Here is a 49,037-nt window from a genome sequence, read left to right as displayed (position 1 = left end):
ATGTAGGAGAGAATACCGATGCTGTTATCGATGACTATGTAGGAGAGAATACTGATGCTGTTATCGATGACTATGTAGGAGAGAATACTGATGCTATTGACGACCATGTGGTTGAAGATGTATTAATGAACAATAAAAATCTTTCTAAGGTTCCGTTGCTTTACATAGCACCAAACGATATACAGCGAGCAGTGAACAATATTATAGATAATGCGAGGAAACACGGCTTTACTGATTCAGAAACCAATGACAATAAGATTGAAGTCCGTTTGTCTATTGACAGTGAGCAGAATATGTTTGTTATAGACTTCCGAAATAATGGAAAGCCTTTACCAGAAGGCATGAACAAGATGCGTTATGGCATTAAGGGAGAGAAAGCAGGTAAGACAGCTGGTTCTGGCATAGGTGGTAGCTATGTTAAGAAATTCGTAGAGCACTATGGTGGGGATTATGACATCTTTATGGAAGATGGATGGACTGTAGTAAGAATATATTTACCAATAAAATAATAGAGTATGGGATTAAACGTTATTTGGATTGACGACAAGAGTAGAGAAAAAACTGGTTTTGCCTCAATCTTTATTAGTAGGTGTGAAAAACGTCATGGAATTTATATCTCTCCTTTTGAATTAGCTGTTGATGGTATATCATATTTAGAGCAAAATATAGACCAGTTTCAAGCTGTCATATTGGATGCAAAAGGATGGCATGACAAAAAAGATGCTACAACAACAACTTATGGTATGCATGAAGCGATAAAAAGACTAGAAAGATTGGCATACAAAAAATATGTTCCATATTATGTGTTGACTGCTCAAGGTGACCTAGTCGGTGATGAAGAGTTTGCGTATTCTGTTGGAAAAGATAAGGTTTATTATAAATATAGTTCAGATGATGTTGAGAGATTGCTTAAACAAATAGAAGATGACGCAAAACATAATAGTCGGCTACAAACAAGGGTCTATTATCATGAAGTATTAGATTATTTGGAATCAACCAATAAAAATACTAGTGAAATTCTTTTAGATATTCTGGAAGCCCTTCATTATCCGAAGGACAATTCGAAATTTAATCCTCTTTTATATTATAATCAGCTTAGACAGATTATAGAGAATCTTTTTAGTGAAGCAAATAAATATAAGATTATACCAGATGAGTGCTTCCAAAATAACAAGGTTAATATAGATCAATGTTATAGATTTTTGGTTGGTAACGATTGCGAAATTCTTGAATTGCGTTATGGAAATTCTGGAGAAAGTATTACTCCTAAGCATATTGCAGATATGTTATCGATGATATTATATTTAGGAAATATCAAATCACATTATACAAAACTCACAGATAGAGACAAACTAAAATTAGATAGTTATTTAAAAGATGAGGTTGGGAAATCACACTATTTAATCTATAGCCTAACTTTTCAAGTATGCGAAATCATTATCTGGATGAAAGACTATATCAAGGAACATCAGGATATAAAATCAAACTTGCAAAAATGTAAAAAATTGAATTACCCAAAGGGGATTGTTGAACCTATTGATGGTATTACTGATTTCTATCAAATTGGTGATATATATTGTATTGAGTCTGGTATCGTGGAAAAAATGGGATTGGTAGGAAAAACTATCAAGGTAATTAAATATATTCCTAACCCTAACAAAGAGTTGAACTTCCCATTCTTGGTTAAAAGAGCTATTCCATAAAATGGTTCCAAGCAAAACGGAACCATTCGCAAGGTTGTTTTTCTTGCAAGGTTGTGAAAATCGCCTTAACTTTGCAGCGTCAATCTCTGAAACCACCCCAGAGTTGACGCTGCAAAACGTTAGTGGTGGGACCTTAATCAGAATAAACTATGATGAACCTGATTCAGATGACAAGTGAGGGCACAGCCCAAGTTAATAACCTCTATGAAGAAATGCAAATTGAAGATTTGATATGCCAGGGGGAGTTGGATTATGTTGAGCGACAGATGCAGATGGAAGATCTTTTGTGTTCTGCAGAGGCAGAAGCAATTGAGCGAGAAATGCAGATGGAAGACTTTCTGTGTACTGCAGAAGCAGAGGTCATTGAACGACAGATACAGATGGAGGACCTTCTGACACAGACTGGATATGGGTGGAGATAACTGAACAACCCATTAAAAGCGTCAATCTCTGAAACCACCCCAGAGTTGACGCTGCAAAACGTTAGTGGTGGGAACTAAAACAGGATGAATACTATGATGAACACAGCACTACAGACCATCGCAACCAAGGCTCTGCCAGCACTCTCTGGTGAGCAAGTGACCTACAACGCAGCAAAGAACGTGTTTCTTTCGAAAGGATACACAAGTGCAGCGGGTAACATGTATTACAAAGCCATCCGTCTGTCGAACAGACTGATGGTGTACTATGACCTCGGGCAAGGGTATCTTCATACCTTCCTGAATGGTATCAAGCTGTATTGCTTCGATGGGCAGAGGGCAACACTGATCGCGCAGAAGTACTGGGGTGGCAGCGACTACCGCATCTTCAACGAGTACTTCGCCAAAGAGCAGAGCATCCTGATGCTGAAAGGCTTCCTGGAAGGTCAACTGAAATTACAGGGAGCGCGTGTCAGCGACCAAGAACTGGCTAGCTTCGCAAGAGGCATGGTAGAGGAGACCCAACGCAAGCAGTTAGCCTAAGGTCAACTGCCTGTGACATAGGATAACAAAAGTTTAACCATTAAAAACGACTAGACTATGGCAACATTGACCAAAGCTATCAACAAGAATCTGTTTGACAGTATCCTGCCAACCTTCGGCAGTCCACGCGTTCACATACCAGTATGGGATGACAGCCAGAAGATGTTCATCTGTGATGAATACGAGAGTAGTAACGGGCATCGCTACTACCTTGGCATCCGTTTTTGCGATCGGATTGTCATCGTAGAGAAGGTGGGACTCTACCATAGCTGGACCTACATCGACAGTATTGAACTCTATGCTTTCAATGGTCAGAAGATGGAGCTCATCCAGAAGCGCGACTACGATAAGGTGTTCCGCAATGAGGAATTTATCCGTCAGGAGTCGGAGCAGATGGTGAAGGATTACCTGACTGGTATCATGAAGACTCAGCGGATCAGCACTCCAAAAGAGCAGATTGCAGTACAGGCCTCTGAACTGATCAATGGATGCTACAAGAGTTTCCTTGATCCAGACTTCAACACACGTTTAACCCAGATACTCCCCAAACTAGAACAGCGATAACTATGGAGAACATGATCGACACACAGAACAAGCAGCAGGTGATGGCTTTCGAGCTGATTGCCAACACCAACAGTAGTTTCTTCCTTACAGGTAGGGCAGGAACAGGTAAGACGACTTTTCTGCGCAATGTGCAGAAGATGGTGGATAAGCAGTTTATCACACTGGCTCCTACTGGTGTGGCAGCTATCTTGGCTGGTGGTGACACCATTCACTCGTTTTTCGGACTACCAATGGATGTCTGTACTCCTGGCACATTGGGTAAGATGAACGAGGCAAGGATCTTGACGCTCATCCATACGGACACCATTATTATAGATGAGGTGTCGATGGTACGTTGTGACATCATTGATGCCATAGACTATACGATGCGTAAAACACTTCGTTCTTCGTTGCCTTTTGGTGGCAAGCAGATGATCTTCGTAGGTGATATGTTCCAGTTGCCCCCTGTCCTGAAGAAAGGCGTGGAAAGCGATTTGATGCATGACCTTTATCATGCCGATGACTGCTTTTTCTACAAGGCAGATGCCATCAAGCGCATGCGTGTGGTGAAGATTGAGTTCCAGAAGGTCTATCGTCAGGAAGATGAGGTATTCCTCAAGATTCTGGAGAGTGTTCGTCTGAACAAGACAACTCCTGAGATTCTGATGCGTCTAAATGAGCGTGTGTGCCAGCCAACAAAAGAGGATGGTATGGTGATTACGTTGGCTTCTCGAAACTGTACTGCCGATTCGGTTAACCAAAAATGTCTGGCAGAGATTGAGGCTGAGGAATACACTTATGAGGGAACTGTTACAGGAAAGTTCGAGGAAAAGCGATTCCCTGTGGATATGACCTTGAAACTGAAGGTGGGTGCTCAGGTGATGTTCACTCGCAACGACCAGCATAAGCGTTGGGTGAATGGCACCATTGGAACGGTAACAAAACTGGCAAAGGACGAGATACAGGTAACTACTGGTGGAGCTACCTATGTAGTGCCTAACTGCTCCTGGGAGTCGTATAGTTATGAATACGACAAGGAAGAGCGAAAGATGAAGAAGGAGCTGATGGGAACCTTTACGCAGTATCCGCTTCGATTGGCTTGGGCTATCACTGTACACAAGAGTCAGGGAATGACTTTCGACAAGCTCTATCTTGATTTGAGTAGAGGGATGTTTGCTGCTGGTCAACTATATGTGGCATTGAGTCGTGTCCGTTCGCTTGATGGTTTGTTCCTCTCACGTCCTATCATTCCTCAGTATGCTCATACGAGTCGTGAAGTGTTGTCGTATGCCAGTGGCTATAATGACGAGCATGTCATCAGTAATGAGATAGAGAGTGGCAAGGCAGTCTATCAATTGCTTGCCCACCATGACTATGATGAGGCTGCCAAGCAATACCTGATGTTGGTACAGAAGAAGGCTGCAGATGGTGACATCAAGGAAGCCATGCAACAGGCAAAACGATTCCTTGACACAGTCATCTGTGACGAAGAGCTTTTCGGATGTATTGATGAGGTACCTGAAGAATTGATAGCCGCAGATCATTGGGCACCTAAGTTCCTTGTTGCTTTGCTAAGCCTCTATGCAGGAAAGTATGAGCAGGCTTTGGCTTATGCAGATAGTGTGCTGTCGCAACATCAGTGTCAAGAGGTTCTCTATGTGAAGTCTCGCTGTCTTGCAAAACTTGAACGCTATCAAGAGGCTGATGCTGTGAACGTACTGATGGGCGATGTCTTTGACATGTCAACTCCTGATGTGAAGGTTCTTTACATGATTGCTATGCTTAATGAGTTGCATATTGGAGATCCTGGACTGAATCTGATGCAGGAACTGTTAAAGGCAAGACCTAAATACGATAAGGGCATTCTTTCACTTCGTTACCTTATGAAGCGTAAGGGGTTGTCGCTGGTGAAGGCATCGGATGATCCTCGTGAGTTAGTGGATGATTTTAACTCAGACATCACTGAGGAGGAGTTTGCTCAGAGGCTCCGAACGGCACATGAGAAGGCTCCAAAGGCTGTTGAATACCTGCTTCGGTTGATTAGAAAACAGGTATTCACAGACGAGTGAAACGTGACAAATAATCAGGAAACAAGAATATCAACTACATAACTAAACTACTATGACAAACACACACAACAACGAAGACAAACAGAAGCTTTTGAAAGAAGTGAAGGAGAAGGTTCAGAAACTTAAGGAGTATGGCATGAGTGAGAAGGAGATAACCGCTCTTTTTCATACTGAACAGCCTTTGCTTAAACTGTTCATCAGCAAGAACTACAAGATATTCCTTGGTGATGAGCGCAAAGAGGTACACATGGAACCTCTGGTGAAGGCGGTGTACTTACTGTTTCTTAAGCATCCAGAGGGGATCGCTTTTAAAAATCTGCCTGACTATCGGGAGGAGTTGACGAGGATTTATGTGAGGTTGAAGCCCATGGGAATGAGTGAGAGGGTGGTGCAGAGCATCGAGGATGTGACGAATCCTATGTTGAACTCCATCAATGAGAAATGTGCTAGGATTCGTGGTGCCTTTATTGGTCAGTTTGATGACCATCTTGCCCGTCATTATTATATCGATGGCTTACGTGGTGAGCCTAAGAAAATCACGCTCCCTCGTGATTTAGTTATCTGGGAATAAAAGAGGGTTGATGGAAGATGTAAGATGGCTGAGGGATGATTTTAGTTGGTCAAAAAATCAAAAATGCCCATTACTAGAATTCCCTCTTCATTATAATTTGACCGATAGCGATCGCCAGCAATTATCATTTTCTTGAACCCATCAGGTACTTTCAATAATGAAGCCTGCTCCTGATCCACCTTTTCCTTGTCCGGCAATGCATAAGCAGACTGGATATAGATGCGTTCATCATGACGATTCACTACGAAGTCAATTTCCAGTTTGCTACGTACATTTCTGCCTTCTGCATTACGTTTGATGGTCTCAACAAGTCCAACATCCACGCTATATCCTTGCTTTCGTAATTCATTATAAACTACGTTCTCCATGATGTGGTTGTATTCTATCTGGCGAAAATCAAGGATAGCGTTTCTAATGCCCAAATCCTCAAAATAGTATTTTGTTTCTGTGCCGATATACTTGCGTCCTTTCACGTTATAACGCAACGCTTCATTAATGATAAACGAATCTTGTAAATGCTCAAGATAACGCGAAATAGTGTTGGACCCTATCTCAATGCCAACAGCAGACTTGAACGTGTTCGCAATCCGTCGCACATTAGTACTTGAGCCAATGCTAGAGGCTAATATGCGTATTAGCTCACGCATACCATCTGAATTCTGCAGATGATGACGTTCCAATACATCTTTCAGATATACAGTTTCGAATATCTCACGCAGATAGTTTTGTTTCTCTGCAGGTGTATCAAACTGTATCACTCCAGGAAGCCCACCATATAAATAGTAAGTCTCTAATGCGGCAGCCTTTTCACCTCCTACAGCTTCATAATACTCGCCAAAACTCAATGGATGCACACGAATCTCCCAGCCACGTCCCCTAAATTCTGTGATGACATCCTTCGACAGGAATTTCGCATTCGAACCAGTCACATATACCTCTGTGTTCTTGACGTGAAGATATGAGTTCAGCACGTCCTCAAACTCAGGTACCAGTTGAATCTCGTCCAGTAGAATGTAATATATCTCATTATCCGTTATCTGTTTGTCGATGTATTCCAATAACGCATCGGGGTTTCGTAACCGCTTGTTCCTACGGTCTTCCAGATTCACTTGAATGATATGACTCTCCTGAATTCCTTTTCCTATTAGGTAATCATGAAAGATATTGAAAAGCAAGAAAGACTTACCGCATCGACGAATACCTGTAATCACTTTAATCATCCCATTTCCTTCTGCTGAGACAAGTTGTTGTAGGTATGTTTTACGTTCAAAAATCATATTTTATGGAATATTTTTGTAGCAAGCTACAGATTTTTGCCACAAAGATACACTTTTTTCTTTATTACACAAAACATTTAACAATATTTTTTGAACAAAGAAGAATAGGGGTAATAGTCCTGAAACGATTCCAAGAAGATTGCTCTTCCTCGTGATTTAGTGGTGTGGGAAGATGATGGCTGATGTAAGATGGCTGATGGAAGATGGGTGATGTACAAATCTGAAATCCTTAATGACAAATGACCTTAATGACCTTCATGACCACTTTTTAGTAAAAAGTTTGGTTGTTTCAATTATTATTTGTACTTTTGTGAACTGAAAATACTAATTAATCGTATTATGGGGTCACAAATCAATCTACTTCAGGTGGTCTTGAGCAGTCCAAGAACTGTATTCACAATACAGTCTTTACTGATGCTGTCGGGACTTGACGATAGCAAGAGGATTACGAAGTCATTACACTATTACACCAATGATGGCAAGATACTCAATCCAAGAAGGGGTATCTATACTAAACTGAAATATGATGTTCAGGAAATGGCTTGTAGTTTATTCCGTCCGTCGTACATTTCCATGGAATATGTCTTGCAGCGTGCAGGCGTTGTATTTCAATGGGATGACTCTATAACATGTATCAGTTATTTAAGTCGTACCGTCGAAATTGACAATAGATTATATCAATATCGCAAGATAAATCCTGAATTGTGGATTGGAATGGAGGGCATTGAACAGCGTGATAATATTGCCATCGCTATTCCTGAGAGGGCTTTCCTGGATATGATGTATCTGAGTTCAGGTAACTGTTATTTCGATAATTTGCGCCCTTTGTCTGTGAAGATAATACGTGAATTATTGCCTCTCTATCGTTCCACAAAACTCAATGAACGCGTTTCTAAATTGTTGAATATAAAACTCTAATTAATCATGGATAAGCAAAAGCACAAATTATATATGGCACAAATCCTAAGCCTTATTTTCAAGGACAAGGACTTATGTAATATCTTAGGTTTCAAGGGAGGCACTGCACTCATGTTTTTTCATAATTTGCCAAGATTCTCTACCGATCTTGACTTTAATCTTTTGGATATGAGTAAACAAGATGTTGTGTACAATAAAATTCGCCAGATATTGTTGCGGTTCGGCACTATCGACGACGAAGCCAAGAAACTTAATGGACCTGTCTTGGTGCTGGATTATGGGAAAGGTGAAAGAATGTTGAAAGTTGAAATATCTAACCGACAATACGAGAATCATTATGAGACCAAGAACTTAGCAGGAACTGACATCCGCGTGCTAACAATTCCCGATATGTTTGCTCACAAGTTATGTGCTATGGGTGAAAGACTTTCGCCTCGTGATGTCTTTGATGTCTGGTTTTTCTTGCAGCAGATACATGCCAGTATCAATGAAAACATTATCAAAGAACGTACAGGCAAAACTGTTGTCGAATATGCAGCGTGGTGCTCACAGAGAGTACGCGAAGCCAGTCCTAAATTGTTGATGCAGGGACTTGGTGAGGTTATTGATAATACACGAACTAAGAACTTTGTAAAGACTAAATTAATAGAAGAGACTGCTCAGGCTTTGGAATTGTTTGCCACATTTCCACAAATTACTTAGCATATACGATGCCGCAGCCTCCGAGGTGAAGGCTCCAAGCCCCATACGTAGTTCTCTATAAAAGAGAACCTACTATGGGGGCTTGGGGAGGGACCTTCACCGAGGAGCCCATGGAAGATGGATGATGGATGATGTAAGATGTCTGATGGAAGATGTATGATGTCTGATGGAAGATGTATGATGTAAGAGATAATTTTTTCATTTTCACAAGCCTTGCGGGGCGAAATTGCTTGGTTGCAAATAGGTAAAATCCTATCTTTGCAATCAAACAATTTTATATTATGACAGATCAAAAGAATCAATATACAAGGAAACAGGGTAGGAGTGGACAACAACCCTTGGACTTTAGCTTAGCACATGTGATGCCGCAGGCTCCTGATATGGAGAAAGCTGTGCTGGGGGCGTTGATGATAGACAAAGATGCCTATCTGGAGGTGTGTGACTTGTTGCGTCCAGAGAGTTTCTATGAGCCAAGGAACCAGATGGTGTATGAGGCTATCCAGCAACTCAGCATGGAAGAGAGTCCCGTGGATGTGCTGACAGTAGTGGACAAACTGGAGAAGACTGGACGACTCCTTGAGATAGGTGGTCCTGGCTATATCGCAGAATTGAGCTCGATGGTGGTCACGTCTGCCAATATCGAGTATCATGCCAGAGTGGTGGCAGAGAAATATCTGTCGCGACAGATGGCTCACTATGTCAGTGTCATCGGAAAGAAAACGTTCGATGAGACCTACGATATCAAAGATGTGATTCAGGAAGCGGACAGCCAGCTTCTTGAGATTTCTCAGAAGAGCGTGAAGAAGGACTATTCTGTGTTGGGTCCGATAGTCAACCAGGCAGTAAAGATCGTGGAGGCCGCCTATGCGAATAAAGGAGGACTGACGGGTATCTCGACAGGTTTCTATAAACTCGATGATATGACGTGTGGATGGCAGAAATCTGATCTGGTGATCATTGCCGGACGACCTGCTATGGGTAAGACGGCTTTTGCCCTCTCGCTGGCGAAAAATATAGCGGTAGACCAGAAGATACCAATGGCGTTCTTCTCCCTGGAGATGACGAGTGTGCAACTGGCTAACCGCCTGATGGCGAATAATTGTCAGATAGAAGGACATAAACTGATGAGCGGACAGTTAAAACGTGATGACTGGGAGAGACTCGACAAGCATCTGAATAGTCTGTTGGAAGCACCATTATATGTAGATGACACGGAAGGTATTTCTGTGATGGAACTAAGAACGAAGATACGTCGGCTGATTAAGGAGCATCACATTGAGTTGGTGATGGTGGACTACCTGCAATTGATGACTGCCAGTGGTATGAGGTATAATAACCGTCAGGAGGAGATATCTCTGATATCACGTGCCTTGAAAGGGATGGCGAAGGAGTTTAATATCCCAGTCATCGCTTTGAGTCAGTTGAATCGTGGGGTGGATACTCGTGAAGGACCAGAAGGGAAACGTCCTCGGCTCTCTGACCTTCGAGAGTCAGGAGCCATCGAACAGGATGCGGATATGGTGATCTTTCTGCATCGTCCAGAATACTATGGTCTCTATCAGAGTGAGGATGGTTCGATAGACTATCGTGGAAAGGCTGAGGTTATCATTTCGAAACATCGTAAGGGCGCCGTAGGTATTGTCATGATGGACTTCAAAGGGGAATATACTCGCTTTGAGAATGAAGAGGATAATAGGATTGGTAATCGTCCGCCAACAGATGGTGGAGAGATCATCGGCTCGTCTATGAATAATATGCCTTTCCCGCCACCTGAAACTCCTTTTCCTAATGCCTAAGCTATGACGATAGAGGAAATTCTGAATAGAGTCGTTTTGTTGGGCATTCCGCTACAGATAGAATATTGTACTCGGAATGGCAGGGTGTTCACTTGTGAGATTGAGAACATCGAATATTCCCAATACTATGGTGGTGGCTATATCATAGGTTATCGAAAGGATATCAGGGCAGACCGGACTTTTAAGATTAGTAGAATCCAGAAAGTCAACGGTCATTCTTTCACAAGAATCTACTGGAATCAATTAGGTGATCATTTTAATAAGATTTGAGATTATTTTGTATGTAAAGCCTAAGCTAAGACAACAGAGGAAATTCTGGATGAGGCTTATAGTAATGCCTCCCATGCCCGTTCCCAGTATCTGTTATGGGGGTATTCCAGTATCTGTTATGTCTGATGCTAAAGGCTGTTATACCCCCATAGGAGATACTGGAATGCCTTTTTACGGATACTAGAAAGAGTATGTGTCATGAGTGTCATTAAGGTCATTTGTCATTAAGAGTTTGAAAATGGTGGTTTTTGGTTAATAATAATATATATTATATATAATATATATTATTATTATATATATTTTAGTAAAATCCGAAATCCTTAATGACAAATGACCTTCGTGACCTTCATGACCACTTGCCTTCTTCCAAGGAGGGGAAAAGTAAACTATTCTATATCAGAAATCATTTTCTCTACAACAGGAGTCATATGTGGGATGTCTTCTTCTAAAGTTTGAAAAACAACATCTGTGTCTATCTCAAAATAGTGATGGGAAATTTTATCGCGGATTCCCATCACGCCTTTCCAATATACCTCTGGGTAATTCTTTAACAATTGACCACCTGTTTGCTTGTCCAAGCCTTTGACTGCCTCACCCAAAGCTATTAGGTTCATGCAAATAGCATCAAGTCTCATCATTCCATCAGAAGAGCACAAAAAATCATTTGCTGTTTTTACTGCAGCAGTCCTTTCTTTAATTAGGTCTAACATTGCCTTCATTTTTTGAAGGCTATCAAGTACGATTTCTTTATCAAACATAAATGCCGTCTCTTAAGATCCTCTGTCTAAGTAAACTGTTCATATTTTCACGAATACGAACCATATCTACTTTACAGCCAAACAATTGTTCAAGTTCTGTTTGAATCATGTCTAAAGTAAGAAATGACGGAGCCTTCCCCTCATAACAAATATCGACATCACTGTCTGTTGTTTGCTCGCCACGAGCTACAGATCCAAAGATGCCAAGTTTCGTTATGCCATACTTTTTTTGAGCCGTTGGTTTATAACGACGCAATAGACTTAGTATTTCTGATTTAGATTTCATATTTCTTTTATATTGGTGCAAAGATACAACTTATCCTTGATTGTTGCAAAGAAAATAGAGAAAAAGTTCATATTCAAAAATATTTATGTTGTTTGACTTCGATGAAATCTATGCCACAGAAGGAACAGGTGATGTGGGAAGATGATGGAAGATGTATGATGGAAGATGGATGAGTAAGGATGAGTAAGGATGTGACAGGATGAACCAGGATGTTCATAGTTGATTTCTCGGAATGATATATCTTTGCCATCGTCGAGAGAGATACTACCGAGCGACAGTTAGGTACCGACAAAGCAGGGGTTTCCTACCGACAAACTATGTGTTTCCTACCGACAAACTATGGGTTTCCTACCGACAAACTACAGCCTTCCTACGCATGGACCAGGCAAGAGATTGAAGGTTGACTCAAAGGAAAATGAGTTCTTTGACTTCATGTTACTTTTTTCCTATTTTGTTTGGTAATTACAGATCCGGACTGAGGGCTCCGATGAGTTCCTGATTGCATTCTTCTTGAAGACAGCCATTAATCGCATGAAGAGCGAACTGGCACAGAAGCGTAAGAACTCTCTTCCCACTATGTTCTTCTAATCACTAAAAATCACATTTCCGCAAGGCTTGTGAGAATTTGGAAATGTGAGAAATCTTTGGTATCTTTGCATTCAAAACAGAAAGATATGGGAAGAGAAGAAGATAATAGGTCTTTGTTGGAGTTTTATGCCCCCATCGAGGACCAGATGCAGAACATCATCAAGGTTATTGGTGTGGGAGGTGGAGGCTGTAATGCTGTCCGCAATATGTATAATGAGGGGATCCAAGGAGTTTCTTTCGCTGTATGCAACACGGATAGTGCCTCGTTGAAGAACTCACCGATACCTGTTAAGATCCAGCTGGGTGAAGGCTTGGGAGCTGGTGCTCGTCCGGAAGTTGGTAGGGCAGAGGCAGAAAGCAGCATTGATATGATAGAGCATCTGTTGGAAGACCAGACGAAGATGGTCTTTGTAACAGCCACAATGGGAGGTGGTACTGGTACGGGTGCTGCTCCAGTGATAGCCCGTGTCGCCAAGGAGAAGGGTTTGCTGACGATAGGTGTGGTGACCATTCCTTTCTATTTTGAGCATCGCCGGAAGATTATCAAGGCGCTGAAAGGTGTCGATGAGTTAAGAAAGAATGTGGACGCCTTGTTGATTGTCAACAACGAGCGGCTTTGTGACATCTACTCAGATACGAATATTTCCTTAAAGAACGCCCTCGCAGAAGCGGATAATGTATTAAAGAATGCTGTCAAGGGTATTTCTGAACTGATCACAATCAGCTCAGAAGGGAATATCAACCTTGACTTCCGTGATGTGGAGACGACGATGCGAAATGGGGGTGGTGCCATTATGGCGATAGGTAGGTCGAGAGGTGACCATCGTGTAGAACGTGCCATTATTGATGCGCTGGATTCTCCGCTGTTGCACGGGAATGATATCAGCAGGGCAAAGCGGATCTTATTCAACATATACGCCAGTGAGGAAAATCCTATATTGATTCCTGAGATGCAGGAGATTGATGATTTCTTCGATCAGTTGAATCCTGATGTGGAGGTGATATGGGGTACGTCGACTGATGACTCCTTAGGGGAGGACGCGAAAGTGATTATCCTTGCCACAGATATGAATGATGAGGTCGAAGAGAAACCCAAAACTTGCGTGACCACGGATGATGAGTATTATGAGGAACTGATCAAGGAGCTGTATAAGCCGTTGAGAACAGAGCAACCTGCAGAGGTACCCAGAGAGGAGCCTATAAAGGAAGAGCCTCCCTTTGTCGTAGCTCCTGTGGTAGAACCGGAGCCCGCTCAAGAACCTGTTGCTGACGAGCAAGAAGAACCGAAATCTGTGGTCAGCAGGATGAAGAGCTGGTTGAACAGGCAATTAAATATGTTAGCTCAAGACGAGGTGTAGTGATATGAGTCATCAGATAGTGACACCAGAGGAGATGGCTACAGAGGTCAAAAGACTGGTAAGCCAGCTTCATACAATAGGTCGTAATGACTTGTTGTATAAGGCTATTGGTGGTTCCTTGTTGGAGGAGCTGAAACTGGAAGCGGCAAAGAGTCGTTTGAGCCGTTTGCTGATCACGTCTGAGTATCGGTTTATATTAATGGACTACCAAAACAAGGAAATAGAGTTGCAACCTGTCCATAAGGCTGTTTATTTGTTGTTCTTGGCACATCCTGAGGGAATCGAGTTCAAACAACTGTGTGATTACAGGAATGAGTTGCTGGGGTATTATATGGCAACAGCCCGTCTGATGGATAAACAGGCTATCATAGACAGTGTGGACATGCTTGTGGACCCGTTGAACAATTCCATTAATGAGAAATGCTCAAGAATTAAGAGTGTTTTCCTTGGTATGATGGATCAGTATATGGCAAGTTTTTATATTGTCAGCAGTCATACCCGGAAACACATAGCGGGTTCTAACAGGATCTGGTATGAGCGTCTGAAAGTCATCACCCTTCCTCGTGATTTAGTGGTGTGGGAAGATGATGTATGATGTAAGATGTGAGATGTATGATGTAAGATGTGAGATGTATGATGTAAGAGGGAAGAGGTAGTCATTATTAAAATTGCGGGATGCAAATTTGTATAATTGAAATATTGTTATTATCTTTGCCCGCAAAACCATAAAACTTAAAAATGAAACGTATCAACAACCTTAACTCACTAGCACTCGTGACTGTGTTGGCGATTGTTTTGATGACGGTATCATCGTGTCGTCATAGTAGGAGCAATGACAGTAGTGTGAACGCCTCTGCAAACACTAAACTCGATCATGATGTCGACAGCATTATCTATGCGTCGACCATCAAGGGTGACGAGGAGCGTACGCTCCATTTGATAGACAGTTTTCTGAATGCTGGTCGCATGAACTCGATGTGGGCTGATATGTTACGGTCGCGTCTGTATGTCGCCTGTGACAAACATGCTGACGCTTCCGAATATAGACAAAAGGTGGTTGATGCCTTTGTAGAAACAGGTAAAGAGCCGATACTGTATAGTCGTGCTGTCGTCTCGCTTGCCAACTATATGGAGGTCAACGAACGCTACGAGGAGGCTCTGCGCGTCCTGCTTCCTGCTGTCAACTTCCTGAGGGACAATCCTGACGTCTCTGCCCTTGTGAAAAGTCTGATGCACAATGTCATCGCCGGTTGTCAGATTGCCCTCAACCGTATTGACGAAGGTCGTCAAAGCTACGAGGAATCCTATCGGTGCTTGCAGCAGTATAAGAAGGAGAAATACAACGCTAAGGATTTCATGCAGGCTGTCATTTCGTGCTATAACCCTGTCGTTGCCTTTGCGGGACTTGACATGAATGACGAACGGCTGAAGTGGGTGGAACGTTGTGACTCACTGTTGACGTGGTATCGTGAGCAACCAAATGCTGATGTCGAATTCTTGGACGTGCGGGATGGAGAGCTCTCTGTGTCACGGGCAGAGATACTGCTTGCTCAAGGCAAGTCCGCTGAAGCCGCCAAAGCCTTTAAGCGCTTTCGGGAGACCGACTATTCGAAGACTCCTGAGGGTCAGATCAACTCTCTGAGTTATCTGAGTAAGACAGGGCATTATTCCGAAGCTGCCGACATCTATCAAAATATCGACCAATGGCTTGCTGAATGGGAAGAGGAGATCAACCTTGAAGTGATAGATAATTATTACCGTCCAAAGTTCCAGACAAACCATCTGGCAGGTCGCAAGGACAGTGCCTATGCAGTAGCTGTTAAGATGAACGATATGCTGCATCCTGCTATTGTCGAGCAAAAGAACAACGATGCCGCCAAGCTCGCCACCATCTATGACACGCAGGGTAAGGAACGAAAGATAGCCCAGCAGCAGGCTGAGATCCAACAGCAGCGCATCGTAGGTCTGGTGATAGCCATCATCCTGCTCACGATATTCTTCATCATCTATACGTTGGTACGTCGTCGTGCTGCCAAGCGTCTGGCAGAGATGAAGGCAGCCCGTGAGCGTATGGAGTCAGAGCTGCGTATTGCCCGTAGCATCCAGATGTCGATGGTGCCCAGTCATTTCCCCGATTATGAAGGGCTCGACATGTATGCGTCGATGACACCTGCGAAGGAGGTCGGTGGCGATCTCTACGGTTATGTGCTGCAGGGTGACAAACTCTATTTCGCCCTTGGTGATGTCAGCGGAAAGGGTGTTCCCGCTTCGCTGTTTATGGCACAAGCCACACGACTCTTCCGCACGCTGGCTATACAGGGTATGATGCCTGCTGAGATATGTTCGAGTATGAATGATGCCCTCTCTGGGGAAGACAACGAAAGCGGTATGTTCGTTACCTTCTTCCTCGGTCTCGTCGATCTGAAGACTGGTCATCTCGACTTCTGCAATGCAGGTCATAATCCACCCGTTTTGGGAAGTGATAAGTGCTGCACCGATGAAACCTGCAATTTCTTAGAGATGGTTCCCAACGCACCTATCGGACTTTTTCCTGGTCTGGAGTACGAAGGAGAAGAGGTGGACAATATCAAGGGCTGTTCACTCTTTATCTATACCGACGGACTCAACGAGGCAGAGAACCGTCAGCAGGAGCAGTTCGGTGACGACCGCTTGCTCGACATCCTGCGTACCAGCCGTTCAGAAAATGCCCAACAGCTTGTTGAGATGTTGGCAGCCGAAGTGGAACAACATCGTGACGGTGCCGAACCCAACGACGATCTCACGATGATGTGTATACGTATCAAGGGATAAAACAGAGCAGTATTATTTCAGTTGTTCTGCGATAAACTGTTCCAGTTGCTGTGCGCGGAGACCACGACGGAGGATCTTTCCGTTCTGGTCGACAACGATGGTGTGGGGGATACTGGTGATGTTGAACATCTGTGCGGCAGCATTCTCCCAGCCTTTGAGGTCGCTCATCTGTGGCCATACGATACCTAACTGGTCGGTAGCTTGTTTCCAGGCATCGCCATCCTCGTCGAGAGAGATACCCACGAAACCCAGTCCTTTGTCTTTGTAGTTCTTGTAGATCTCCACCATCAATGGTGTCTCCTTTCTACAAGGTCCACACCAGCTAGCCCAGAAGTCGAGGACAGTGATGCGGTTTTTCCTCACCTCACTCATGATACTCATGGGAGCCCCCTCGATAGACGGCATGGTGAAGTCTTCGATGACGTTCCCTTCCTCCGTCTTAGCAGCGTTGCCGATCAGTTGCTCCATCTCTTTGATGGTACTCCGCTGGCGCAGTTCCGCAGGCATCATCTTGATGAGGCGCAGACGCTCTTGGTTAGGAATCACCTCCTCAGGGAATGAGGTCAACAGGAAGTAGCCCAGTTCGTTATTGATGTTACGCTCTGTGAAGCCGAGCACAGCCTTGGCATGACGCTGGTTGAGTTTCTCAATCTGCTCCATGGCTTTCTGTTGCTCCTCCTGTGTCGCATTCTCATTGGCGAACACTTTCTCCGCGATATTGTTGATCTCCTTGCCAATCACCATGGTGGAGTCTGTCATACGCTGCCACTCGTCATTGATGGCAGTGCCACCGACACGTGAGCCTCCGGGTGTCTTCGACAAGAGGATCTTGATTGTTCCCGGCTCGATGAAGAACGGGATATTCAAAGCTTCCTCGTTCTTACTGTAGATCAGACAGAAATATGTGGAGTCTGTCTCGCCGCTGAGTTCAAACCGTCCGTCCTTGACAATGATGGTATCACGGGGAGTCCCTTGCTGGAGGTCGGTGGTCAGGAAGAGCGTGTCTCCCTGTACGTCCTCTACCGTACCTTTGATCTGGTACGTATTAGACTGACAGGCAGCAAGCGTAAAGCCTGCTGCCGCCATGATAAGTATGGATTTGATCTTCATTATTTATTATATAATGTATTGACTGGAGATACTCTCGTTATTGATGACACGACGGATGGTCTCCGCAAACAAGTCGGCGACACTCAGCTGTTTCACCTTGGCACAACGCTGGGTGTAGGGGATAGAGTCGGTAAAGACAATCTCCTCCAGGGCGGAAGCCTGGACACGCTCGCTGGCAGGACCGCTCATCACACAGTGGGAGGCACAGGCACGAACTGTCTTGGCACCAGCAGCCTTCATGATGTCCGCAGCCTTGGTAATCGTGCCGGCTGTATCCACCATATCATCGATGATCACCACGTTCTTACCCTCCACGTCGCCGATAATCTGCATAGATGCCACCACATTGGCACGGGCACGTGTCTTGTTACACAATACCAGCGGGCATCCCAGATACTTGGCATACGTATTCGCACGCTTGGAGCCACCAACATCAGGAGAGGCGATCACCAGGTCGTCGAGCTTCAGGCTCTGCAGATAAGGTATGATGACATTAGAGGCATAGAGATGGTCGACGGGGACATCGAAGAAACCCTGGATCTGGTCAGCATGCAAGTCCATGGTTATCACACGGTCGACACCAGCTACGGAAAGCAGGTCGGCTACTAGTTTGGCACCGATACTGACACGAGGCTTGTCCTTACGGTCCTGACGTGCCCATCCGAAATAGGGGATAACGGCATTGATGGTACGTGCGGAAGCTCGTTTTGCCGCATCAATCATCAGCAACAACTCCATCAGGTTGTCGCTGGTGGGGAAGGTGCTCTGTACGAGGAAGATATCACGTCCACGGATGGATTCCTCAAAAGACACAGCAAACTCACCGTCAGAGAATGTGGTAATCTGCAATTCTCCAAGCGGACATCCTAAACTTTGGCAGATTTTCTCTGCGAGGTACTTCGTGGCAGTACCGGAAAACACCATGTAGTTCTTGTTTGACTTCATATTTGTTTTAGATTATCCAATTATTTTCCTTAGTTTCTCAAAATGTGTGATCAGCGCCTTGTAGTCAAGTTCCTGATGGATATTGAAACGGTTCCAGAGGTCGCCGCATATCACGACACCACCAAAGCCGAGGTCTTTCGCAACCCGTATGTTGTCGATGTTCATCCCTCCCAGTGCGTACACATGGCGGTCTATCAGTCCACGTCTTGCTGCCTCTTCCAACTCATTGGCGGTGAAGGACGACTTGTTCTCGGCAAATGTCTGACTGTCGAAGATGTTCTTCAGGAACACATAATCCATGTGACGCTTCGCTTCCTTCAAGTCTTCTATCTTCCGGCATGTGCAGCTGATCTTCCCTTTGTAGCCATTGGGTATGGAGACACTGTCGTTGTCGATATGAATACCTCTCAGCTTATATTCCTCTTTTAGATAGAAATGGTCGTGAACAACGATTTTTGAGTAGTATTCGTCCGACAGGAGTGTCAGCAATCGCTCCGCATACATAGGGGAAGAGCCGGGCTTGTACAGATGCAGGCAATCCAGTCCCTCCTCGAAGAGCGATGTCAATATTTTGTCTTCCTCCACGAAAAACGTGGGTTGTGTCATTACGATGAGTTTCATTTCATTCAATCTCAATTCTTTTGCAAAATTAATAATTTTAATGGAATAATGCAATTTAACCACAATAAAAAGTTATCTTTGCAGTCGAAAAATGATTATTCATCAAAAAAATGGATTTCAAGACACCTATTTATATTATAGAGGAAGAGAAGTTGCGCCGCAATTTATCGTTGATACAAAAAGTGGCGGAGCGGACAGGCTCGGAGTTCATCCTGGCGTTCAAAGCCTTTGCGTTATGGAAGACATTCCCCATCTTCAGGGAGTATATCCGTTCGACGACGGCAAGTTCCTTGTCGGAGGCAAAACTAGCCTATGAGGAGTTTGGCAGCAAGGCGCATACCTTTTCTCCTGCTTATACAGATGAGGAGATCGATGAGATCGTGGCTTGCTCGTCGCATCTGACCTTCAACTCGTTGTCTCAGTATGAGCGTTACCATCATCGTGCCGCTATGTGCTCGATAGGTCTGCGTGTCAATCCGGAGTATTCTGAGGTGGGGACCTTATTGTATAACCCCTGTGCCCCAGGTACCCGTTTCGGAGTCACTGCGGATAAGTTGCCGCAACAACTCCCCTCCGACATAGAGGGCTTCCATTGTCATTGCCATTGTGAGAGTGGGGCGGATGTCTTTGAGCGTACCCTCCAGCATATCGAGGAGAAATTCTCACCCTGGTTCTCGCAGTTGAAGTGGATCAACTTCGGCGGGGGACACCTGGTGACCCGTAAAGACTATGATATCGACTTGCTGGTAAGGATCATGGAAGGTTTTCACCAGCGTTATCCCCATCTGAAGGTGATTTTTGAGCCCGGCAGTGCCTTTGCCTGGCAGACAGGTCCGTTGGTGTCACATGTGGTGGATATGGTGGAGGACAAAGGTATCAAGACCGCTATCCTGGATGTCAGTTTCACCTGTCACATGCCAGATTGTCTGGAGATGCCCTATTTCCCCGATGTCCGTGGAGCCGAGCATGTGGAGGAGGAAAAGGGTGACTGCGTCTATCGCTTAGGCGGTAATAGCTGTCTCGCCGGTGATTTTATGTGTGCTTGGCGTTTTGACAAACCGTTGGAGATCGGACAGGAGGTCATCTTCGAGGATATGATTCATTATACGACGGTGAAGACGAATACTTTCAATGGTATCACGCATCCAGCTATCGGCATGCTGCACATGGACGGACAGTTGGAAATACTCCGAAGATACGGCTATGAGGACTATCGTGACCGTATGGATTAAGTCCTCTCATCCGTTTTTTTCTTCGTTTTCTTTGTCATTTCAAAAATAATGCGTATCTTCGCAGTCGTTAACTAATAACGTAAAGACCAGAACAATGAAAAAACTATTGACAGTCATGGCGTCTATCATGTTGGTGGCATGTGGATCCCAAACGGAAGAAGACGGACTGACACTGAACTCCAAATTTGACGGGACATGGAATATCCATGAGTCTTTTGAGCGTAATAGTGACGGCTCTATCGTCTATCATGCCATCCCTTGGGGCGGTCTGGTGGGCTCCATGCGTGAGCGTAACCTGCCTGTCGACTGGTCAAAATATGAGTCTCTCAGTGTAGAGTTTACCGAACCTACCACGGTGGGAACGCAGTTGATGATATCTAATAAACTGAGGGTTTTCGGAAAACCCGGAATCACCACTGTTACCTGCTATTTCGACGGACAGGATGTCAGTCAGGTTGACGAGGTCGCCATCCAGTCGGCAGACAGCAGTACTCTGAAGATCAAACGAGTGTATCTCACGCCAGGTTCTACTGTCTGGACATCAACACCCTTGTGGGAAGGTAACTGTGTCTTTGGAAACTGGGAAAACGGTTTTATCGTTGATAAGGAGAAGTTCTTGGAAGCTGAGCCAGGTGACAAGTTGGAGTTTATCTATGAGGCAGACACGAGTGATCCTAATGTGCAATATTGGCAGTTCAAGACCATCTATAATGGTACTGACAAGACCCTGGAAGGCAATGCCGATCAGTTGAACGAATGGGGTTGTTGCTCTGTAGGAGAGTCTGGTGTGCTCCGTATTCGTCTGACAGCGACAGATATCAAAGAGTTGCGTAAATACGGTATGTTTGTCAATGGTTATTACAATAACGTATCGAAAGTCAATCTGTTGAAGAAAGGCTATACCCAGAAAGAAACCTATTAAATTTAATAAGGTGAAAGGGGTGTTTTCCTCCAAGAAAACAGACAAAAGAAAACTTTTTCATAAAAAAAGTGCCGAAAACTTTGTCAATTCCGAAAAAAGCATTACCTTTGCATCCGCAATCGAGAGAGATGCCTGAAGAAAATGCGGAATATCCGTGCAAGTGAGAGCAGAAAAGCTTGTTTTTATGCCGAGTGCAGCCGGATATGTCGATTGGATTCCGAAAGAATACAAGCGGAAATAGCTCAGTTGGTAGAGCACAACCTTGCCAAGGTTGGGGTCGCGGGTCCGAGTCCCGTTTTCCGCTCACTTATTGAACAAAAAAGAGCGTTAAGGAAAGGCCTTAGCGAAATAATGCCCAGGTGGCGGAATTGGTAGACGCGCACGTTTCAGGTGCGTGTGCCGCGAGGCGTGCAGGTTCGAGTCCTGTTCTGGGCACTCTTTTTTATTCATGATATGCTGGAGAGGTGGCGGAATTGGTAGACGCGCTACTTTGAGGGGGTAGTGTCAATTGCGACGTGGGAGTTCGAGTCTCCTCCTCTTCACATAAACTTTGACATTTATTGCGGAAATAGCTCAGTTGGTAGAGCACAACCTTGCCAAGGTTGGGGTCGCGGGTCCGAGTCCCGTTTTCCGCTCTTTTTTTTATTTTGGAAAAACCCAAACTATTCTATGAATTTTTACTTAAGATATTTTGATAAGGAGGTTCTGGTTGATAATGTTGATGATGCTATAGCCTTTCTTGCTGATATACCAGAGATAGGTATGAATCCTGTACTTGAGGATGATGTCCGTTCCTATTGTACCAGTGATGTATACTATCCTAAGCGTTATAAGGTTCGTCCACGTGTATATTTCATTATTATCAAGACAGATGCCCCTACGATGCTTGACTTTAAAGAGAAACGTGCCATTCATCCATCATTAGAGAGGATAGAGAAACCGATGGCTCCTGCCTTGGTTCGTCTGAATGAAGAGCTTTTTGGCTGGTATGAGGGTTCCCTTGACTTCAAGCGTGTGTTGATGGTTCCTGGTACTGGTAAGTTCCAGTATCGTGATACCCATTTCGTGGCTCAATGTAAGGCGATATCTGGTATGGACTGCTATAACCGCATCGTGGAATACCTTCGTGAACGTGTAGATGAGCGCAGTCAGTTCCCTTCCGCAAAAGGAAAGAATTTCAAGTTCCGTTTCCTTGGATTTTGTAAATAATACTTGTTTTTATGAATAAGGTGATGCTGATAGGTAATGTCGGTGCCGACCCAGAGGTGCGTTATGTGGAGCAAGGGGTTGCTGTGGCACGTCTGCGACTGGCGACGACAGAGCGTGGCTATACGTTGCAGAACGGCACACAGGTGCCTGACCATACTGATTGGCATCAGGTCATCTTATGGCGTAAACTTGCTGAGGTTGTGGAGAAATACGTCCATAAGGGTGACAAACTATATATAGAGGGCCGTCTTCGTTATACCACGTATGATGACAAACAAGGTCAGCGTCGTTATGTAACGGAGATATGGGCGGATAATATGGAGATGTTGAATGGAAGAAGTTCTACGGACAATCAATGATATTCAAGTGATGGCACCAAGTCTTGGTGCCATGATTGCTCTTATTCTTGCATGTGTTTTGTTGCTGTTTTCCGGCTATGCCTCTGGCTCGGAAATAGCCTTTTTCTCCCTTTCACCTACTGACTTGAGTGAGTTGGAGGAGGAGAAGACAGAGTATGACCGACTGGTGTTAAAACTCCGGGAAGAGTCGGAGCGCACACTCGCCACGATCTTGATTACCAATAATCTGGTAAATGTCACGATTATCATGTTGCTGAACTATTTCTTCGCACAAGTGATAGACTTCGGGGATGCTTACTGGATTCATTTCCTGTGTCTCACCGTCTTATTGACATTCCTGTTGTTGCTTTTTGGTGAGATTATGCCGAAGATATACACCCGTCAGCAACCACTTCGTTTCTGTCGTACCGTCGTAGGTGGTATTCTTTTCTGTCGTAAGCTTTTTTATCCTTTTGCTACGGTATTGATGAAGTCTGGTATCTTGGCGGGAAAAGTAGTGCAGAAAGAGAACCATGTGTTAAGTGTGGACGATCTGGAGCAGGCGCTGGAGTTAACAGACAAGGAGGATATCAAAGACGAGCAGCGGATGCTGGAGGGTATTGTCCGCTTTGGTGACGAGACGGCGAAGGAGATCATGACCAGTCGCCAGGATGTGGTCGACCTTGATTTCAAGTCGTCATTCAATGAGGTGCTGAAATGTATTGTGGAGAATAACTATTCCCGTATCCCTGTCTATCAGGACAATAGTGATAATATCCGTGGTATTCTGTATATCAAGGACTTATTGCCCCATCTTCGTAAACCGTCTAACTTCAGATGGCAGTCATTGATACGTCCTCCGTATTTCGTACCAGAGACGAAGAAGATTGACGACCTGTTGCGTGAGTTCCAGGAGAACAAGGTGCATATCGCCATTGTGGTTGACGAGTTCGGCGGTACCAGTGGTATCGTGACATTAGAGGATGTCCTCGAGGAGATCGTGGGTGAGATCAATGACGAGTACGATGAGGACGAGAAGAGTTATGTGCGTATCAACAGTAATACCTTCGTATTTGAGGGTAAGACCTTGTTGAGTGATTTCTATAAGATCCTGAAACTTGACGATGAGATTTTCTCAGAGGTAGAGGGAGACGCAGATTCCCTGGCAGGATTACTGCTGGAGATCAAGGGTGACTTCCCTGAGTTACATGAGAAAATCAATTATCTCCATTTCACGTTTGAGATCTTGGAGATGGAGGAACGTCGTATCTCTAAAGTCAAGGTGGTTGTTCACCAGCCGAGTTCCGACCAGCCCACAGCATGATACCATGCCGTCTTCTTGATACCTTCGTTGTACTTGAGCAGTGTGTGGTCATATCGCTCTAAAGGAACGAACATGCTGACACCTCCGAAACGCTCCTCTGTCACCTCAAAGTCGAAGACCAGTGTTCCTGACACTTGCCATTTAGTACTCATCTTCTTATAGACGACAGCTTGGTTGAAGGCTTTTAGCCACTGCTGGTAGTCCTCTTGCTCGGCATGGCGTAGCAGGAAGTCATTCATGTCATACATCACATGCTCATTAGGATCAGAGACTTTGTAGGTGTAATAATAAATCAGATGATCCGTATTGATGGGTGTGTTCGCAGTGTAAATGTTATAAAGAATCTCCTTTGTGGCACTTGCCAGTGCTGGCAGCTCCTTCGTCTTGATGGCAGAGATAGGCAGATGTCCATCCTCTAGATCTGTTTTGTTATAATAATCATCACAGATCTTGGTATACATCTGAACATCATCGTACAGGAAGAGGTCGGGAATGATCTTCTCATAAGGAGCACCGTCGCCAGGAATACCAGCGGGCGAGGCGATATAGTATTCTGTATGTTTTCTCAGCTCATACGCCACCTCCACGTTCTGCATGTTACAGCAGTCAGCGAAGATGAACTTGAAAGAGTGGGGCAGTGCTGCCAGGACAGTACGCAGCGAGGGGATGTTCATCCACAGTCCGTTGTCGGAGACTTTATTTCCTCCGTTATCCACAGCGATAGCTCTTCTTGAAGCTACAGAGTCATTCATGATGACCCAACCATTGCCATGCCCCCAGAGCACGAGTCCGTAGTCGTTGGCTGGATAGCTGGTCATCACCCTGCTAATCACCTCTTTCATATTTTCAGGGTCAGAGGTGTAGAAATCGCTATTGTATTTATGGATGGTGTCCGCAGGTTGCTTCTCATCATCCTTCAGTCGTATGAGGAACGGTTTCTCCTGTGAGTTAGCACGGTCCACAAAAACAATCAGGTTATCGTATTTGGAAATCTTCTTCACGCCCTGTATCATCTCGTTGATGTCACTCTGGGCATTCCCGCTTAACGTGTTCTCCGCAGCCATATAAACAATGACCGTCCTTTTGGCGGGCTGGGGACTTTCTCCACCGTCGTTACTGGAACAAGCGACAAACAATAGTGTGGAGACTAACAGAAACAATGTTTTTTTTATTTTTCCCATAGGTGATGATTTCTTTTTCGTATCATTATATGATGCAAAGATACGATTAAAAAGTGAAATGGCAAAGATTTTTCTCATTTCCTTTTGTGTTTTACGTACTTCATTGTATCTTTGCCACATAAAACATGAGAATGATGGATTATACGGTGATAGGAGCAGGAGCCATAGGCGGTTACTATGGCTGTCGATTGGTGAAGGCAGGAAAACAGGTGAGGTTTCTGTCGCATTCAGACTATGAATATGTAAAAGAGCATGGGTTTCAGGTAGACTCCTGTGACGGCAGTTTCCATTTATATCCTGTTGAGACATACGGTGATTCCAGGAAGATGCCCAAAGCAGATGTCGTGCTTGTCGGGCTGAAGTCTATTAACAACCACTTGTTGAAAGAGATGTTGACACCGATACTCAAGGAAGATACAGTAGTGGTGCTTATCCAGAACGGTATCGGACTAGAGGAAGATTTGCAGAAAGAGTTCCCGCATCTGTATATTGTGGCAGGTCTTGCCTTTATCTGTTCCAACAAAATAGAGCCAGGACATGTCGTACACCAATGCTATGGATCTATTAACTTCGGCAACTACTCTTGTCCTGACGAGCGTTTCCATGAGATTGTCAAGGATTTCCAAGAGGCTGGTATTGAAGTAGCGGAAGTCCCTTATCTGGAGGCACGATGGCGCAAGGCAGTATGGAATATGCCCTTCAATGGTATGACGGTCGCCCTGAATACCTCTACGGACAAACTGTTGAAGAATCCTTCCACACGCCAGTTGATCTACGACCAGATGATGGAAGTGGTAGGTGCTGCCAATGCGTTGGGTGTCAGTACTTTGACCAGTGCGTTTGCGGATAAGATGATGGCAATGACAGACGCGATGGTACCCTATAGCCCTTCAATGAAACTCGATTTTGATTTTCATCGTCCGATGGAGATTTATTACCTCTATTCCCGTCCTATCGTCGAGGCAAAAAAAGTCGGCTTCGAGATGCCGAAATTAGCAATGCTCGAAGCCGAGTTGAGATTTATCGAAGCTGGCTATAGACAATAGCCGTTATTAATTTGCTGCCTCGAATTCTTTCAGGAAGCGGACATCGTTCTCGGAGAACATACGGAGGTCGCTGACCTGGTATTTCAGATTGGTGATACGCTCCACACCCATACCGAAGGCATAGCCACTATACTCCTTGGAGTCGATGCCGCATTGTTCGAGCACATTAGGATCTACCATGCCGCAACCGAGGATCTCCACCCATCCAGTGTGCTTGCAGAATCCACAGCCCTCACCACCGCAGATGAAGCAGGAGATGTCCATCTCCGCACTAGGCTCCGTGAATGGGAAGTAACTGGGACGCAGACGAATCTTCGTGTCAGCACCGAACATCTCACGGGCAAAGGAGAGCAGTACTTGCTTCAGGTCAGTGAAGCTGACATTCTTGTCGATATACAGACCCTCTACCTGATGGAAGAAGCAGTGGGCACGGGCTGTGATAGCCTCGTTACGATAGACACGTCCTGGGCAGATGACACGGATGGGGGCTGTGAGCTTGCCGTCTTCCGTATGCATGTGCTCCATCACACGAGCCTGAACACTGGAGGTGTGTGAGCGCAACAGGATATTCTTGGTCACATCATTAGGATGCTGACTGACAAAGAAGGTGTCCTGCATATCACGTGCAGGATGGTCTGCGGCGAAGTTCATCTTAGTGAACACATGGAGGTCATCCTCCACCTCAGGACCGTCAGCAAGGACAAAGCCCATACGGGAGAAAATGTCGATAATCTCGTTGGTGACGATGGTCAGTGGATGACGGGTACCCAACTTAACGGGGTAGGGAGTGCGTGTCAAGTCAATGGCATCTCCCTCGCTCTCCTGTGTCTGACATTCCTCACGTAACTGGTTGATACGTTCTGTCGCAAGCGTCTTCAGTTCGTTGATCTTCATACCAACGGTCTTCTTCTGGTCAGCGGCAACGTCACGGAAATCATTCATCAGTGCTGTGATCTCACCTTTCTTACTGAGATATTTCAGACGGAGTTGTTCTACTTCCTCTGCGTTCTTAGCGCTCATCTGCTGCACTTCTTTGAGCAGTTCTTCTATCTTGTCAAGTATCATAATCTTGCTTTATAATAAAATTTGCGTGCAAAGGTACGAAAAAATTAGTAATTAGGAATTAATAATTAAGATTATTTGTACCTTTGAAAGAATTCTAAGGTACTCGCGCTCGAAAAATCTCAAGATTTCTTGGATTTTTGCTCGCTTATTCGTACCTTTGCATCAAATTTGAGAGTTGAATATTAGTGCGAAGTCCAAGATGAAACAGTTTTTGTTTGTCTTTTTGGTAGCAGTATTGTTGTTTTCCGCCTGTCAGGGACAAAAGAGCGGAAGCAATGAAGAGACAACTGCCGACACGATACAGAAGGCAGATACCACAGCCTCGACCTTGGAAGAGGAGGTGGCTTCGGAGCAGACACCAATGCCCAAGGCTGCCGATGAGCTTTTCGATGATTTTATCTTTAATTTCGCGGCTAATCGCAAGTTACAGTCCTCCCGTATTAAATTCCCATTGAAAATACAACGTGGTGAGGAAGTCAGCTATACGAAAAAGGGACAATGGCAGATGGAGTATTTCTTCATGAAGCAAGACTCATACACATTGTTATTCAACAGTGAGAAAGAGATGGAGTATGTGAAGGAGGCTACCGATATCAATCATGCCATTGTGGAGAAGATATATCTGGAGGGAAAGACCGTCAAGCAATATGTTTTCGACCGGGTGAACGGGTTATGGATGCTTCAGGAGGTGATTCATTTGCCATTGAGCGAGTCAAGTAATGCCTCTTTCCTGGAGTTCTATGCGCATTTCGCCTCCGATCCGGATTATCAGCAGAAACACTTGATGGAGAGTGTGAAGTTCGTAGGTCCTGATCCTGATGATGATTTCGCACAGATGGAAGGTGTGATTACACCAGATACTTGGGAGGCTTTCGCTCCAGAGTTGCCTTCTGGTATGATTTTCAATATTGTGTATGGTGAACCACAAAAGGAAACAGGTCGTAAGATTTTTGTATTGCGTGGTATTGCCAACGGAATGGAATTGGAACTGACCTTCAAACATGAAGGGGGGAAATGGAAACTGGAGAAGATGACAACGTAAGAGTCAAGTGAAGTGAAAGATATCAAGGATTATCATTTATTGCAGCATAACACCTTTGGCATCGATGCCCGTTGCCACAGATTCTTAGAGTATGCCACTGTAGAGGAGGCACAACAGGTGGCTGCCATATTGCGTGAGACCTCTCTTCCTTATATTATAATAGGTGGCGGCAGTAACCTGTTGCTGACAAAAGACTATGATGGTATCGTGGTCCACTCTGCCATAAAAGGGATCTCTCAACATCCCACTCTCCGCTCTCGACTTATATGCGGTAGCGGAGAAGAATGGGACGACGTAGTGGCTTTTTGTGTCGACCATCAGTGCTATGGCGCGGAGAATCTTTCCCTGATTCCTGGTGATGTGGGCGCCAGTGCCGTTCAGAATATCGGAGCCTATGGTGTGGAGGTGAAAGACCTCATTACTGAGGTGGAGGCTGTGGAGATCGCAACAGGTAAGACTCGTGTGTTCTCTTGTGAGGAATGCGGCTACTCCTACAGACAGAGTCGTTTCAAAAAGGAGTGGAAGAATCGTTATTTGATCACGCAGGTTACCTATCAGCTGCAGACCACTTTCGAACCACATCTTGACTATGGTAATATCCGTACTGAACTGGAACGGAAGGGTATTGCCCAGCCTACTGCACAACAGCTCCGACAGGTGATTATCGATATCCGACAAGCCAAGCTCCCGGACCCGAAAGTGATGGGAAACGCAGGTAGTTTCTTTATGAATCCGATTGTCGCCAAAGAGAAATATGAACAACTTGCCGCTCAGTATGAGGGGATGCCTCACTATACTGTTGATGCTGACCATGAGAAGATCCCAGCAGGATGGATGATAGACCAGTGTGGCTGGAAAGGTAAGTCTATGGGACGTGCAGGTGTCCATGACAAGCAGGCATTGGTGTTGGTGAACCGAGGAGGAGCGACAGGTCTGGAGATTGTAGAGCTTTGTAAAGTCATCCAGCGTGATGTCAAAGAGAAATTTGACATAGAGATTTTCCCTGAAGTGAATATTATATGAGACTGACTTTCTTAGGAACGGGAACATCGTGTGGCGTGCCGACAATCGGGTGCCAGTGTTATACCTGTACCAGTAAGGACCCACATGACAAGCGGTTGCGTTGCTCTGCTTTGGTGGAGACGGAAACAACACGCATCCTGATAGACTGTGGTCCGGACTTCCGTCAGCAGATGATGCCACAGCCCTTCCGAAAGATAGACGGTATCCTGATTACCCATGCCCATTACGACCATATGGGAGGTATGGACGATATCCGTCCCTATTGTCAGTTCGGTGAGATCAATGTCTATGCAGACCCTATTGCCAGAGAAGGACTCCTACAGATGCTCCCTTATTGTTTTGCGGAACATCGCTATCCTGGCGTACCAGCCATTCAGCTCCATGAGATCCATAAGCATGAACCCTTACGGATTGGCGACCTTGACATTATGCCTATAGAAGTGATGCACCATGACCTGCCTATCCTGGGCTTCCGTATCTCACCTCTTTCCTCTGACCATTTACCTCAGCCCTCTTTGGCATATATCACAGATATGAAGACGATTGACGGGGGAGAGCTGGACTATCTGCGAGATGTTGACACGTTGATTGTCAATGCCCTGCGTCAGAAGCCCCATCACTCCCATCAGACATTGTCTGAGGCTGTCGACTTCGCTAAGGTGATTGGTGCCCGTCAGACCTGGTTGATTCATAGCAGTCATGACATTGGACGACACGAGGAGGTCAATGCGTCGTTACCCTCTGACATTCAGATGGCATACGATGGTCAAGTCATAGAAATAGGATAGGGGACTATTTTTTCTTTTTCTTCTTTCCCAATCCGAAGATAAACCCGTAGTTCTTGTAAAGTTTCCTTGCTGTAAGGATAAAGTCAATGACGGTGATACCGTTGGCAAGGAGACCTCCAATGAATGCTGCCTTAGAGTTGTCTTCCTTGGACACAAACAACTGTTTCCATTTCGAACTGAATTGGGTGTTGTCAGTATGGAGCTGCTCCAATAACTCGTCCTTACGAGCCTGAATGTCCTCCAGCGACTGGTAGTTGTTTGTCTTGGGATTCTGTACGGGCAACTTCATCGGATCAGTTATTTAAAAAGAGATTGGCAAAGAAACGAACCAACGGCTTCTCAATCCAAGAATGGCGCTTAAAGAAGACAAGGAGGATAAAGAGGAAATGAAGCACTCCTACCACGAGGAAGGCAATAGCCGTCCCCGTGTAGGAGGCAAGCCAGAAAGCGAGGGCAAACGAACAGAACATCGCCACTGCTATAATAATCAAAATGAATACGATGGCGAGTGCTGCGAATGTCAACAGGCGCACCAGTTTATCAACCACATCCAATTTCAGGTATTCCGTCTGAATACCCAGATAGTGTTTGACAATCTCCGCCAGTTGCGCGATGGTCTCTACGTTCTTGTCGCTTGATAACATAATTTAGTCTACTTCAGGAGCTGCTTCCGCGATATCTTCTACGAGGTCGCTCACATCCTTACGACTCAACTTGATGTTGTGCTTCTTCATGAAGTCGTCGACAGCATCTGTAATCTTCTCACGAGTGTCCTCTCCCTTTTCAGGAGCGAGCAGCAAACCAATGACTGCACCGGCGATAGCTCCGCCGAAAAATGCGCCTAATACACCTAAACCTTTCATAGTCTTATTGTTTTAAATTAGAGAAATACGAAATATACTGCAAATATATGCAATCTTTTTCGAAAAGCAGACAAAAAGAGTGACATTTTTTGTTAAATAAGTTAGAATTTCCTTATTTAACAAACTTTATGCACGATTTTTACTTTAATTGCCCGATATTTTGTAATTTCGCACATGAATTTTGAAATAACGTCTAATTTAAACAATAAGTAAAGAAACATGAAGAAGTATGTAGTCGTTTGCGCTGGTTTGTGCGCAGCATTGGCTTTCACAAGTTGTAAATCAAGCGAGAGTGCCTATAAGCAGGCATATCTGAAGGCAAAACAGCAGGAGGAGCTCCAGCAACAGCAGCCCGCAGTCGTTCAGACTCAGCAGGCTGAGACGAATGTGGTGGTGCCCCTGCAGGAGAAGCCAGCTAACAATACCCAGGTAGTTGATAATACAGACAATGTAAGAGTGACTCAGGAGCGTGTGTCTTTGGTTTCTGGTAGCGGACTGAAGAACTTCAGTGTTGTTGTCGGCTCATTCCAGTCTGAGGCTAACGCTATGGGACTGCAGCAGCAGCTGAACAACGCAGGCTATAACGCACAGGTGGTAAAGAACGTTGAACGTAACATGTATCGTGTAGTGGCTACTACCTTTGACACGAAGGAAGAGGCTTCTGCCAGCCGTAATGACTTGCAGACAAAGTATGCTGGTGCATGGTTGCTTTATAATGCCCGTTAAAGGCTGAAAGGCTCTGGCGTGGCAAGAATCTTATCGATAGATTACGGAAAGAAACGTACGGGTTTGGCAGTCACCGATCCTCTCCAGATGATAGCGGGAGGGTTGGCGACTGTCGCTACTTCTGAGCTCTTTGAATATCTGCAGGCATATATAGCCCGTGAGGAAGTGGAGCGTGTCGTCATTGGCGAGCCTCGTCAACCCAATGGTCAGCCTAGTGAGAACCTCCAGCGCGTACAGCAGTTTGTCAACCGTTGGCGGAAGGCAGTGCCACAGATTCCTATCGAGTTCTATGATGAGCGTTTCACATCTGTACTGGCGCATCAGGCGATGATTGACGGGGGACTCAAGAAAAAAGCCCGTCAGGATAAGGCACTAGTCGATGAGATCAGTGCAACGATTATCCTCCAGGACTATATGCGCTCCAAACGATGATAGTTATTAATTCCTAATTTCTAATTCCTAATTCCTAATTTAATTAAGTGGTTTTACCTATTTATATATATGGTCATCCCGTGCTCCGGAAGGTAGCCGAGGATATTCCTGCTGACTATCCTGACCTGCAACAGTTGATTGCGGATATGTGGGACACGTTGGCAGAGAGTGAGGGTATTGGACTTGCTGCCCCGCAAATAGGCAAGTCCATCCGTGTTGTCGTCATCGACTTGGATGTACTCAGCGATGACATGCCTGAGTATAAAGGTTTCCGTCATGTGTTTATCAACCCGCATATTATTGAGTATGACGATACGCAGACGGAGTCACTGGAGGAAGGATGTCTGTCGCTTCCAGCCATCCATGAAAAGGTGACACGTCCCACTCGTATTCGTGTTCAGTGGCTTGACGAGGAACTGAAGCCTCACGATGAGTGGGTGGAGGGATACCTTACCCGTGTGATGCAGCATGAGTTTGACCACTTGGAGGGAAAGGTCTTTGTGGATCGTATCACCCCTTTGCGTAAACAATTGATCAAGAGTAAGTTGCGTGCGCTCACTCAGGGTCGCTATCGTTGTGGTTATAAGACGAAAGGAGCTATCCGTTAACTATTCATTGACTATTGACCATTGATTTATAGGAGATGAGATTTTTTTCCAGGAAACGATGGATACTCGTATTGTTGGCATTACAATGGTCAATGCTCAATGGTCAATGGTCGATGTGCCACGCACAGTTCAAGACCGACCGTCTGGTAATGATTGGTCGGTCGGCACTTTATTTTGAGGATTATGTCCTTTCCATCCAGTATTTCAACCAAGCCATCTCTGCCAAACCCTACCTCTATGAGCCGTGGTTCTATCGTGGGGTGGCGAAATACTACCTTGACGACTTCGCGGGAGCAGAAGCTGACTGTTCGGAGGCTATCAGGCGTAATCCCTATGTGGTGGGGATGTATGAGCTTCGTGGACTCTGTCGTATCCAACAGAAGAAATATAGCGATGCCATCAGAGATTATAACCAGGCATTACGCTATGACCCTGAGAATCAGAGTCTTTGGCATAACCGAGTGCTCTGTCATATCAATGAGAAAGACTATGACACCGCACTTCTTCAACTCGATACCATCCTGACACGATGGAGTAAGCATGCACCCGCTTACGCCATGCAGGCTGAGGTATATATATTGCAGAAAGACACCACAAAAGCTATTGCGGCACTCGACAAGAGCCTGGAGGTGGATCCTTATGACGGAAATCTGTGGAGCCAGCGTGCTGTCATCAGTCTCTCACGTAAGGAATGGAAGGAGAGTGAGGAGTATCTCTCCAAAGCAATTCATCTGCAACCCAAACAGGCTACGAACTATATCAACCGTGCCCTCGCCCGATTTAATCAGAATAACCTGCGCGGGACGATGGCAGACTATGATACGGCTCTCGATCTCGATCCTAATAATTTCCTTGGACACTATAACCGTGGACTGCTTCGTGCACAGGTGGGAGATGACAACCGTGCCATCCTCGATTTCGACTTCGTACTGAACCTGGAGCCTAATAACCTGATGGCACTCTTTAACCGTGCTTTGCTTTTGGAGAACACAGGAAACCTGCGTGGTGCCATCCGTGACTATACAAAGGTTATCGAGGAATTCCCTAATTTCTGGTTCGGACTACAGCACCGTGCCTCTTGTTACCGTCGTATCGGAATGACAAAACAGGCTGAGGCGGATGAGTTCCGTATCCTGAAAGCACAGATGGATAAACGCTACCTGGGAAGACAACCACGACTCTCTAAGGAACAGATGCGTAAACGTAGTGATCTGGATATTGAGAAATACAACCAGCTTGCTGTGGCAGACGAACAGGAGATGGAGCATGAGTACCAGAGTGAGTATCGGGGTAGGGTGCAGAACCGTAAGGTGGCTCTTGACTATCTCCCGATGTATGCCCTCTCTTATGAGCTTGAACAGAGTCAGGTGAAACAGTATATCGCTTTCGACCGACAAGTGGAGGCTTATAATGCCAAGGAGGGACGACAGCGCCCGTTGCATATTGTCAACAATCACCCTGCCTTGGGGGAACAGGATACGAAGAAGTATTTTGCCTATATTGATACGTTGTCACGACAGATTGACCAGGAGCGTCAGGTACGACGTGCTGCCTCATTGTTGTTTAAACGTGCCCTTGCCTATAGTGTCATCCAGAATTTCGATGCTGCCATCGAAGACCTGTCGTCTTACCTGCAGATTGATTCTGTGTCTTCTCTTGCCTATTGGCAGCGTGCCGCTTGTCAGTCGAAGCTCAATGCTTTCAATGCCTCGCAAGGAACGGATGTGCGGATGAAGACTGCTAATGTGCTCTCAGACTTGACGGAGGCTATCCGCTATAGCGAAAGTGCATACCTCTATTATAATCGCGGTAATGTATATGTGCAGCGTAATGATTTTGCGCATGCCATCGAGGATTATTCCCATGCCATCTCCCTTGACGGTAATCTGGCGGAGGCATATTACAATCGGGGACTGGCACGTATTGCCGATAAGCAACAGGCAGAGGGTATCAGTGACCTCTCGAAAGCAGGGGAACTGGGACTTTATACTGCCTATAGTATCATCAAGAAATATCAAAAACAATGACTATGCGTAGGTTTTTCCTTATTTCCTTTTTTACATTATTACATTTCTCTGCTTTCTCGCAGAACAGATACTGCCTCTCCTGGCAGGATTTCCTCGACGGTCAGTGGCAGGAGACTGAAGGTAGGGTGGAGTTGTCGTCAGCCTCTAAAGAAGACGCTCTTGCTATGGAGGTAAAGACAGACAACAAGAAAATGAATTATCTCTTGCGAAAGAAGGCTTGTGTTTTGGAGAGTCAGGACTCCCTTTACCTCAATCTTCGTCCATTCAATACATTTGGAGATGTCTATGTCCGTGCCTGGCGCATCGGAGACAAACTGTTGTTTGCTCGTCAGGATGTAGCCCCTTCCCGTTTCAGTATCGCCAATGGTGATAATGGTATTCCTGTCTCCAAGAAAATGTTCGGCAGCTTGTCTCATCTGGAGAATCTTGTATGTTATCTTGCCGTATGGGATTCGAAGCGTGAGGAGCTCCGTATGGTCAGGGTGACTGCTGCCATCGTTCAGCAACTCCTGACGAACCATCCCCGGCAACTTGCCGACTATCAGGCTATAGACAAGAAAAACCGTGAGACGGCAGATACTGTTATCGGTATCCTCCAGAAAGCAGGAGTCATTCGTTGATTAGTTTTATGGTGAGGTTATGAAACCTGCTCAGATATTCCACCAGTACATCTGGATCATCAATACACTCAGGGCTCACAAGCATCTGACCTTTGAGGAACTGAACCGGAAATGGCAGGATGACGAGGTGGCAGACGGTAATGTCTTGCAACGCTCCTCGTTTAATCGTCATCGTGATGCCATCCTCGATATGTTTGGTATCATCATCGACTGTGAGCCTAAGACATATCGATATTATATCAGTAATCCAGAAATCCTGAACGATGACAGCATCGAACGGTGGTTATTCTCTACTCTGACAGTGCATGGTGTACTGGCTGACAGTGCCGCGGTGAAGGAACGGGTGGTATTGGAGAATGTGCCGGCTGGTGTTGAATTCCTTGAGACCATCATCCAGGCTATCCGTAGTGGACGACGACTTCGTATAGACTATCAGAAATTCGGGGCTGCAGGTTATGAGAAGACGATTTGTCCTTATGCCTTGAAACTGTTTCATCAACGTTGGTATCTGCTGGCAAGGACGGAGGACGACCAGATGCGTATCTATGCGCTCGACCGCACAAGCCAGGTGGAACTTACTGACGAGGATTTTAAGATGCCTGATGACTTCTCGCCTCAGGACTATTTCTCAGAGTACTATGGAGTATTGACTGACGGTACCCCCATGGCTCATATTGTTATCCGTGCCCATGGCAAGACTCCAAACTACCTGCGCACACTTCCCTTGCATCGTTCTCAGTGTGAGATAGTATCTACTGCCGACTATACAGACTTCGCTTTTGATCTCCGTCCTACTGCCGATTTCCTGGGACAATTACTCTCGCATGGTGATGGCATTGAGGTGCTTGAACCTCTTGAGCTGCGAGAGAGAATGCGGCAATTGATAACTGAGAATCTTAAAAGATACAACAAATAAATAGCATTTTTCCTCCGAATCCTTTGGCGTTCACTTCAGACCTGTCCCTGCGTCACAATTATGTCATTTTAAATCCATTTCCAGAACCACTCAGCCAAAGGTGATGGACAACTGAGCAACCCACTGTTTGACTGTAGATTAAGGAAAGAGAAGCGGATGCGGTGCAGAGGATGATATTTGTCGTTATACACACTCAGGCTCCTCCCGCTGATGCAGTTTTCGGCTTTCACCTCAATAGGAATAATCTCGTCCTTCCACTGAATCAGCAGTTCCAATTCTGCTTTGCTATCAGGCGACCAATAATTTGACATTTGATTGTTCATCATCGGCATTAGCGATTGCAACACAGCATTCTCTGCCATAGCGCCCTTGAATTCTGTATAGTTGGAACTAGAATCCATGATGGTACTGGCAGGCAGATGAGCAAGCTGACGCAACAGGCCACAATCGCAGGCATATACCTTAAAGGCATCTGGCTCTTCATAGGCCTTCAACGGCATGCCTGGCTTGGAAACGTTGTTGATGCGATAAATCATGCCTGCATCTTCTAACCATAGCAACGAATCCTCATAATCTTTGGAGCGAGCCCCCGTCTTGATAACCTTGAATATGAACTTACGGTTCTCTTTACCCAACTGTGAAGGCAAGGAGTGCCAGATGGCACGAATACGTGGAATTTCACGTGGTTCTGCATACTTGGCAAAATCGAGTTCGTACAAATCCAAAATGCCTTGTAGGACATCGTCCACAGATTGCATTCCTTGATTGTTGAGCATGGCAACAACAGCTTCAGGCATTCCTCCGCATATCATGTAACGTCGATACTCCAATTTCAGTTTGTTCAATATAATCTCAGGGAGATGGGTGGGCGATTCTATTCCTTCCACATATTCAAATGTCTGTTCATCACTGACGCGCAGAAATTCCCGGAACGAGACAGGATACATTCTCATGACCCGAACCTTGCCTACGGGAACAGTCATCCTGCGCCTTTTGACAGCCACCCCAAGCAATGAACCCGCAGCAATGATATGATATTGCGGAGCTTCCTCACAGAAATATTTGAGGCTATTCAGAGCCTCCTCACACTCCTGAATCTCGTCAAAAATAAGCAATGTCTTCCCTGCTATCAATGGAACATCACAATACAGGGCCAGTTCCTTGATAATGCGCTCAGGACTTTTTGAAACTTGAAAGACAGATTTCAGTTCTGGCTGTCGGTCGAAATCGAATCTGGCGTATTGTTCAAAGCACTCCTTGCCGAAAGCTTCCATCACCCAGGTTTTCCCTATCTGACGAGCACCTTGTAACAGAATAGGCTTACGCTGTGGACTATCTTTCCACTGTTTAAAGTCTGCAATAATGTCTCTTCTTATATCCATACAAACACTTTTTACTGCCGATTAATGTACGTTTATAACACTTTTCGGCACTTGTCGCTGCAAATTTACGAATTATATAAGGAATATGCAAGTAAAAAAGCGAAAAAATCAAAAAGGAACAAGATGGAACAATCCTCTTTGGCGTTTTACAATCTGGATGCAATATTTCTTCGTCCGCACTTCCTTACTCACAAGGGGACTTCACCCCCTGTGAGCATTTTTTTAATGAAAATAATCAGAGGGTGTCCTGACTTTTGGGACATCCTCTCATTAATTTTGCAGTCGAAAAGTAAAACCCTAAAACAATGACACGATGAATAAGATAGTAGATCGCTTCCTGACCAAGCTCTTCAACCTCGCAGAGAAAGTCACCACCAAGTTCGATGATTCCTCTAAGGATCCTGTCACCAAATGTGAAGCCCCGCATGATCCCCCCAGGACCACCATCCGCTTCACGAAAGAGCATCAGATGGTGGAAGGGGACTTGTTTTAAATAAATAATGTGGAACAAAGAGGAAAGATGTAAGTTTTTTGTATCTTTGCAAAAATATTACTACACAGATGAAGACAGATAAACAAATGGCAGCTGCCGCTACTGAGTTTGTAGAACGATGGAAGGGCAGGGGATATGAAAAGGGTGACTCACAAGTCTTTTGGACGGAGCTACTGACTGAGGTATATGGAGTAGAGAACCCCAGTACCTTTATCCGTTATGAGGAACAAGTGAAGGTTGACAAGACAAACTTCATCGATGGACATATCCCCTCCACGAAAGTGCTCATTGAACAGAAATCACTGGGTAAGGATTTGCGTGCACCTATCCGACAAAGCGACGGTTCACTGAAGACCCCTTTCCAGCAAGCCAAACGCTATTCGGCAGAACTTCCATACTCTGAGCGACCTCGATGGATTGTAACATGTAACTTTGCCGAGTTCCTTGTTTATGACATGGAACAGCCTCATCGTGAGCCAGAGCAGATTCTGTTGGAGAATCTAGGAAAGGAATACTATCGCTTGCAATTCCTTGTAGATGCTAAGAATGAGCATCTGCGTAAGGAAATGAAAGTGTCGATGCAGGCAGGTGAGATCGTCGTCAAGATATACGAGGCGTTGTTAAAACAATACGACGACAACTCCCCAGAGGCTCTGCGATGGTTGAATATCCTTTGTGTCCGCATAGTATTCTGTCTTTATGCTGAGGATGCTGGCGTCTTCAATCACGACCAGTTTCATGACTATCTGGTGCATTATGATTCGGAAGACATGCGTAATGCGTTGATTCGGCTTTTTGAGGTGTTGAAGACCCCAACAGACAAGCGAAGCCGCTATTTGAAAGACGATCTGAAAGCCTTCCCTTATACCAATGGTGGGCTTTTCGAAGAGGATATAGAGATACCTCAATTTACAGATGAGCTAAGACAGACTCTGCTTCTGAATGCCAGCCTTGACTTTGACTGGAGCGAGATATCACCAACCATCTTTGGAGCAGTGTTTGAAAGCACACTGAATCCGGAGACACGTCGTAGTGGTGGCATGCACTATACCTCGATAGAGAATATCCACAAAGTCATCGACCCACTTTTCCTCAATGACTTACGCAGTGAGCTCGATACTATCTTGGAGGATAAGGTAGAGCGTCAACGCCAGAAGAAACTCGATGCTTATCAAGACAAACTGGCTTCTTTGACATTCCTCGACCCTGCTTGTGGCTCAGGTAACTTCCTCACAGAAACTTACCTTTCATTGCGTCGTTTGGAGAACGAGGTCATCCGTGAGCGTTATCATGGTCAGACGATGATGGGAGAATTCAAGAATCCCATCAAGGTCAGCATCCAGCAATTCTATGGTATCGAGATCAACGATTTCGCTGTCACTGTAGCCACTACTGCCCTTTGGATTAGTGAGGCACAGATGTTGGCAGAGACTGAGAAAATCATCAAACAAGATATCGATTTCCTACCTTTAAAGTCATATACGAATATTCGGGAAGGGAACGCTTTGAGGATGGATTGGGACGTCATAGAGAAACCATCGAATATTCCCGTCATTCATGCTAAGAATGTTCACTTAATCGTAGAACCAGAACCAATGATTGCCAGTGAATCGGTCGTGGAATATGATGAAGTAAATGTTGTGACGAGTCATTTTGATGGTGAAGTAAAACCCAGTATACAACGATATCATGTTCATTATGATTTCATCATGGGTAATCCTCCGTTTGTGGGATATTCTTTGCAAAATGATGAACAGAAAGATGATATTTTGAGATTGTTTGTCGACAGGAATGGAAAATCATTTAAAACGGCTGGTAAGATAGACTATGTGGCTGGTTGGTATTATAAGGCTGCGCAATTAATGAACAGGGATTCCGACACCCGCACCGCCCTAGTGTCAACAAACAGTATCACACAAGGTGAACAAGTGGCTGCTATATGGAAGCCGCTTAAAGACCTGTTCGGCATCCATATTGATTTTGCTTATCGCACATTCCGTTGGGATAGTGAGGCTTCTCAGAAGGCTCATGTCCATTGCGTTATTATAGGATTTAGTAAAGTCGATGTTCCCAAGTGTATTTATGAAAATGGCAAATTTAAAAAAGTCGAGAACATCAATGCTTATCTAATTGATGCACCAGATGTGTTTGTCGAAAGTAGAAAGGAGCCTATCTGTGATGTGCCAGCAATAACCAAAGGGAGTATCCCTGTTGATGATGGAAACCTTATCATTGAAAGTGAAGAATATGAAAACTTCATTAGATGTGAGCCTGAAGCCAAAAAATTTGTTCGTCGTTTTGTGGGTGCTCGTGAATATATTCATAATCTTCAACGCTATTGTTTGTGGCTTGAGGGCGTCTCTCCAAAAGAAATCAATCAAATGCCATTAGTTCGTGCACGTATTGCAAAAGTTCGCACTTTCCGTTTGTCTAGCAACAAAGCTGCCACACGTAAATATGCTGATTTGCCAACCCAGTTTATGGAAATTCGACAGCCACAAAGCAATTATATATTGGTGCCTAGCCATTCATCTGAGAATCGTCAATACATTCCTATGGGTTTTATGTCCCCTGATGTTATTTGCAGTAATGCTAATCTGATGATTCCCAATGCTACTATTTATAATTTTGGTATACTGGAAAGTGTAGTCCATATGACTTGGATGCGAGCTATTTGTGGGCGAATAAAAAGTGACTATCGCTATAGTAACGACATTGTTTACAACAACTTCCCTTGGCCCAATCCAACAGATGAACAAAGAACAAAGATAGAGCAGACAGCACAAGCTATTCTCGATGCAAGGGCTAAATATCCAGATAGTTCACTTGCAGACCTCTACGACGAATTGACAATGCCTGCGGAACTTCGTAAAGCTCACAAGAATAATGATCGAGCCGTTATGCAGGCATACGGTTTCAGTTCTAAGATAACAGAAGACCAAGAGTCTTTAATTGTTGCGGAACTATTCAAAATGTATCAAGAATTAACGAAATAAAAAAGGATATGGAAACAGGTTTTGTGCATCACACCCGTCAGGGAGATTATCCAGGTAAAAGGTTAACTGGAGATGAACGTTTTAAAAGACTATATCATTACACATCGTTTGATACTTTTGTCAAAATTTGGCTTAACAAGAATTTGAAGTTCGCAAAGGTAACAGACGTAAACGATATAGAAGAAGCTTACTTTACTACATCTACATCAGATTATAAACAAATACCATTAATTCTCGAATTAAATAGGATAAGGAAATCGTATAAGCAAATTAGTTTTACAATGGACTATGATTCCTTTTTTAAAGGATGTATGTCTCCGATGATGTGGGGATTATATGGAGATAAAAGAAAAGGCATATGTATCGAAATAGAATACGATAAGATTAACTTTCCAGATAGTGTAATAAAAAGTCCTGTAAAATATAAACAAAGATTAAAAAAACAACATAAAATTGATTATCGGATAAAGACTCAGAAAGGTCTTTTATATTACATAAAGAAACATCAAAAAGAACTGTTTTTCACTAAACAGGACAGTTGGTCTAGAGAGAATGAATATAGAGTGTTGAGTAATACCTTAGATTATTTAAACATAGAAGGTGCAATCAGTACAATATATTTGACTTCTTGTCAAAGTAAGGAATGCCTATTAGTTGAGAAATTGGTAAGTGGGAAAGTTCCAATTAAATTTATTAAGTATGAAAGTATAATTGGTAATATATCAATTCCCTTTTTGTATGATACACGGGAAAGACGTGAAGAAGAAATGAAAAAAAAGAACAACCCTTTAATTGATAAATATATAAAATATTACAATGAAAACAAAGGGAATATAGATATTAGGAAATTAGAATTATAAATTAAAATTTATATATAGATCATGCCACAATTTTCTGTAGATAGTAGGACGATTGATAACGTCATAGGTTATATCAATAATGGTCAAATTTCTATTCCTGAAATCCAAAGACCATTTGTATGGGATGGATCGAAGATTCGTGACCTTATTGATTCTCTTTATAATGGTTTCCCTGTGGGTTATCTGATTGTTTGGCAGAATCCAAACATGAAAGACAAGGAAGGAAATCTGACGAGCGGTAAAATGATTATGATTGATGGACAGCAACGTGTGACTGCCATCATGACGGCTCTTGTGGGCATGAAGGTATTGGATAAAGATTTCAACGAAAGAGTTTATAAGATTGCTTTCAATCCTTTTGCTCAAAATGACGAACAACGATTCGAGGTGCAGAGTGCTGCCATCTTGAAAGATAAACGATGGATTTCAGATATAGCAGAATTGTTTAAGCCAGAATTCAATTCATGGGAATTTGTTGAGTCTTTCTGTCAGGCCAATCCTGATATGGAACGCCCCAAACTAAGTTCGTTGATACAAAATGTTATTAATATCAAAAACTGTCCGATAGGTATTATTCATCTAAACGATGGTTTATCGATTGATGATGTTACAGAGATTTTTATTCGTATCAATAGTCAAGGAAAAGCTCTTACTCAGGCAGACTTCGTAATGTCAACTATTGCATCAGACGAGAAATATGGAGGGTTTATGCTTCGTAAAGCAATTGACTATTGTAGCCATCTGGCAAAGAATCATGATTTTATAAAAAAGATCAATCAAGATAAGGAATTTGTAGAGTCTGACTATTACAATCTGATCAAGTGGATGGCAAACTATCAGTTTAACATCTTTACTCCAATCTTCGATGATGTGCTTCGCACTTCTTTTATGACTAAGTATGACAGAGGTAAACTTGCAAATTTAACAGATTTGTTGCATGGTCGCAACTTTGAAACACGTTCTTTTGAAGAAACCATTCAGGAAGATACTTTCATTAAGTTTACAGATGGTGTGAAGAACTACTGTAATGAGTACACTCTCAAACAGTTTTTTGATACTATCAAATCGGCAGGTTTCGTATATCCAAGACTTGTTAAAGGAAGAATGGCTTTGGACTTTGCCTATACATTATTTATCAGATTACGTAATGATAGTAGCATAGAGAAACTAAAAGTATTCCATTATGTCCAAAGATGGTATGTGATGTCTGTGTTGACTGGTAGATATGTGGGATCACCAGAGACCCAGATGGAAAGGGATTTAAGAGCAATCAGTGACAGAGGTTTTATTCGTTACTACAATGAGGTAATGGCAAATCTGGCAGAAACATTCTGGGAAGTAACCGTCCCTCAGAGTCTTCAGTCATCCTCCACAACTACACCAGCTTTCATTGTCTATCTTGCTGCACAATGCAAAATGAATGACGATGCATTTTTAAGTCCAGGCGCAAAAGTAAGGGATTTACTGGAAACAGCAGATATCCATCATATCTTCCCAAGAAAATATTTGCAGAACTCCGGCATTAATACCGTTGTCAGATATAACCAAGTTGCAAATCTTGCTATCTTATCTAAACCTATCAATATAGCTATAGGAATGAAAGCCCCCAACAACTATATGAAAGAAGTTTATGATGCATGTATGAGTGGACAAGAGTCGAAGTATACAACTATTAATTCCTCTGATGAACTCATTAATAATTGTCGGACAAGTTGTATTCCAATAGATTTAAAAGATATGGATTATCAGGACTATGACAATTTCCTTGAAAAGAGGCGTCTGTTGATGGCTCAAAAAATCAAAGATTATTTCTATAGTTTATAAGTATCTTTGTACGCAGATAATAAAAATCAAAAGACCTATGAAAACAAACAAAAAGAACAAGGAGATTGACATCAACGAAGTTGCTCTTACTGTTTATGTAGACAGTGAGGTGATCGGCAAAGTTCGTTCAGGAGAGATAAACCAGATTTGCTTAGATATCAACGATGACAACTACCGTCTGATATTGGAGAATGTAGAGGGACATCTATTGTTGGTCATTGACGAGATGCCAGAAACCTTTCATGGATGTTATCTATATAATAAAGGTGTGTTCCCTTATGCTATCAAAAGTACATTAGATTTCCTGCTCCTAAAAGGTGAAGATGATTATTGCCTTTCAAGAATCATTGGTATAAATACGGAGCCAGGTGTTCGTTTTCGCTTCCAGGGTCCAGGTAAACCCAGTGTGGAAGATGCTGATGGCGATAGTTGTATTTGGGAAGTCCAGTTTGAGATAATACCTGTACCTGCTGAGTCCAGACATTATCTGATGCGTTGGAATCCCTCTATCAGTTCGTTTACAGAAAAGGATTATGAAGAGTGTGTGGCAAACATGGAACATGGTATGTTCCGCATAAACTGGAGTATCTACGATTGGGAAGAGGCTCGAAGGGGTGATTTCTTCTATATGATGCGAGTCGGCGACGATAAAGCAGGTATAGTATTCAGCGGTCAGTTCCTTAATGATCCATATCCTGGTGACGACTGGGGTGGAAGCACTAAGCGTAGGATGTATGTGGATATGGTATGTATGAATCCTGCAGAACCACAAGCTGGATCAAACATTTCTCTTGAAAAACTGCAAAAAGCTATTCCTTCCTTTGAATGGTCAAGAGGTCATTCAGGTGTGTTGTTGTCAAACAATGTAACAGAAGAACTGGAAAAGCTCATGTAGTTCTAGAAAAGAATATTGAGAAAGAAAAGAAGCAGGACCGAAGGAACCTGCTTCTTTTGTTATGGAGGTTCTAATATTTTTACATTTTGTTCCTCAATTGAGCGCAATTTTAGACTAATTGATAACCATTTTGATTATTTCAATTAATGCGAAATGATTCAGTCAATCCCTGTTAAATTAGTTAATTTATCCCAAATATCTTCTAGTTTTTTTACAAAACACGCCCCAACATGCCTTTTTGGTAAACCCAAGATTCGTTTTTGCCCGATATGTAGAGCATGTTCTTAAAACTGCTCTACATGTATAACGATTCGAATGTGCAATCGAAAATCGAGAGCAATGGAGAATCAAAAAAAAGAACAAACAATGACAAAAAATTTATTTATTGAAAACACAAACGAGGTTGCCTATTCACATTATGGTAAAGGTGTGGAACAGAGGATTATTATACCATCCAAATTGCAACTTAATCATGGGATGATACTTCCTAGTCATGTTATAGAGCAAGATGATTTTATTCAGAATGAGGGGTTGAGGCCTACAAATCTTTTGGGCTTCAATTATGCAAGGGCTGAATATAACAAAGGTATCATTTCAGATAGTTGTATTCATTTTTACCTTCATGATTATATGTTCCAATGTATCAACAACCATCCGTTACGTTATACTGCAATGATGATGTCATATCCTATGGTTATCAGCCCAGACAATTCCGTGTATTTGAATTGGACTGAACATGACAAAAGACAAAGTGCGTGGAGAAATCAACAAATGACTAGACTATGGATAGTGAATCACATACCTGTCATTTATAATATTTCGTGGGCAGGTCCAAATAGTTATGGTTATTGTATTCATGTCTACCCCAAACACTGTGTGATTGCCATTAACTGCATGGGAATAAGAGGTGATCCTGACGCATGTTACTTTTGGCATTTAGGTTACGAAGAAGTAATTAAAGTGTTAGAGCCGTCACTTATCATTCGTTATGGTGATAAGATGGATGGAGAATATGAGGAGATAAGTATATATTTTAATAACAACATTATAAATAGATTACATTATGGGAGGAAACGGTGCTTCTAAACACTATCATGATTACAGTTTAGATATCTATTCTGGTGATCGTTTTAATCAAGTTGGAACAATTGGTAACAATAAAGTTGTATCCAGTTCCGTTAATGATAATACAAGCATTCCTATGAATAGCTTTACTTCAACGATGTATTATATTACGTCTCCAGATAATCCGAATCAAATAGTAGCAATCGCATTCTATAGCGGTCGGACTCACAAAATCGTAAAGTCAATCGATCTGATATTCGACAAGTCTGGTAATCTCGTTCCATTTAAAGAAATTAAAAGAAAAGGTAAGGTTCATAAAGTAGGGACACATACTCATAAATGGCCAGGAAATAAAGAAAAAGGTAATGTAGGAAGAAAAGCTCACGACAAAAACAATTTCTATGAACCAACAAAGGCTGATATGAAATTTATCAAAAAAGCTTTGAAGTATAATAAAGAACATCAAAAATGATATTGAAATATGATACGGAAAAGATTAAAAAAGAATTTTTGGTATCCTATTCCTAAGCGAGATGGTGATACCAATTTGTATGAAGATGAATTAGGATGGAGAGAGGCAAATCAATCAGATGCTCACTCTACCGACTCTTGGAATATTTTAAAGTTTTATTTGGATCATTACGGATTTGATCTTGCTCTATATTTTGTACAAACAGATGAGTTCTACTATATTGACAATATGCAAAATAATGAGGTTTGGAAACTCAAGAACAGAGATGACTGGGATGGACAGTACATCATCGAAAGAGTGGAATTCTCACATTGTCCTGAACCAGAGCCAGAAGTGATTTATGAATATAAAGACCTTCATGATCTTTGGCTAAACTTTAAGATAAATGGATTATCTCTAAAGGAAGTAATTGAAAGATCTGTTATCTTTGTAAAAACCTAATTATGGAAAGGGACAGTGATGTCGAAGGAAATCATGCTCACACGAGGATTTTCCTGTGTGAGTAAACAACAGAAAGTAACTATATAAAGGAAGAGGATATGGATATATTATTCGGCATATTGGCTATCATGGGATTGGTCATGATGTGCTCCTTTGGTGGTATGGGCTGCGCTTCTATGTTTTCTAGTAAAAAACAAACCGCAACGGAAACGGATCGTGTACCGTGGAACTCTTACCGTCATTCCGTAGAGGATATTCCTGGCAAATTCATAGTGGAAAAGGCCTTCAAAACAAAGCGAAACCACTTAGCCATGCGTTTGAAGAACCTGATAACGGGAGAATCCAGAACGGTTTACGGACAGTCTTCCTCCGAAGTGTCCGTTAAGGCTAAGGATATCTTCGACAGATGGGAAAGTCAAGACATATATCATAGGGACTGATACCGTTTTTCCCTAAACATGACAGACCTATCCCTGCGTCACATGGATATAGTTGATTTGCTAAAAATTAGTATCTTGCAGAGACATAATCATCATAGCCTGGAATGTTTCATGGTTCCCCATAAAAAACGGTATATTTGTTTGTGCAAATATACCGTATCTTTATATTAAATGAAAATATTCATTATTTACGTTTTGGTTTAGGGAGAATCAATACCAAAACAAACCAAGTGACGAGCGCTACAAGGATCAGTTCCATATATTTGATTATTTATTTATGTCACAAAAATAGAAAATTTCCCCGAAACTTCCAAATTTTTCGGCAGGAAAATAAGAGACTTTATACCTATCCCTCCCAGTAGAGTACGAGGACAGTACCTGTTTCACTAATAAACTTTTGTTTTTGTTATGTTTGGCTGTATGTTTTAAACAAAATAATCCTGCTATCCCTGCTACAATGTGGGTGAAATGCCGATAAATAAAGGGCAGAGCCTGTAGCACGATTGGGATTTATCCTGCTACAATGGTGCTACAATCCTGCTACCATCCTACACCTAGACAGCGACTGTTTTTTGAGCGGATTGAAAACGGCTATAGGCGTTCAGTCGTTTGGCTGGAGCCGTTCAGTCGTTTGGCTATAGCCGAACGGTTGAAAGGGTGTACCTAACTCCCTCGAAGGTAGGCACTAACACCCCATTACCAGTAACCTTTTACCTGTACGGCAAGCATTTCAGATTACAGATTACAGTTTGAATAACAGTTAACAAATAACAGTTCCGATTTTCTGATTCGGTTTTCAATGATTGATTTCAGATTTCAGTTTTCAGTAAGTGAATTTGACAGTTGACAGTTGACAATTAGTGAGAGTCAACTTTTCCAGGGTAAGCGTCAACGTTCTTAGAAAAAGCGTCAATGATTCCCAGGGTAGGGTGTCAACTTCTTCCGTATGGTAATGCAGTCTCAGAATCTCAGTTTTTTTAAGCGAACGAACGAACAGTTGAACAGTTATTCCATTTGCCAAAAAAAATGTTGACCACTAATTTTATTATATATATATTATATATAATATATATATAATAATATAATATATAGACTTTTAGGTATGTTTCTACTTTAGTAAACTGTTCGCTGTTCGTTCGTTCGCTTACTGAGATTCTGAGACTGAGATTGTTTCCCTCTTTTTCGCTAACTGTTATTTGTTATTTGTTTGAAAACATCCGGTCAAATGATTAACTGTCAACTGTCAAACTGTCAAAACGCTTACTGAAATCTGAAATCGCAAACTGTAATCCGTAATCTGTAATGCGAGAGATCCCAGTATCTGCGATGGCTTGCTCCAGTATCAGTTATAGGTGTATTCCAATAACTCCTATAGGGGTGTTCCAGATACTGGAACAAGGTGAAAGAGATACTGGAGTGGGAGGTAGAAGGCACTGGAAGAGGAATACAAAGTATGCTGTCGATACACTGAATGATATTTGGGGATATAAAGGTGTCGCAATAAAAAAGTAAGAAAGTA

General features: G+C 43.5%; 50 protein-coding genes and 4 tRNA genes. 42 read left to right on the top strand and 12 right to left on the bottom strand.

Going from position 1 to position 49,037, the window contains the following annotated elements; genetic code table 11:
- From BM257_RS08310 to BM257_RS08280, 7 genes are all read left to right on the top strand, one after another.
- Positions 1–509, top strand: a 509-nt coding sequence (locus tag BM257_RS08310) for a sensor histidine kinase (protein ID WP_177216060.1), incomplete at its 5' end; no start/stop codon positions are given.
- Positions 510–515: 6 nt separating this feature from the next.
- On the top strand, positions 516–1,703 hold the full coding sequence (locus tag BM257_RS08305; RefSeq protein WP_092070954.1) for a hypothetical protein: 1,188 nt from the start codon (positions 516–518) through the stop codon (positions 1,701–1,703).
- 149 nt (positions 1,704–1,852) lie between these two features.
- On the top strand, positions 1,853–2,125 hold the full coding sequence (locus tag BM257_RS08300) for a hypothetical protein (protein WP_092070951.1): 273 nt from the start codon (positions 1,853–1,855) through the stop codon (positions 2,123–2,125).
- A gap of 93 nt (positions 2,126–2,218) precedes the next feature.
- A complete protein-coding gene (locus BM257_RS08295) occupies positions 2,219–2,665 on the top strand; it encodes a hypothetical protein (RefSeq protein WP_255405657.1) in 447 nt (148 codons plus the stop codon).
- 57 nt (positions 2,666–2,722) lie between these two features.
- A complete protein-coding gene (locus tag BM257_RS08290; RefSeq protein WP_092070948.1) occupies positions 2,723–3,229 on the top strand; it encodes a hypothetical protein in 507 nt (168 codons plus the stop codon).
- Positions 3,230–3,231: 2 nt separating this feature from the next.
- Positions 3,232–5,277 carry an AAA family ATPase gene (locus tag BM257_RS08285; RefSeq protein ID WP_092070945.1) on the top strand — a complete coding sequence of 682 codons (2,046 nt, stop codon included), beginning with the start codon at positions 3,232–3,234 and terminating at the stop codon, positions 5,275–5,277.
- Between the two features lie 52 nt (positions 5,278–5,329).
- Positions 5,330–5,848, top strand: coding sequence for a hypothetical protein (locus tag BM257_RS08280; RefSeq protein WP_092070942.1), 519 nt, complete (start codon positions 5,330–5,332; stop codon positions 5,846–5,848).
- Positions 5,849–5,889: 41 nt separating this feature from the next.
- On the opposite strand, the gene BM257_RS08275 is transcribed toward BM257_RS08280, so the two are convergent.
- Complete coding sequence (locus BM257_RS08275; RefSeq protein WP_092070939.1) at positions 5,890–7,125, bottom strand: ATP-binding protein; 1,236 nt, start codon at positions 7,123–7,125, stop codon at positions 5,890–5,892.
- A 573-nt stretch (positions 7,126–7,698) separates the two neighbouring features.
- On the opposite strand from BM257_RS08275, the gene BM257_RS15155 reads away from it, so the two are divergent.
- The 4 genes from BM257_RS15155 (at position 7,699) to BM257_RS08255 (ending at position 10,811) form a co-directional block, all read left to right on the top strand.
- Entirely contained in the window at positions 7,699–8,043 is a 345-nt protein-coding gene (locus BM257_RS15155) for a hypothetical protein (protein ID WP_255405656.1), read from the top strand.
- A gap of 6 nt (positions 8,044–8,049) precedes the next feature.
- Positions 8,050–8,745 (top strand): nucleotidyl transferase AbiEii/AbiGii toxin family protein, encoded by a 696-nt coding sequence (locus BM257_RS08265; RefSeq protein ID WP_092070933.1) that lies wholly within the window; start codon positions 8,050–8,052, stop codon positions 8,743–8,745.
- Between the two features lie 281 nt (positions 8,746–9,026).
- Entirely contained in the window at positions 9,027–10,541 is a 1,515-nt protein-coding gene (gene dnaB, locus BM257_RS08260) for a replicative DNA helicase (protein WP_092070930.1), read from the top strand.
- Between the two features lie 3 nt (positions 10,542–10,544).
- A complete protein-coding gene (locus BM257_RS08255) occupies positions 10,545–10,811 on the top strand; it encodes a hypothetical protein (RefSeq protein WP_092070927.1) in 267 nt (88 codons plus the stop codon).
- A gap of 386 nt (positions 10,812–11,197) precedes the next feature.
- Here the strand turns inward: BM257_RS08255 and BM257_RS08250 are convergent, their stop codons facing one another.
- Together BM257_RS08250 and BM257_RS08245 are read right to left on the bottom strand one after the other, a co-directional pair.
- Positions 11,198–11,569, bottom strand: coding sequence for a HepT-like ribonuclease domain-containing protein (locus BM257_RS08250; protein ID WP_092070924.1), 372 nt, complete (start codon positions 11,567–11,569; stop codon positions 11,198–11,200).
- On the bottom strand, positions 11,562–11,855 hold the full coding sequence (locus tag BM257_RS08245; protein WP_092070921.1) for a nucleotidyltransferase family protein: 294 nt from the start codon (positions 11,853–11,855) through the stop codon (positions 11,562–11,564). Before BM257_RS08245 ends, BM257_RS08250 begins: the two co-directional genes overlap by 8 nt.
- Positions 11,856–12,529: 674 nt before the next feature.
- Here BM257_RS08245 and ftsZ point away from each other — a divergent pair.
- From ftsZ to BM257_RS08230, 3 genes are all read left to right on the top strand, one after another.
- Positions 12,530–13,801, top strand: coding sequence for a cell division protein FtsZ (ftsZ, locus tag BM257_RS08240; RefSeq protein ID WP_092070918.1), 1,272 nt, complete (start codon positions 12,530–12,532; stop codon positions 13,799–13,801).
- A 4-nt stretch (positions 13,802–13,805) separates the two neighbouring features.
- Positions 13,806–14,396 carry a hypothetical protein gene (locus tag BM257_RS08235; protein ID WP_092070916.1) on the top strand — a complete coding sequence of 197 codons (591 nt, stop codon included), beginning with the start codon at positions 13,806–13,808 and terminating at the stop codon, positions 14,394–14,396.
- A 143-nt stretch (positions 14,397–14,539) separates the two neighbouring features.
- The gene (locus BM257_RS08230) at positions 14,540–16,612 is read left to right on the top strand and encodes a PP2C family protein-serine/threonine phosphatase (protein WP_255405655.1); all 2,073 of its coding nucleotides are present in this window, start codon (positions 14,540–14,542) and stop codon (positions 16,610–16,612) included.
- Between the two features lie 12 nt (positions 16,613–16,624).
- On the opposite strand, the gene BM257_RS08225 is transcribed toward BM257_RS08230, so the two are convergent.
- Genes BM257_RS08225 through BM257_RS08215 form a run of 3 tightly spaced genes read right to left on the bottom strand, consistent with a single transcriptional unit; the run spans position 16,625 to position 19,288 of the window.
- Positions 16,625–17,722 (bottom strand): TlpA disulfide reductase family protein, encoded by a 1,098-nt coding sequence (locus tag BM257_RS08225; protein ID WP_092070913.1) that lies wholly within the window; start codon positions 17,720–17,722, stop codon positions 16,625–16,627.
- Positions 17,723–17,728: 6 nt separating this feature from the next.
- Positions 17,729–18,667: a ribose-phosphate pyrophosphokinase gene (locus tag BM257_RS08220; RefSeq protein WP_092070911.1), complete on the bottom strand. Its 939-nt coding sequence runs from the start codon at positions 18,665–18,667 to the stop codon at positions 17,729–17,731.
- A 12-nt stretch (positions 18,668–18,679) separates the two neighbouring features.
- A complete protein-coding gene (locus tag BM257_RS08215) occupies positions 18,680–19,288 on the bottom strand; it encodes a thiamine phosphate synthase (protein WP_092070908.1) in 609 nt (202 codons plus the stop codon).
- 110 nt (positions 19,289–19,398) lie between these two features.
- Between BM257_RS08215 and nspC the strand changes: the two genes are divergently transcribed.
- From nspC to gldE, 9 genes are all read left to right on the top strand, one after another.
- Positions 19,399–20,520, top strand: coding sequence for a carboxynorspermidine decarboxylase (gene nspC, locus BM257_RS08210; protein WP_092070905.1), 1,122 nt, complete (start codon positions 19,399–19,401; stop codon positions 20,518–20,520).
- A gap of 94 nt (positions 20,521–20,614) precedes the next feature.
- Positions 20,615–21,442, top strand: a complete 828-nt coding sequence (locus BM257_RS08205) for a hypothetical protein (RefSeq protein WP_092070902.1) — start codon at positions 20,615–20,617, stop codon at positions 21,440–21,442.
- A gap of 231 nt (positions 21,443–21,673) precedes the next feature.
- Positions 21,674–21,746, top strand: a tRNA-Gly gene (locus BM257_RS08200).
- Between the two features lie 49 nt (positions 21,747–21,795).
- A tRNA-Leu gene (locus tag BM257_RS08195) sits at positions 21,796–21,877 on the top strand.
- Between the two features lie 23 nt (positions 21,878–21,900).
- A tRNA-Leu gene (locus tag BM257_RS08190) sits at positions 21,901–21,984 on the top strand.
- Between the two features lie 20 nt (positions 21,985–22,004).
- A tRNA-Gly gene (locus BM257_RS08185) sits at positions 22,005–22,077 on the top strand.
- 34 nt (positions 22,078–22,111) lie between these two features.
- Positions 22,112–22,651: a hypothetical protein gene (locus tag BM257_RS08180; RefSeq protein ID WP_092070900.1), complete on the top strand. Its 540-nt coding sequence runs from the start codon at positions 22,112–22,114 to the stop codon at positions 22,649–22,651.
- Between the two features lie 11 nt (positions 22,652–22,662).
- Positions 22,663–23,010, top strand: a complete 348-nt coding sequence (locus BM257_RS08175) for a single-stranded DNA-binding protein (RefSeq protein WP_092070897.1) — start codon at positions 22,663–22,665, stop codon at positions 23,008–23,010.
- Complete coding sequence (gene gldE, locus BM257_RS08170; RefSeq protein ID WP_092070894.1) at positions 22,982–24,313, top strand: gliding motility-associated protein GldE; 1,332 nt, start codon at positions 22,982–22,984, stop codon at positions 24,311–24,313. Before BM257_RS08175 ends, gldE begins: the two co-directional genes overlap by 29 nt.
- Here the strand turns inward: gldE and BM257_RS08165 are convergent.
- On the bottom strand, positions 24,280–25,494 hold the full coding sequence (locus tag BM257_RS08165; protein WP_177216058.1) for a clostripain-related cysteine peptidase: 1,215 nt from the start codon (positions 25,492–25,494) through the stop codon (positions 24,280–24,282). The two genes, gldE and BM257_RS08165, sit on opposite strands and share 34 nt — an antisense overlap.
- A gap of 125 nt (positions 25,495–25,619) precedes the next feature.
- Between BM257_RS08165 and BM257_RS08160 the strand changes: the two genes are divergently transcribed.
- Entirely contained in the window at positions 25,620–26,540 is a 921-nt protein-coding gene (locus BM257_RS08160) for a 2-dehydropantoate 2-reductase (RefSeq protein WP_255405653.1), read from the top strand.
- A gap of 6 nt (positions 26,541–26,546) precedes the next feature.
- Here the strand turns inward: BM257_RS08160 and pheS are convergent, their stop codons facing one another.
- Positions 26,547–27,605 (bottom strand): phenylalanine--tRNA ligase subunit alpha, encoded by a 1,059-nt coding sequence (gene pheS, locus BM257_RS08155; RefSeq protein WP_092070888.1) that lies wholly within the window; start codon positions 27,603–27,605, stop codon positions 26,547–26,549.
- A 199-nt stretch (positions 27,606–27,804) separates the two neighbouring features.
- On the opposite strand from pheS, the gene BM257_RS08150 reads away from it, so the two are divergent.
- From BM257_RS08150 to BM257_RS08140, 3 genes are read left to right on the top strand one after another with little or no spacing between them, the layout of a single operon-like run.
- A complete protein-coding gene (locus BM257_RS08150) occupies positions 27,805–28,647 on the top strand; it encodes a DUF4348 domain-containing protein (protein WP_092071069.1) in 843 nt (280 codons plus the stop codon).
- A 12-nt stretch (positions 28,648–28,659) separates the two neighbouring features.
- Entirely contained in the window at positions 28,660–29,670 is a 1,011-nt protein-coding gene (gene murB / locus BM257_RS08145) for a UDP-N-acetylmuramate dehydrogenase (protein WP_092070884.1), read from the top strand.
- Positions 29,667–30,458, top strand: a complete 792-nt coding sequence (locus BM257_RS08140; protein ID WP_092070881.1) for an MBL fold metallo-hydrolase — start codon at positions 29,667–29,669, stop codon at positions 30,456–30,458. The genes murB and BM257_RS08140 overlap by 4 nt, the downstream gene beginning before the upstream one ends.
- A 4-nt stretch (positions 30,459–30,462) precedes the next feature.
- Here BM257_RS08140 and BM257_RS08135 read toward each other — a convergent pair whose 3' ends face one another.
- Genes BM257_RS08135 through BM257_RS08125 form a run of 3 tightly spaced genes read right to left on the bottom strand, consistent with a single transcriptional unit; the run spans position 30,463 to position 31,321 of the window.
- The gene (locus BM257_RS08135) at positions 30,463–30,747 is read right to left on the bottom strand and encodes a hypothetical protein (protein WP_092070878.1); all 285 of its coding nucleotides are present in this window, start codon (positions 30,745–30,747) and stop codon (positions 30,463–30,465) included.
- Between the two features lie 4 nt (positions 30,748–30,751).
- Positions 30,752–31,102: a hypothetical protein gene (locus tag BM257_RS08130; RefSeq protein WP_092070875.1), complete on the bottom strand. Its 351-nt coding sequence runs from the start codon at positions 31,100–31,102 to the stop codon at positions 30,752–30,754.
- Positions 31,103–31,105: 3 nt separating this feature from the next.
- Positions 31,106–31,321, bottom strand: a complete 216-nt coding sequence (locus tag BM257_RS08125) for a YtxH domain-containing protein (RefSeq protein WP_092070872.1) — start codon at positions 31,319–31,321, stop codon at positions 31,106–31,108.
- A gap of 219 nt (positions 31,322–31,540) precedes the next feature.
- On the opposite strand from BM257_RS08125, the gene BM257_RS08120 reads away from it, so the two are divergent.
- The 6 genes from BM257_RS08120 (at position 31,541) to BM257_RS08095 (ending at position 36,650) form a co-directional block, all read left to right on the top strand.
- Complete coding sequence (locus BM257_RS08120; RefSeq protein WP_092070869.1) at positions 31,541–32,047, top strand: SPOR domain-containing protein; 507 nt, start codon at positions 31,541–31,543, stop codon at positions 32,045–32,047.
- Positions 32,048–32,065: 18 nt separating this feature from the next.
- Positions 32,066–32,479, top strand: a complete 414-nt coding sequence (ruvX, locus tag BM257_RS08115) for a Holliday junction resolvase RuvX (RefSeq protein ID WP_092070866.1) — start codon at positions 32,066–32,068, stop codon at positions 32,477–32,479.
- A 47-nt stretch (positions 32,480–32,526) separates the two neighbouring features.
- Positions 32,527–33,087 carry a peptide deformylase gene (def, locus tag BM257_RS08110; protein ID WP_092070863.1) on the top strand — a complete coding sequence of 187 codons (561 nt, stop codon included), beginning with the start codon at positions 32,527–32,529 and terminating at the stop codon, positions 33,085–33,087.
- Positions 33,088–33,179: 92 nt separating this feature from the next.
- Positions 33,180–35,114, top strand: a complete 1,935-nt coding sequence (locus tag BM257_RS08105) for a tetratricopeptide repeat protein (protein ID WP_092070860.1) — start codon at positions 33,180–33,182, stop codon at positions 35,112–35,114.
- Between the two features lie 2 nt (positions 35,115–35,116).
- Positions 35,117–35,734 carry a DUF6563 family protein gene (locus BM257_RS08100; protein WP_143096805.1) on the top strand — a complete coding sequence of 206 codons (618 nt, stop codon included), beginning with the start codon at positions 35,117–35,119 and terminating at the stop codon, positions 35,732–35,734.
- Positions 35,735–35,753: 19 nt separating this feature from the next.
- On the top strand, positions 35,754–36,650 hold the full coding sequence (locus BM257_RS08095) for a helix-turn-helix transcriptional regulator (RefSeq protein ID WP_092070854.1): 897 nt from the start codon (positions 35,754–35,756) through the stop codon (positions 36,648–36,650).
- Between the two features lie 68 nt (positions 36,651–36,718).
- On the opposite strand, the gene BM257_RS08090 is transcribed toward BM257_RS08095, so the two are convergent.
- Complete coding sequence (locus BM257_RS08090; RefSeq protein ID WP_092070851.1) at positions 36,719–38,032, bottom strand: ATP-binding protein; 1,314 nt, start codon at positions 38,030–38,032, stop codon at positions 36,719–36,721.
- 313 nt (positions 38,033–38,345) lie between these two features.
- Between BM257_RS08090 and BM257_RS08080 the strand changes: the two genes are divergently transcribed.
- From BM257_RS08080 to BM257_RS08040, 9 genes are all read left to right on the top strand, one after another.
- Positions 38,346–38,525: a hypothetical protein gene (locus tag BM257_RS08080; protein WP_092070845.1), complete on the top strand. Its 180-nt coding sequence runs from the start codon at positions 38,346–38,348 to the stop codon at positions 38,523–38,525.
- 68 nt (positions 38,526–38,593) lie between these two features.
- Positions 38,594–41,521, top strand: a complete 2,928-nt coding sequence (locus tag BM257_RS15150) for a DNA methyltransferase (RefSeq protein ID WP_177216057.1) — start codon at positions 38,594–38,596, stop codon at positions 41,519–41,521.
- Between the two features lie 8 nt (positions 41,522–41,529).
- Entirely contained in the window at positions 41,530–42,381 is an 852-nt protein-coding gene (locus BM257_RS08070) for a DUF2971 domain-containing protein (protein ID WP_092070843.1), read from the top strand.
- Between the two features lie 21 nt (positions 42,382–42,402).
- The gene (locus tag BM257_RS08065; protein ID WP_218154500.1) at positions 42,403–44,205 is read left to right on the top strand and encodes a GmrSD restriction endonuclease domain-containing protein; all 1,803 of its coding nucleotides are present in this window, start codon (positions 42,403–42,405) and stop codon (positions 44,203–44,205) included.
- A 37-nt stretch (positions 44,206–44,242) separates the two neighbouring features.
- Positions 44,243–45,100: a hypothetical protein gene (locus BM257_RS08060; protein ID WP_092070837.1), complete on the top strand. Its 858-nt coding sequence runs from the start codon at positions 44,243–44,245 to the stop codon at positions 45,098–45,100.
- 339 nt (positions 45,101–45,439) lie between these two features.
- Positions 45,440–46,186 (top strand): DUF4417 domain-containing protein, encoded by a 747-nt coding sequence (locus tag BM257_RS08055; RefSeq protein ID WP_177216056.1) that lies wholly within the window; start codon positions 45,440–45,442, stop codon positions 46,184–46,186.
- Complete coding sequence (locus BM257_RS08050; RefSeq protein WP_092070831.1) at positions 46,164–46,637, top strand: hypothetical protein; 474 nt, start codon at positions 46,164–46,166, stop codon at positions 46,635–46,637. Before BM257_RS08055 ends, BM257_RS08050 begins: the two co-directional genes overlap by 23 nt.
- A gap of 9 nt (positions 46,638–46,646) precedes the next feature.
- Positions 46,647–47,078 (top strand): hypothetical protein, encoded by a 432-nt coding sequence (locus tag BM257_RS08045; protein WP_092070828.1) that lies wholly within the window; start codon positions 46,647–46,649, stop codon positions 47,076–47,078.
- Positions 47,079–47,176: 98 nt separating this feature from the next.
- The gene (locus BM257_RS08040; protein ID WP_092070825.1) at positions 47,177–47,518 is read left to right on the top strand and encodes a hypothetical protein; all 342 of its coding nucleotides are present in this window, start codon (positions 47,177–47,179) and stop codon (positions 47,516–47,518) included.
- The last annotated feature ends 1,519 nt before the right edge of the window (positions 47,519–49,037 follow it).

Origin of the sequence: Prevotella sp. tf2-5, from assembly GCF_900115435.1 — a bacterium.
GTDB lineage: Bacteria > Bacteroidota > Bacteroidia > Bacteroidales > Bacteroidaceae > Prevotella.
The sequence above is the reverse complement of the archived record's forward strand: the minus strand, read 5'-3'. Positions and strand labels throughout refer to the sequence as shown.

What these genes read in the sequence shown, in the direction of transcription:
- BM257_RS08305 (WP_092070954.1), top strand. Translation starts at nt 516, where the DNA reads ATGGGATTAAACGTTATTTGGATTGACGACAAGAGTAGAGAAAAAACT.
- BM257_RS08300 (WP_092070951.1), top strand. Translation starts at nt 1,853, where the DNA reads ATGATGAACCTGATTCAGATGACAAGTGAGGGCACAGCCCAAGTTAAT.
- BM257_RS08295 (WP_255405657.1), top strand. Translation starts at nt 2,219, where the DNA reads ATGATGAACACAGCACTACAGACCATCGCAACCAAGGCTCTGCCAGCA.
- BM257_RS08290 (WP_092070948.1), top strand. Translation starts at nt 2,723, where the DNA reads ATGGCAACATTGACCAAAGCTATCAACAAGAATCTGTTTGACAGTATC.
- BM257_RS08285 (WP_092070945.1), top strand. Translation starts at nt 3,232, where the DNA reads ATGGAGAACATGATCGACACACAGAACAAGCAGCAGGTGATGGCTTTC.
- BM257_RS08280 (WP_092070942.1), top strand. Translation starts at nt 5,330, where the DNA reads ATGACAAACACACACAACAACGAAGACAAACAGAAGCTTTTGAAAGAA.
- BM257_RS08275 (WP_092070939.1), bottom strand. Translation starts at nt 7,125, where the DNA reads ATGATTTTTGAACGTAAAACATACCTACAACAACTTGTCTCAGCAGAA.
- BM257_RS15155 (WP_255405656.1), top strand. Translation starts at nt 7,699, where the DNA reads ATGGAATATGTCTTGCAGCGTGCAGGCGTTGTATTTCAATGGGATGAC.
- BM257_RS08265 (WP_092070933.1), top strand. Translation starts at nt 8,050, where the DNA reads ATGGATAAGCAAAAGCACAAATTATATATGGCACAAATCCTAAGCCTT.
- dnaB (WP_092070930.1), top strand. Translation starts at nt 9,027, where the DNA reads ATGACAGATCAAAAGAATCAATATACAAGGAAACAGGGTAGGAGTGGA.
- BM257_RS08255 (WP_092070927.1), top strand. Translation starts at nt 10,545, where the DNA reads ATGACGATAGAGGAAATTCTGAATAGAGTCGTTTTGTTGGGCATTCCG.
- BM257_RS08250 (WP_092070924.1), bottom strand. Translation starts at nt 11,569, where the DNA reads ATGTTTGATAAAGAAATCGTACTTGATAGCCTTCAAAAAATGAAGGCA.
- BM257_RS08245 (WP_092070921.1), bottom strand. Translation starts at nt 11,855, where the DNA reads ATGAAATCTAAATCAGAAATACTAAGTCTATTGCGTCGTTATAAACCA.
- ftsZ (WP_092070918.1), top strand. Translation starts at nt 12,530, where the DNA reads ATGGGAAGAGAAGAAGATAATAGGTCTTTGTTGGAGTTTTATGCCCCC.
- BM257_RS08235 (WP_092070916.1), top strand. Translation starts at nt 13,806, where the DNA reads ATGAGTCATCAGATAGTGACACCAGAGGAGATGGCTACAGAGGTCAAA.
- BM257_RS08230 (WP_255405655.1), top strand. Translation starts at nt 14,540, where the DNA reads ATGAAACGTATCAACAACCTTAACTCACTAGCACTCGTGACTGTGTTG.
- BM257_RS08225 (WP_092070913.1), bottom strand. Translation starts at nt 17,722, where the DNA reads ATGAAGATCAAATCCATACTTATCATGGCGGCAGCAGGCTTTACGCTT.
- BM257_RS08220 (WP_092070911.1), bottom strand. Translation starts at nt 18,667, where the DNA reads ATGAAGTCAAACAAGAACTACATGGTGTTTTCCGGTACTGCCACGAAG.
- BM257_RS08215 (WP_092070908.1), bottom strand. Translation starts at nt 19,288, where the DNA reads ATGAAACTCATCGTAATGACACAACCCACGTTTTTCGTGGAGGAAGAC.
- nspC (WP_092070905.1), top strand. Translation starts at nt 19,399, where the DNA reads ATGGATTTCAAGACACCTATTTATATTATAGAGGAAGAGAAGTTGCGC.
- BM257_RS08205 (WP_092070902.1), top strand. Translation starts at nt 20,615, where the DNA reads ATGAAAAAACTATTGACAGTCATGGCGTCTATCATGTTGGTGGCATGT.
- BM257_RS08180 (WP_092070900.1), top strand. Translation starts at nt 22,112, where the DNA reads ATGAATTTTTACTTAAGATATTTTGATAAGGAGGTTCTGGTTGATAAT.
- BM257_RS08175 (WP_092070897.1), top strand. Translation starts at nt 22,663, where the DNA reads ATGAATAAGGTGATGCTGATAGGTAATGTCGGTGCCGACCCAGAGGTG.
- gldE (WP_092070894.1), top strand. Translation starts at nt 22,982, where the DNA reads ATGGAAGAAGTTCTACGGACAATCAATGATATTCAAGTGATGGCACCA.
- BM257_RS08165 (WP_177216058.1), bottom strand. Translation starts at nt 25,494, where the DNA reads ATGGGAAAAATAAAAAAAACATTGTTTCTGTTAGTCTCCACACTATTG.
- BM257_RS08160 (WP_255405653.1), top strand. Translation starts at nt 25,620, where the DNA reads ATGAGAATGATGGATTATACGGTGATAGGAGCAGGAGCCATAGGCGGT.
- pheS (WP_092070888.1), bottom strand. Translation starts at nt 27,605, where the DNA reads ATGATACTTGACAAGATAGAAGAACTGCTCAAAGAAGTGCAGCAGATG.
- BM257_RS08150 (WP_092071069.1), top strand. Translation starts at nt 27,805, where the DNA reads ATGAAACAGTTTTTGTTTGTCTTTTTGGTAGCAGTATTGTTGTTTTCC.
- BM257_RS08140 (WP_092070881.1), top strand. Translation starts at nt 29,667, where the DNA reads ATGAGACTGACTTTCTTAGGAACGGGAACATCGTGTGGCGTGCCGACA.
- BM257_RS08135 (WP_092070878.1), bottom strand. Translation starts at nt 30,747, where the DNA reads ATGAAGTTGCCCGTACAGAATCCCAAGACAAACAACTACCAGTCGCTG.
- BM257_RS08130 (WP_092070875.1), bottom strand. Translation starts at nt 31,102, where the DNA reads ATGTTATCAAGCGACAAGAACGTAGAGACCATCGCGCAACTGGCGGAG.
- BM257_RS08125 (WP_092070872.1), bottom strand. Translation starts at nt 31,321, where the DNA reads ATGAAAGGTTTAGGTGTATTAGGCGCATTTTTCGGCGGAGCTATCGCC.
- BM257_RS08120 (WP_092070869.1), top strand. Translation starts at nt 31,541, where the DNA reads ATGAAGAAGTATGTAGTCGTTTGCGCTGGTTTGTGCGCAGCATTGGCT.
- BM257_RS08105 (WP_092070860.1), top strand. Translation starts at nt 33,180, where the DNA reads ATGCTCAATGGTCAATGGTCGATGTGCCACGCACAGTTCAAGACCGAC.
- BM257_RS08100 (WP_143096805.1), top strand. Translation starts at nt 35,117, where the DNA reads ATGCGTAGGTTTTTCCTTATTTCCTTTTTTACATTATTACATTTCTCT.
- BM257_RS08095 (WP_092070854.1), top strand. Translation starts at nt 35,754, where the DNA reads ATGAAACCTGCTCAGATATTCCACCAGTACATCTGGATCATCAATACA.
- BM257_RS08090 (WP_092070851.1), bottom strand. Translation starts at nt 38,032, where the DNA reads ATGGATATAAGAAGAGACATTATTGCAGACTTTAAACAGTGGAAAGAT.
- BM257_RS08080 (WP_092070845.1), top strand. Translation starts at nt 38,346, where the DNA reads ATGAATAAGATAGTAGATCGCTTCCTGACCAAGCTCTTCAACCTCGCA.
- BM257_RS15150 (WP_177216057.1), top strand. Translation starts at nt 38,594, where the DNA reads ATGAAGACAGATAAACAAATGGCAGCTGCCGCTACTGAGTTTGTAGAA.
- BM257_RS08070 (WP_092070843.1), top strand. Translation starts at nt 41,530, where the DNA reads ATGGAAACAGGTTTTGTGCATCACACCCGTCAGGGAGATTATCCAGGT.
- BM257_RS08065 (WP_218154500.1), top strand. Translation starts at nt 42,403, where the DNA reads ATGCCACAATTTTCTGTAGATAGTAGGACGATTGATAACGTCATAGGT.
- BM257_RS08060 (WP_092070837.1), top strand. Translation starts at nt 44,243, where the DNA reads ATGAAAACAAACAAAAAGAACAAGGAGATTGACATCAACGAAGTTGCT.
- BM257_RS08055 (WP_177216056.1), top strand. Translation starts at nt 45,440, where the DNA reads ATGGAGAATCAAAAAAAAGAACAAACAATGACAAAAAATTTATTTATT.
- BM257_RS08050 (WP_092070831.1), top strand. Translation starts at nt 46,164, where the DNA reads ATGGGAGGAAACGGTGCTTCTAAACACTATCATGATTACAGTTTAGAT.
- BM257_RS08045 (WP_092070828.1), top strand. Translation starts at nt 46,647, where the DNA reads ATGATACGGAAAAGATTAAAAAAGAATTTTTGGTATCCTATTCCTAAG.
- BM257_RS08040 (WP_092070825.1), top strand. Translation starts at nt 47,177, where the DNA reads ATGGATATATTATTCGGCATATTGGCTATCATGGGATTGGTCATGATG.